Here is a 55,543-nt window from a genome sequence, read left to right as displayed (position 1 = left end):
CCTTGTGCCGAACCAGGACCTGGTTGCGGATCAACCAGGCGATGACGGCCCGGGTGATGTCGGGGTCCTCGGCCTCGTCGATGAGGACGTCCGGGGACAGGCGGTCGCGCTGGGTGGACGTCGGGCCGATGAACGTCAGGGCGATGAGGATGTGGCGCACGGCGGTCTGCTCGCGTTCCCCGAGGCGAGCCCAGAGGATCTCGCAGCCGTTCGCGAAAGCCGCTCGCATACCACCGGTTTCGCGGTAGGCGTCGAGGGTGAGGGTGCGCCCGTGTCGATGCTGCCACGTCTCGAACAGGATGTGGGAGAACATGGGCAGCCGCAGCGGACTGTGCGGATCGAAGAAGGCCATATCCGCCAGCAGCACCTCCAGGAGGCTGTCCTCGACCTTCAGTCCCGTGACGGCGGCGGGCCGGGTGATCGCCTCGCGCAGTTCGGCATCCGTCATCGGCTCCAACAGCATGGACGGCTTGCGCAGGGCGTCGGCGGTGACCGGATGCGTCCTGAGATCGGTGAGAAATCCACTGTCACAGACCAGGACGACGCTGGTGCGTGGTTCGGCGTCCGGGCGGGCCAGCTCCGCGAGTTCGGTCAGGAAGCGATCGGCGACCTCCGGCGCACATCGGGTGAACAGCCTGCGCGCCTTGTCCACCAGCAGGATTCGGGGCCCCGGTCCGGCCTCGGCGAGGGTCGCGCCCAGATCCGCGCCGGGGGTGACCAGCACCGGCACCCGTCCCCGCGGTTCGGCCCGCACGCCGGCGGCCAGGAGCGACGATTTCCCGACGCCGCGCCCGCCGAGCAGCACGACGATCGCGGGATCGGTTCCGGCTTCGGCCGCTTCGATCAGATCCCACAGGCGTTGCGTCGCCGCCGCGCGCCCGAAGAACAGGTCGGCATCCTCGGGGCGAAACGCCCCGATGCCGCGATACGGTGCGCGACCGCTGTCCACGGTCTCCTTGGCCGCCTTCGCCGCCTGCCAATCCGCCTGCCAGTGGCGCGGATCCAGCAGGGTCGGGTCGGCGGGCGGCGGCTGTCGCCTGGCCTCGCGGATCAAGACCTCCAGCACCGGGACGACGGCGTCGAAGGTGGCGGGGGTGCGATTGCCGCGCCGCCAGTCACTGATGCGCTGCGCGGTGATCGGGGTGCAGCCGGGACGCAGCCGGGTATTGGCGGTGCGGATCACCTGCTTCACCGGGGGTGCGCCCGCCGCCGCGAACAGCGCGGTCAGGCGGGCGGCGAAGACGGCGCGGCCGTCCGGCCCGCCGGTGTCGGAGGGATCGGTCGGCAGCGTGCCCGGCGCCCGCAATCGCGCCTACCGGCGCAATCCGGGACCCGCGACCGGCGCGGCCGCAGTGGACGGTGCGACCGGACTCGTCGGCGCGACCGTGGAATCGGCGAAAACCGTGGAACAGGACAACCGCATACCCTCCACCGATGTGTCGAGCGCGTGCAGTGACCGTTGGACCGAATCGACCGACTGCTGCGGCGGACTCGACCCGTCGACGGCCTGGGCGAGTTGCGTCAAAGCGTCGTGCAGCGCCGCTCCGGCAGCGGCGACGGCCGTGAAGGCCCGCCGGGGCAGCGGCTCGGTCATCGTACCCGCCGCGGTGTCCAGATTCGTGTCGACGAGCGCCGACAGGCGTGCCGCCTCCCGCACCCGCTGCTCGACTTCGCCCAGGTCACCGCGTTCGGAGGCCGGTCCGATGCCGTTCAATTGCGTCGACAGCGACCGGAAGGTGTCCTGCAGGCCGCCGATCACCCGGCCGCCGGAGGCGCAGTCGGCGGTATCCGGGTCGGCGGCGGGCTTTTCGGCCGCCGGACCCGAACAACCGGCCAGGGCGGCGACGGTCATCGCGCAACCAACGATGACCGTCGCCACCTGCCGTCCCGTGCTACGCGACATGGGACAACCCCGTCAGCACGGCATCCTGCACGGCGGGCAGGAATCCCAGATTCGCGGCCAGCGCCAGAGCAACGCCGAACCGCATGCCACGATGCCGATTCCACCAGCCCACCGGGCCCCGTCGCGGCCGGTGACAGCGCTCGCGGACCTCGGTCTCCGCCGCGTTCTGCTCGTAGTAGCCGTAAGCCACAGGGGCCGAACGCATATCGAGCAGACCGCCGAGCGGATCGACCACACCCGTGGAGCTGAATCGAGTCTCGATCATGGCGTACTCCTCACTGCGAGAGAGGGATTCAGGAGATGGCCGCGGTCCACGGCTGCATCAGGGCGTCGTGGACCTCCTGCGTGTAGCGGCCACGACCGACCAGGTCGCCCAGCACCGCCGCCGTCACGGCCTGACTGACCGCGGTCAGCGTGCCGATCGAACCCAGCGACTGCAGCAGCCCCGCCAATTCGCCGCCGGTCGACGGGGTCGCCGAGACCGCTTGCCCGGCAATCAATCCCGCCACTTGCACATTGCGGGATCGCCCGAATTCCTTGGCCGTTTCGCTCGCGATCCGCAGCGGCTGCGGATCCACCGCCGGCTGCCCGAAGCTGGACAACAGCCCGCCCAGCCCTTCCGCGCCGCCGGTGAACGCGCTCATGCTGTCCTGCATGCGCTTACCGGCCTCCGCGTTCATCCGCTCCCGCTCCTCGGCGGTCAACTGCGCGGCCCGCTCCACGATCCGCAGCACCGCCGCCCACTGCGGGCCGTAGAGGTACTCCAGGTGCAAGGCGGGGTCGATGGCGGTGAACGGGATGGTGGCGTCGTTGGTTTCGATGCTCATGGCGATCTCCTTCGAGTGATGGGATTCCATTGGGGGAGTGGAGCTGTCGAGATTCAGACTCCGACCGAAACCAGGCGTCGAGAGTCGCTGTCGCGCAGACCGTCCGCCGCGTTCGCACCCACCAGCGGGATGTCGGCGTGGGCGACCGGTGCGGCCGCCGGCTGGTTCGCCGGAGCCAGCAGTTGCATCAGCCCGGCGATGACCTGATCCAGGCTCGCCGTATCGGTAATGCCATCCAGGAACTGCGTCCCGGTCGCGGCCGCGCCACCACCGGTGGCACCCGGATCCATGACCCCGCGAATCGCGGAGATGAGGTACGACCGGAACCCCGGATCGAGCAGCAGTAGCAGCGGCACCAGCACCAACGCCGGAATGCCCAGCGCCGCTGCGATACCCAGTGCGGGGACGGCCAGCGCCGCGAGCAAGGCCAGGCCCGCACCTCCGGCGAGCGCTGCCGCGCCTCCGGCCGCGACCACGGCAAGGACCGGCAGCGCGAGCGCCAGGAACGCGCCGACGGGGATGCCGACCAGCAGCAGCGCGAGCAGAGCCACCGCTGCCAAGCCGGCCAGCGCCAGCGGAATGCCGATGCCCAGCAGCGGGATTCCGATCACGGCCGCGATGGCCGCGCCGATGGCCAGCACCGGAACCGCCACCGCGGCGGCAGCGAGCGCTGTCGCTCCCAGTGCGGCCAGCGCCAGCAGCGGAAGTGCGAGGGCGACCAGCCCGGCGAGTGCGAGCAGTGCCAGCGGAATGCCGATGGCCAGCACCGGGATTGCGATCGCGGCCGCGATCGCCGCGCCGATGGCGAGCACCGGAACCGCCACCACGACTGCGGCGAGGGCTGCGCCACCGAGTGCGGCCAAAGCCACGACCGGCAGTGCCACCGCCAACCCTGCCACTGCCGCCAGACCCAGCCCCGCCACTGCAGCCAGGGCCAGTGCCGCCAGCGGGGCCAGGATCAGTGCCGCCAGCGGGGCAAAGATCAGCGCCGCCGTCAGGGCCAGCACCACGCCCGCGGAGAAGTCGAGGATCGAGCTCGCCAGCCACGCCATGAGCACGAGACCCGTTGCGCCCGCCCACAATCCGCCGAACAGCACCGACGCGAACAGCGGCACCGCGAAGAGGCCGAAGGCGCTGACGCCCAGTGCCACGGCGGCCACGATCAGTCCGGCCAGCAGGAACGGCGACCAGAGGGCGGCTGCCGCCAGTGCCAGGATCGGCGAGAGCGCGGTGGACAGGATCGGGGCGAACGGGCCCACGATCAGGAACGGCAGGGTGAAGACCACGGCCAGTACCAGTGCCGCGACGCCGACCGGCAGCATGGCCACGGTCAGAGCCACCGTGACTGCCAAGGTCGCGATCACCCCGGCGATGCCCACCGCGGCCAGGCCGATGAGTCCGGCGACACCGACCACGCCGATCGCCGCCAGCGCCGCGATCGTCGCCGCGATCGCGATCGGAATCGCGACCAGGGCGAAGGGCGGGAACAGCAGCGAGGCGTAGACGAAGGTGCCGATGATCAGCAGGGCGATGAGCGCGGGCGCGATACCGCTCGCCACGGTCAGCACCCCGACCAGGCCCAGCAGCAGGCCGGACACGATCGCGGTGCCGCCGATCCCGCCGAGCACGATCAACAGCTGTGCGCCCAGCAGCAACGGCAACGCCAGCAGGGCGAGCGGCGGATTGATCAAGACCAGCGCGAACAGCGCCAGACTCAGCATCACGAAGCTGAGGACGTTCACGGCCAGACCACCGGCGATGATCGCGGCGACCACCGCCAGCGCGACGCCGATCGCACCGGCGGTCAACGCCACCACCGGCGCGAAGGTGAACACGAAATCGAGGGCTGCCAAACCCATCACGGCCGCGGACACGATGGCAGCGAAGGCGATCAGCGCAGGCAGCACGAACGGGATCGTGTACGGCATCAGGAACATCAGCAGCCCGCCGAGGATCACCGTGACCGACGCCCAGGTGACCGCGAGGCTCAGCAGCGCGGTCGTGGCGAAGCCCAGCAGCAGCCCGCCGACACCCACCGCCCCGAACAGGAACAGCAGCCCGAGCGCGGCCGGGAGCCCGACCAGTAGCGCCAGGAACACCGGGGCCAGGATCGGGCCGATGATCGGCAGCGCGAAAACCAGTGCGAACGTGGCGATCAGACCCAGGACCGTGGCCACCACCGGCGCGATGACGCCGCCCGCGATCAGGATCAGCCCGGCCGCCGCGCCGAGACCCCAGAGTGCCACCACCGCAGCCAGTTTCACCGCCATCGCCGCCAAAGCCAATGCCAGCAGCGCGATCACGGCCGTGGACCCGACCGCCGTCAGCGCGATCAGCCCGGTGAGGAACAGCGCACCGATAGCGATCGCCGAGGCCAGCCCCACCGCGCCGAAGATGAGCAGCGCCGCCACCCCGAGAATCGCGAAGATCGGCAGGAAGATCAGCCCGAACGGGGTGAACAGCGACGCCACCGACAGCACCGCCAACAGCGCGATCGCCGCCAGGAACGTGAGGCCGAGCGTGCCGAATACCGAGGCCGCCAAGCCGATCGACCCGAACACCAAGGTGCCGAGGGCGATCACCGAGAACGCGATCGGCGCGATGATCAGGCCCAGGAACGGCAACAACACCGTGGCCACCAGCCCGGCCGCCAGCGTCGCCGCGAGAATCGCGATCATCGCACCGCCGCCCACCGCCAGGAACGTCATCGCCAGCGCGATACCGCCCGCCACGACGACCGCGAACGCGGCCACGCCGAGCGTGAGGATCACCGGGGCCAGCACCTGGAAGGCGATGAACGCCACCGGAAGTGCCACCAGCAGCACCGGAATCGCGATGATGGCCAGCACCACGAGCACCGGAATCGCCAGTATCGCGAGGATGATGCCGCCGACCACCAGCGCGCCGATCACGAAGGGCGCGGCCACGATCGCCGCCAGCACCACGATCGCGCCTATGCCGATCGCGCCGATGGCCAGCGCACCGGCGAACAGCAGCGGCGCGATGGCGAACAGGCCCACGATGGGCAATGCCAGCAGCGGCAGCGCGGCATCACGTCGCACCCCGGTACCCATGAGCATGGACCGCAACTCGTGCAACAGCGGCTCGGCCGCCGCACCAGGATCCGCGATGAGCCCGAGCACCGGGGTCAGGAATCCCAGCAGTGGAGCGAGCCCACCCAGGGCGGGCGCGGCGAACCCGAGCACAGACGCACCCAACGCGTCCAGCCCGGCGGCCGGGTTCGCCACCAGATTCCGGACACTTTCCGCGAGCTGCTGCAGCGGATCCCCGCTGCCGACCGTCTGTCCCAGGATCGGATTCAGCAGTTCCCGCAGCCCCTGCGCCGGATCACCCGCCTCCTGCGGGAACCCGAACAGCGCGCGGCCGCGGTTGATCAGCTCCGCCACCGGGTCCTCGCCCAGGTCCTGGCGTCGCGATCCGGCGGCTTCCACGGTCTGTCTCACGAACGCCAGCAGATCCTCCACCGGCTGCCGCAACGGCCCGGACGGGAAGGCCTGATCGGCCCAGGAACCCAACTGCCCCAGATCGATTCGCGAGCCGACCACCTGCGCCGCCACCTCGGCCAGCTGCGCGACCGGCGATGACACGGGACCCAGCAGCCCGGCGGCCGGCGTCGGCCCGCTACCCGGGACCATCGTCTCCCCGGCCACCGGCCCACCGGAAGCCGGTGCGGCGCCGGGCGATTGCGCGGGCGGGGTGAACAGGTCCCGCAACTGGCTCAGTCCCGGCTGGGCGGGAGTTCCGGCGGGCGCGCCACCCAGCGCATTCACCGCCTGATCGATCACGTTCTGTGCGGCCGGTCCGAGATTCTGGCCCAGCGCACCGAGATCCGGCATCGGCAGGCCCAAGCCCCGAGCGGAAGCGCCCAGATCCTGCACCGCCGCACCGATATTCGGGCCGGCACCGGAGCTCAGGTCCTGCGCGGCGGCACCGAGGCCCGGGACCGCGTCACCGAGGTTCTGCAATCCGGCGCCGAGCTGCGGCGGCAGCGGCACCCCGAGCGGCGTGACCGGCTGCTGCGGGTCCCCGAGCGCGGACCGGGTACCGAGATCGATGGGCGGTAGCGGCAGCACCGGCCCCTGTGCCGCGGCCTGCCCTGTGCCCACCATGACGGTGGCCAGCGAGGCGAAGGCGGCCGCGGCGTACAGGCCGCGCCGGGAGCGCTTGCAATCCTTGGCTTGCCGGGCGGCGCGTTTGGTCGTCCGGGTTCGTACCAGCGTTGCGGACATGGAGGAACCTTTCGATCGACGGAAAGGGAATGCCTCGTGCTCAGATCGGGCCGCTTTCGCCCGACGCGCAATCGGCCTCCGAGACACCGCCCTCGGTCCCGAGGGTGGCGCCGATGCGGACGTGCTCGACGCCCCCGATATCCCGGCAGCGAATGAAGGCGTGCTGTCCGGCGCCCGTGCCGGGCGGGCAGGTGAGGGTGCTGCGATTCGGAACCGAGTTATCGGAGACGCACTCGGCGGGAGCCGGTTCGGCCGTGGCCCTGATGGTGACCGGCATTCCGAGTACCGAGCCGAGGAGGCATGCGCCCAAGGCCGCGAAAATCACGAGCTTGCCGATGAAATCCATGCGCTGATAGTCCGGATCGGAGAAATGCCCGGTCAAGGTGACCCAGGCGACAAAATGGCCGTTTTCCCAGCTCCGGTACCTGTTACACGTTGTCCGCTGCGGATTGTTTTTTCATGGCATTTACGGTGGGAGGGATTGACAATCGAGTGTCGGAGCTATTCGGGCAAATGACCAGCAATATCATGGACAACCATGAATCGCAGCAGCCGGAAAGTCGCCGGAGTGACCGGGAAACGCCGCATTCTCAACCCGATGTCCGTGGGCGCGATCATTGTCATCGTCGCCTTGATCGCGGTCCTCACCGCCAATTTCGTGCACAAGCACGACAAGCAGCAGCAGGCCGTCGCACCCGTCGCCCCGCCCGCGGTCTTCACCCCGGACGGCCGCCTGCGCTTCGGCACCGGCGCGACCGTCGTCACGGTCATCACCGACTTCCAGTGCCCGATCTGCCACCAGTTCGAAACGACCACCGGACCGACCCTCACCGAACTGGTGAACGCGGGCACGGTGACCGCCGACTACGACACGGTCGCGGTCCTCGACGGTCTGTCCAAGGACAACTACTCCACCCGCGCCGCCAATGCCGGCACCTGTGTCGCCGTCGCCGACAAGCAACTCTGGCTCGATTTCAGCAAACGGCTCTTCGAGAATCAGCCCGCCGAGAACGGTCCCGGCCTCACCGACGACAAGCTGATCCAGATCGCCGCCGACGCCGGGGTCACCGGTTCCGACCTCACCGACTGCATCCACTCCGGCCGGTACAACGGTTTCGTGGCCTCGCACAGCCGTATTGCCATCACCGCCGGTCTGACCCATGTGCCCGTGGTGAAGGTCGGCGACACCGTGCTGGAAAACCTCGGTCCCGACGGCTTACGCGCGGCTATCGCACGGGCGACCTCGGCCGGGCAGTAAAGCGCTGGCGGCGACCCGATACGCTGGTACCCGGTCGCAAGCAGTTTCGACTGCGTCGCCGATCCCTTGAATGAGGCACCGCCCTCGAATCAGCACAGACAAGGACTTCAGAGCGCTATGACTAGCCGCATCGAGCTCGCCCGCGAGGACCTGCGCGGACGTACTCCCACTGCTGCCGAACTGCGCGCGGCACTGCCGCGTGGAGGCGTCGACGTGGACTCGGTGCTGCATCATGTGCGTCCCGTCGTGGAGGCGATCCGCGATCGAGGCGTCGAGGCCGCGCAGGAATTCAGCCTGAAGTTCGACGGTGTCGCGCCCGCCTCGGTGCGCGTGCCCGCCGCCGAACTGGACAAGGCTCTCGCCGAGCTGGATCCGGCCGTGCGCACCGCCCTCGAGGTCGCCATCGAGCGCACCCGCAAGGTGCACAACGATCAGCGGCGCACCGACAAGACCACCCAGGTGGTGCCCGGCGGCACCGTCACCGAGCGGTGGATTCCGGTCGAGCGGGTCGGCCTGTACGTGCCGGGCGGCAATGCCGTCTACCCGTCCTCGGTGGTCATGAATGTGGTTCCGGCGCAGGCCGCGGGCGTGGACTCGCTCGTCGTCGCCTCGCCGCCGCAGGCCAACTTCGGCGGCCTGCCGCACCCGACCATCCTGGCCGCCGCCAAGCTGCTCGGCGTCGAGGAGGTGTGGGCGGTCGGCGGTGCGCAGGCCGTGGCGCTGCTGTCCTACGGCGGCACCGACACCGACGGCGCACAGCTGGAACCGGTCGACATGATCACCGGGCCGGGCAATATCTACGTGACCGCCGCCAAGCGGCTGTGCCGCGGCCTGGTCGGTATCGACGCCGAGGCCGGGCCCACCGAGATCGCGATCCTCGCCGACGCCACCGCCGATCCCGTGCACGTGGCCGCCGACCTGATCTCGCAGGCCGAGCACGATGTACTGGCCGCCAGCGTGCTGGTGACCGACAGCGTCGAGCTCGCCGACGCCGTGGATGCGGCGCTGACCAAGCAGATGGCCGTGGTCAAGCACCACGATCGCGTCGCGGAAGCCTTGTCGGGCAAGCAGTCCGGCACCGTGCTGGTCGACGACATCGCCCAGGGGCTGCGCGTGGTCAACGCCTACGCCGCCGAGCACCTCGAGATCCAGACCGCCGACGCGTCGGCCGTCGCGGCCCAGGTGCGTGCCGCCGGAGCGGTTTTCGTCGGCGCCTGGTCGCCGGTGTCGCTGGGCGACTACTGCGCGGGCTCCAATCACGTGCTGCCCACCGCCGGATGTGCCCGGCACTCTTCGGGTTTGAGCGTGCAGACCTTCCTGCGTGGCGTTCACGTCATCGAGTACTCGGAGGCGGCGTTGAAGGATGTCGCCGGGCACGTGGTCGCGCTGGCCAATGCCGAGGACCTGCCCGCACACGGTCAGGCCGTGCAGGTGCGATTCGGAGAGCTGGCGTGAGTGCTGTGACCGTTCCCGGATCCAATATTTCTCTCGATGATCTGCCGCTGCGGGACAACCTGCGTGGCAAGAGCCCTTACGGCGCACCGCAATTGACGGTGCCTGTACAGCTCAACACCAACGAGAACCCGCACCCGCCGAGCAAGGCGCTCGTGGACGATGTCGCCGAATCCGTGCGTGCGGCCGCGGCCGATCTGCACCGCTACCCGGATCGCGACGCCGTCGATCTGCGCACCGATCTCGCGGCCTACCTGACCCGCCAGACCGGTATCGCCGTGGATGTGGCGAATGTGTGGGCCGCCAACGGTTCCAACGAGATCCTGCAGCAGCTGCTGCAGGCCTTCGGCGGACCGGGCCGCAGCGCACTGGGTTTCGTGCCCTCCTACTCGATGCACCCGATCATCTCCGAGGGCATCGACACCGAGTGGATCGAAGCCAAGCGCAACGGCGACTTCTCCCTCGACATCGACTACGCGGTCATGTCGGTGGGCGACAAGCGGCCCGATGTGGTGTTCGTGACCAGCCCCAATAACCCGACCGGGCACAGCATTCCGATCGCGGACCTGGAGCGCATCCTCGAGGCCGCGCCCGGCATCGTGGTGGTGGACGAGGCGTACGCCGAATTCTCCTCCGCGCCTTCCGCGATCAGCCTGATCGACAAGTACCCGGCCAAGCTGGTGGTCAGCCGCACCATGTCCAAGGCGTTCGCCTTCGCGGGCGGGCGGCTCGGCTACCTGGTGGCCGCGCCCGCGGTCATCGACGCCATGCTGCTGGTGCGGCTGCCGTACCACCTGTCCGTGGTCACCCAGGCCGCCGCGCGGGCCGCCCTGCGGCACGCCGACGAAACCCTGGGCAGCGTCCACGAATTGGCGTCCCAGCGTGACCGCGTCATGGCGGCGCTGAACGAGATGGGCTACGACGTCATCCCGTCCGACGCGAACTTCGTGCTGTTCGGCCGCTTCGCCGACGCGCCCCGCGCCTGGCAGCACTACCTCGACGAGGGCGTGCTCATCCGCGATGTCGGCATCCCCGGCTACCTGCGCACCACCATCGGCCTGGCCGCCGAGAACGACGAATTCCTGCGCGTCAGCGCGAAACTGGCGTCCGAGGAGCTGATCGCCCGATGACCACCGACCGTATCGATTCCCGGCCCGCCGACAGGATCGCCCGCGTCGAGCGCACCACCCGTGAGTCCAGCATCGTGGTGGAGCTCAACCTCGACGGCTCCGGCAAGACCGACATCTCCACCGGCGTCCCGTTCTACGACCACATGCTGACCGCCTTCGGCCAGCACGGCAGCTTCGACCTGACGGTTCAGGCCAAGGGCGACATCGAGATCGAGGCCCACCACACCGTCGAGGACACGGCCATCGTCATCGGCCAGGCGCTCGGTCAGGCCCTGGGTGACAAGAAGGGCATCCGTCGTTTCGGCGACTGCTTCATCCCCATGGACGAGACCCTCGCGCACGCCGTCGTCGACGTGTCCGGGCGGCCGTACTGCGTGCACACCGGTGAGCCGGATCACATGCTGCACACCATCATTCCGAGCGTCGCGCCGACGGCGTCGTACTCGACGGTCATCAACCGGCACGTGTTCGAGTCGATCGCGCTCAACGCCCGCATCGCCCTGCACGTGCGCGTCCTCTACGGCCGCGACCAGCACCACATCACCGAGGCCGAATTCAAGGCTGTCGCACGGGCTTTGCGCGCCGCCGTCGAATACGACCCGCGCGTGTCCGGTGTTCCGTCGACGAAGGGCTCGCTGTGAGCAAGAAGATCGCCCTGCTCGACTACGGTTCCGGCAACCTGCACTCCGCGAGCCGCGCCCTGGCCCGCACGGGTGCCGAGATCACCATTACCGCCGACCCCGAAATCGCCTTGAACGCGGACGGTCTCGTGGTCCCGGGCGTCGGCGCGTACGCCGCCTGCATGGCGGGCCTGCTGGAGGTGCGCGGTGAGCGCATCATCGGCAAGCGGCTCGCCGGTGGCCGTCCCGTGCTCGGCATCTGCGTCGGCATGCAGATCCTCTTCGAACGCGGCGTCGAATTCGGTGTCGAAACCGACGGCTGCGCCGAATGGCCTGGCACCGTCGAACGCCTGGACGCCCCGATCCTGCCCCACATGGGCTGGAACACGGTGCAGGCCCCCGACGACACCGTCCTCTTCGCCGGCATGGACCCCGACACCCGCTTCTACTTCGTCCACTCCTACGCCGCTCAACACTGGGCATGGGATCCGGACGGCGGCTCCCACGTCGCCCCGGCCAAACTCACCTGGGCCGAACACGGCGTCCCGTTCCTGGCCGCCGTCGAGAACGGGCCGTTGAGCGCCACCCAGTTCCACCCGGAAAAGTCCGGCGACGCGGGAGCCCAACTGCTCCGCAACTGGATCGACTCGATCTGATCGACCCGCACGTGCGTTGAACACCGAAACCCCCGCTGATTGCGGGGGTTTCGGCATTAGATCACGGCAACAGGCCGAATCCCTTGTTCAGCGCCAGAATTCGGCTATCTGCGCGGCGCGGGCCTTGCCCTCCGCGTATCCGGCGCGCGCGGCGGGCGGACGGATCCCGGGATCCATCAATGTGCCGAACGAGTCGACGGTGGCGTCGTCGGGCATGATCGTTTCCACGGCGCTGCCACCCGCTCGCAGTTCCTCGACCTGCACGGCGAGCTGCATGCCCCATTCCTGCGGCGCACGGGTCCGGCCGCCGAGCGGCGAGAGGACCAGCACGCGCTCGTATCCGGCTGCCAGATCGGCGTTTTCGGCCGATCGCCGATAGCCTCCGTCGAGATAGCGGCTGTCGCCGATCTCGTAGGGGCCCATGCCGAAGCCGCTGGTGGTGCTGGCGGCGACGGCATCCACCAGTTCGACGCCGCTGTAGCGGTCGAAGACCACCGGCTCACCGGTGTAGGCGTCGATCACGGTCAGGTACACCAGCTGTTTCGGCCAGTCCGGGCTGGGCAGCCGGGTGGCGACCATGTCGTGCCACCGCTGCTGTGCGGAACCGTCCGAACCGGCATCCAGTTCGAGCGAGGCCGCACACAGTCTCCGGCGCAGATCGGCCGGATCCGAAGCGGCGGCGATGATCTCGCTCGTCGTCTGCATGTGGTTGGCGACCGAGCCACCCGGACCGCGACCACCGCCGGGCCCGCCCGGTCGCTGCGGCACCACGGCTGAGAGGACGTCGGCGTACAGCTGGGCCGGGTTCGTGGAGGTGATCTGGGCCGCGGCTGTCGCCCCGGCCGAGGTGCCGATGATCAGATCGGCGTTGGTCACATCGATCCCGCCCTCGAGGAGTCCGGCGACGGCGCCGAGCACCCAGGCATTGCCCGCCGAGCCGCCACCGCCGAGCACCAAAGCGCGCTCGCGCGGTTGATCGTGGTCGGCCGGTCGGTCGGCAGCGGACGGCAAGGTCACGGGCCGGGTGGAGTAAAGATTCTTGTTCATGGGAATCGCCCTTCGCGAATTGCGTTGGTGGCGCTCCCGATAGCGACTACCTCAGTCGCGCGATCGTGGACAGCGGGGGAGCGCCCACTACAGACATTGCGTTCATGGGTCTCACCTCCTACTGCTGGATCACGATCGCGTCGACCTTAGCACCCCCGCTCCGCGCCGCGCAGCTTTGTTTGTCAGGCCGCGGAGGATGTCGGCCGGGTGCCGACCGACCAGACCGGGCTGGAGGCGACGCTGGTGAACTGCCAGCCGTCGGCGGTGCGGACGGCGGTGAAGCGGTACACCTCGCCGAGAGTGAGACGCGGCCGGGCACCGAGAGTCGGGTCCTCGGCGTCGCCCCAGGCGAAAGTGACCAGCAGGTTGGCGCGGACTTCGGCGGTGTCACCGTCCACGTCGACCAGGATGCCGCTGATGACGTGCTGAACTCGCTTGTCGGGGGAGTGGTTTCGGCTGGCCTGGGCGACCATCGCGGTGCGGCCGACGGCGAGACCGCCGGGGGTCTGGGCGGTGGCGTCGGGGGTGTAGAGAGCGGCCAGTTCATCCCAGTCGCCTTCGTCCAGTGCCCGGCCGAGCCGGTTCACCAGCTCGGTGATCTCGAATTTGTCGGCCAGATCCTGGATTCGGCGGGTGGTGGTATCGATCGCGTTCATGGTTACAGTCTTTCGGCGAGATTGTTGGTGACTCCAACGTTGGTGAAACCAATGTAACCGATTGTGGGTGTCCCCAACAAGTCTTGCTAGATTTCTTTCCATGGACACCCCGCCCGAAGGGGCTTCCGGCCGATTGCGCGCCCTCCCCACCCGCCTCATCGGCCAGGTCGCCATCATCGCCAACCGCTGCACCGAAAAGGCGTTGGAGCCCACCGGTTCCCGCCGCTACCACTACGCGCTGCTGGCCACCCTCGACGAACAGGGCCCGCTCTCGCAGGCCGAGGCCGGCCGCCGCACCGGCATCGACCGCAGTGATGTCGTCGCCGCCGTCAACGACCTCGCCGACCGCGGCCTGCTGCACCGCACCCCCGACCCCGCCGACCGCCGCCGCAACACCCTCACCCTCACCCCCGCCGGTCGCGCCCACCTTGCCGACCTCGATGAACGCCTGGAAGCCGCCCAGCGCGACCTACTGCCCGGCTTCACCCCGGCCGAACGCGCGAACCTGGTCCTCACCCTGAATCGCGTCCTCGAATCCCATTCCCGCGACAGCTGATTCCCGCCTCAGCATTTCGTGGTCCCCGGCTCCACGGTCGCCCCGAGCACGCGCGGCGGCCGCCCGGATTCCACCACTTTCGCCCCGTCCCAACGGTATTGCACGCAGTAGAACGTCCCGTCCGCGCACGCGTCACAGCTGCCGGGAATCTTGAACCGCAACCCCACACTGTCATCGGTCGTATGCGCCGGATCCGGCGAGATAAAGCTGTTCCACGTAGGCTCCGCCGTCCCCACATACCCGCCCCGATGAAACAACAACACCTGCATCGGCGAACTCGCCGTCGCCCCTTCGATACTGATCAACGCCGCCGACAACCCCGAGCAAATCCCATTGACCGTCGGATTGGCCCCCACCGCGGGCAACGCCCACTTCCACGGCTTCCCCGGCACCACCTCCACCGGTGACAGGCTCGCAGCCGCGTTCCGGACCACCGCCGGATCCGGCTTGCACTCCTGCTCTCCACTCCCGGCAACAGTGCTCTGAACTGGAGACGACGTGGTTGCGGCGGCAGCCGTGGTCACCGCCGTGGCAACCGCCGACGGCGTGGGCCGCGCACCCGTCCCGGCATCGCTCCCACACCCCGCGAGTGCGAGAACAGCGATCGCCGACAGGACAATTCGCGCATTCCGCACCACAACGTCTCCTCCGCTCGGCATCGATTCGCACCAGCCTGGCATCCACCCCGCGAACATGTCCGGGGATTCGTCGAGGAAGACCGAACCGACCGTGCTTCCGTGATTGCCGTATTTGCCCAGGCCGACGGCGGGCCATCTGTCGGCAACCACTAAGCTGCTCCCGTGAGTCTTGTGCTGCTACCCGCCGTCGATGTCGCCAATGGTGAGGCCGTGCGCCTGGTTCAGGGGGAGGCGGGCAGCGAAACCGGTTACGGTTCGCCGCGTGACGCCGCCCTGGCCTGGCAGCATGCCGGGGCCGAGTGGGTCCATCTGGTGGATCTGGATGCCGCGTTCGGCAAGGGCTCGAATTACGAACTGCTGGCCGGGGTCATCGGGGAACTCGATGTGAAGGTCGAGCTGTCGGGCGGGATCCGGGACGACGCGTCGCTGAAGGCGGCGCTGGCCACCGGGTGCGCGCGGGTCAATATCGGCACCGCGGCCATCGAGAATCCGGAATGGTGTGCCCGCGCCATCGGCGAGTACGGCGACAAGATTGCCGTCGGCCTGGATGTGAAGCTCATCGACGGCGAGTGGCGGCTGCGCGGACGCGGCTGGGTCACCGACGGCGGCGACCTGTGGGAGGTGCTCGAGCGGCTCGAACGCGACGGGTGCTCGCGCTACGTGGTCACCGACGTGTCCAAGGACGGCACCCTGACCGGTCCGAACCTGGAACTGCTCTCGCAGGTCGCCAATGCCTGCGAGGCCCCGGTCATCGCCTCGGGCGGCATTTCCGTCCTCGACGACCTGCGTGCCATCTCGACCCTGGTCGAGGAGGGTGTGGAGGGCGCGATCATCGGCAAGGCGCTGTACGCGGGCCGGTTCACGCTGCCCGAAGCCCTGGCCGCGGTCCGCTGACCGTGCCCGAACTCGACGAGCTGCTCAGCATCGCAACGGCGGTGCTCGACTCCGCCGCACCGCGTTTCGTGGAAGGCATCGGGGCGCCGAGCGCGGTCGAGAAGGGGCGCAACGACTTCGCCACCGAACTCGACCTGGAACTCGAGCGGACGATTTCCCGGGAACTTGCGGCGCGCACCGGAATCCCGGTGCACGGCGAGGAATTCGGTGGCCCGCAACTGACCTCGGGCACCGCCTGGGTGCTCGACCCCATCGACGGCACCTTCAACTATTCGGCGGGCAGCCCCATGTGCGGCATGCTGCTGGCGCTGGTGCGCGACGGCGTCCCGGTCATCGGGCTGACCTGGCTGCCCATCCTCGGTCAGCGGTACGCCGCCATCCAGGGCGGGCCGCTGCTGCTGGACGGAAAGCCGTTGCCGCCCTTGGCGCCGGCCAAGCTCGCCACCGCCATGATCGGCTTCGGCAGCTTCAATCTCGATGGGGCGGGCCGGATTCCGGGCATCTTCCGATTCAACCTGCTGGGCGCGCTGTCGCGGCTGTCCGGCCGCCAGCGCATGTACGGGTCCACCGGCATCGACCTGGCCTACACCGCCTCGGGAATTCTGGGCGGCGCGGTCGTGTTCGGACATCACCCGTGGGACAACGCCGCCGGGGTGGCGATGGTCCGGGCCGCAGGCGGCGTCGTCACCGACCTGCTCGGCGCGGACTGGACCATCGAATCCGGTTCGGTGCTGGCCGCCGCGCCCGGCGTGCACGAAGAACTACTGGATCTGATCGCCGAGACGGCCGATCGAGTCCGAGGAGAGGCAGAGCAATGAGTTTGGCAGTGCGAGTGATCCCCTGCCTGGACGTCGACGCGGGCCGCGTGGTCAAGGGCGTCAACTTCGAAAACCTCCGGGATGCGGGCGATCCCGTCGAACTGGCGGCCACCTACGACGCGCAGGGCGCGGACGAGCTGACCTTCCTCGACGTCACCGCCTCCACCGGCGACCGCGGCACCATGATCGACGTGGTCACCCGCACCGCCGAACAGATCTTCATCCCGCTGACCGTCGGCGGCGGCGTACGCACCGTCGAGGACGTGGATCGGCTGCTGCGCGCGGGCGCGGACAAGGTGTCGGTGAACACCGCCGCCATCGCCCGGCCCGAGGTGCTGCGCGAAATGTCGGAGCGCTTCGGCTCGCAGTGCATCGTGCTGTCCGTCGACGCCCGCACCGTGCCGGCCGGTCAGGCCCCCACCCCGTCCGGCTGGGAGGTCACCACCCACGGCGGCAAGCGCGGCACCGGCATCGACGCGGTCGAATGGGCCGTGCGCGGAGCCGAATTGGGCGTCGGTGAGATCCTGCTCAACTCCATGGACGCCGACGGCACCAAGGCGGGCTTCGACCTCACCATGATCCGGGCCGTGCGCGCCGCGGTCTCGGTGCCGGTCATCGCCTCCGGCGGCGCGGGCAAGGTCGAGGACTTCGCGCCCGCCGTGCAGTCCGGTGCGGACGCGGTGCTGGCCGCCAGCGTCTTCCACTTCGGCGACCTCACCATCGGTCAGGTCAAGGACGCCATGCGCGCGGAAGGAATCACGGTCCGATGAGCTCGCTCGATCCGGCGATCGCCGTGCGTTTGAAGCGCAACTCCGACGGGCTCTTCGCCGCCGTCGCCCAGGAGAAGTCCACCGGTGCCGTGCTCATGATGGCGTGGATGGACGACGAAGCCCTGGCCCGCACCCTCGAAACCCGCAAGGGCACCTACTATTCGCGCTCCCGGCAGCAGTACTGGGTCAAGGGCGAGACCTCCGGCCACACCCAGTACGTGCACGAAGTACGCCTGGATTGCGACGGCGACACCGTGCTGCTCATCGTCGACCAGGAGGGCGCGGCCTGCCACACCGGCACCCACACCTGCTTCGACACCGATGTGCTGCTGGCGCAACAGGACTGACCGTCATTCCGGCGGGGCGCGGCCCCCGTCATTCCGGCGTGCTTGTGGCCGGAATCTAGCCGGTTTCCTGCGAATTCACGTCCAGATGCGAGATCGGCCGCCCCGAGCGGCCGAGCCCGCGGCCCATACCCTTGTCCAGCTGCGCCACCAGCGTCTCGCCCAGCGCGAGCAGCTGCTCGGTCTGTTCCTCGTCCAGCCCGTCGAACACCAACCCGCGCACGCACTCCAGATAGCCGGGCGTGGCCTCGGTGATCTTGCGGAATCCGGCATCGGTCAGCACCGCCTGCGCCCCGCGCCGTCCCGTGATGGTGACGCGTTCGGCCCAGCCGAGTCGTTCGAGTTTGGAGACGACGTGCGACAACCGTGATAGCGATGCGTTTGCCTTTTGCGCAAGCTCGCTCAGTTGCAACCGGTGGCCCGGTTCTTCGGAGAGCAGAGTCATCACGAAGTATTCGAAATGGGTAATCCCGGACTCGCGTTGCAGCTGAGTATCCAGGGCCGCGGGAAGTCTGGTGGTCAGCGCGACAAGGGTACGCCAAGCTCGCTGTTCCATGGGATTCAACCACTTGGTCACCGTGCGCGCCCTCTCGTAGCAGCCAAGTTTCCCGTTGTGCCGGCCGATGGGAGAGTCTGCGATACGGCATCGAACGAGTCACTCGCACGTCAAAGTTTGCCACGATTTCGCTCGTCAGTCACGGTGTTGCTGAATGACGTGACATCGATCACGCGTGTCGCGACGGTAAATCAGTTCGTGCCGACTTCTGGAGGATTAGCCGGAGTTTCCGGCGACACGCTCGGCTTTTCCGGTTGGTTGCGCTGACGCTCGGCACGATGGCGGCGGAATCGCCTGCGCATCAAGAGAAATGCCACCGCCAAGAACAACACGGCCGCCACGATCGCGCCCGCGAGTGCGGCGCCACGGAATCCGGGACCGTCGACATCGAGAATGCGCTGACCGGCGTGTGCGGCATTGGAATCGCCGAGGACGATGGTGAGCGTCATCAAATTCGGGATGGCCACGATGAGTGCGAGAACCGCTGCGGCACCGGCGATAAACCTACCGCCCCGTTTTCGCCAGCTGAGGCCCGCCGCCAACAACAGAAAAAGTGGCACAGCCGTACATACCGCGCCCATTATCAGGCCGTACCAGATCCCTTTTGCGAAACTCGAACCGACCATTTCCGCGAGGCGCTGCGCCCACCATCGTGGAATGAACGCCGCCAGGATCAAGTACGCGAGCCACAACACCACCGCGGCGATGACACCCGCAATGATGCGATTGCGCCACGTGACGAAGGTTGAACGCTTGCCCTCCGACTGTTCGGTGCTCGGCGTAGTCATGCGCCCAGCGTATGTCCGATTCGCTGGCGCGCGAAGGATCGACGCTCCGGCGGCTCAGCCGCCGGAGTGCGGAAACTGTTCAGGCCCGCGAGCGCAGGAACTGCAAGGCTTCGTCCGCATGCACGTTCGCGCGCAGCTCACTCGAGATGACCTTGGCGATGGTCCGATCGGGGTCGATCACGAAGGTCGTCCGCTTCACCGGAACCAGCGCCCCCAGCAGTCCCCGCTTTACCCCGAACTCGGCCGCCACCTTCGCGCCCGGATCCGACAGCACCGGATACCCCAGCCCCTGCTTCTCCGCGAACCCCGACTGCACATCCACCGAATCCGCGCTGATTCCCACGCAACTGGCCCCCGCGGCCTTGAATTCGGTTGTCAGATCCCGGAAGTGACAGGCCTCCGCCGTGCACACCGGCGTGTTCGCCGCCGGATAGAAGAACAACACCACCGGCCCGTCGGCCAGCAACGACTCGAGCGACCGCAAGGTCCCCGACTGATCCGGAAGCTCGAAATTAGGAGCGAGCTGACCTGCCTTCATACCCCGTACAGTACCCCAATTTCCATCGTGCACAACCTATCTGGCCGCTGGTTGTGGACCTGTTTTGCTTGGGGGTCCGGGGGTGAAACCCCCGGAGCCCCAACCACCCCCGACACGGGGTGTCGGTTATCGGTGTTACACGCCGATGAGGGCGGCGACCTCAGGGTTCTTGATGTCCATGACATCGAGGATGCCGTGGGCGCGCAGGAACGGCTTCAGTTCCCTGATGCGGTCGGTGTGCTCGGCGTACTCGTCCGGGAAGCTCCGCGGGTCGAGGGCTTCCAGGGCCTTCACATACGTGACGAACGAGGCGATGGCGGAGTACTTTCCGCCCGGATTCATATTCATCATCCGCGGCGGCTGGCCGGGGTGGATACCCGGGGCGATCTGCGGAGCTGCGTGCCGTGGACCCTCCGGTGCTACCGGTTGCGAGGGGTACATCTGTGTTGAACTCCTCTCGAAAATGGGGATACCGCGTGCGACCTCTCCATCTTGCTGCCGGAGCAGTGACGATCTCCTCAGCATGGAGACCGGCGCGAGTGTAGTGATGACCGCTTCAGGTATTCGCCGCAGGTGCCGCCTCGGCTGGGCCGGGGAGCGCGATTTCTGAACCGATCCCCGGGCCTGGAATGATGGGTGAATGCACGGCTCGCATGGTTTGCCTCTGAACGCGGCTACCGACTCGACCACTTCCCGGGAGCAGTTCCGGGCGCTCGCGGCCGATCACCGGGTGGTCCCGGTGGTCCGAAAGGTGTTGGCGGACTCCGAGACTCCACTCTCGGCCTACCGCAAACTGGCCGCCGACCGGCCCGGCACCTTCCTGCTGGAATCGGCGGAGAACGGCCGCTCCTGGTCGCGATGGTCGTTCATCGGCGCGGGCAGCCCGAGTGCCCTGACCGTGGTCGACGGCCAGGCCGCCTGGCTGGGCCAGACCCCGGCCGACGCGCCGGTGGGCGGCGATCCGCTCATCGCGCTGCGCGAGTCGCTCGAAGTGCTGCGCACCGAAAGCCTGCCCGGTCTGCCGCCTTTGACCGGCGGTCTGGTCGGCTACCTCGGCTACGACACGGTCCGTCGCCTCGAACGCCTGCCCGTCCTGGCCACCGACGACCTGCAGGTCCCGGAGATGGTCCTGATGCTGGCCACCGACCTGGCCGCCTTCGACCACCACGAGGGCGCGATCACCCTGATCGCCAACGCCGTCAACTGGAACGGCACCGACGAGCGCGTCGACGAGGCCTACGACGACGCGGTCGCCCGCCTGGACCGCATGACCGACGCGCTGGCCGCCCCCGCCGACTCCACCGTCTCGGTCTTCGATCGCCCCGAACCGAACTACCGCCGCCAGCGCACCTCCGACGAATTCGGTGCGGGCGTGCGCCGATTGGTCAAGGAGATCGAGGCGGGCGAGGCGTTCCAGGTGGTGCTCTCGCAGCGTTTCGAGATGGAGTACAACGGGACTCCGCTGGACCTCTACCGCATGCTGCGCGCCTCCAACCCGAGCCCGTACATGTACCTCATGCACATTCCGGACGGTTCCGGCGGCACCGCGTTCTCCATCGTCGGTTCCAGCCCGGAATCGCTGGTGACGGTGAAGGACGGCGTGGCCACCACGCACCCGATCGCGGGCACCCGCTGGCGCGGGGTCACCGAGGAGGACGATCTCCTGCTCGAGAAGGGCCTGCTGGCTGACGAGAAGGAGAACGCCGAGCACCTCATGCTCGTCGATCTGGGCCGCAACGATCTGGGCCGCGTCTGCGAACCCGGCACGGTGAAGGTCACCGAGTACCGCCACGTCGAGCGGTATTCGCATGTCATGCACCTGGTTTCGACGGTGTCGGGTCGTCTCAAGCCCGGCAAGGTCGCCCTCGACGCGGTGCAGGCGTGCTTCCCGGCCGGAACGCTGTCGGGCGCCCCGAAGGTCCGCGCCATGGAGTTGATCGAGGAACTCGAGCCCACCCGACGCGGCGTCTACGCCGGTGTCGTCGGCTACCTCGACTTCGCCGGTGACGCCGACACCGCCATCGCCATCCGCACCGCCCTGGTCAAGGACGGCACCGCCTACGTCCAGGCCGGGGCCGGCATCGTCGCCGACTCCGACCCGGACTACGAGGACGTCGAATCCCGCAACAAGGCCATGGCCGTCCTCAAGGCCATCGCCGCCGCGGAAACCGTGCGCGCCTACCGCCCGACCGGCCAACCCGAATGAGTGCTCCGCAACCCGGCGCGAATTCGGCGGACAGAGAGTTACCGACCGCGGAGGCGGCGGCGAAAACCGCTGCGGCCGAAGCGGACTCGGCAGCCGAGGCGAGTACGACCGAGCCCGGCGGGGGCGACACCGCCGCCGGGAGCACGGCCGAGCGTGCGATAGCGGCCGACCTGGCCGAGGCCGAGGCGGCCACTCCCGCCGCCGGAGCGGACGCACCCAAGCGGTCCAGGCCGCTGGCCGCGGTGGTGCTGCTCGCGGTGGCGGCCGCCCTGCTGTGGGCGTCCTCGCGGATGAACTGGGCCCGCATCGAGATCACCAGCGACTACGGCCTGCCCCGCACCAAGGACCTGAACGGCGGCGTCTGGTTCGGTGCCTTGACCCCGCTGGCCCTGGTCTTCCTGGCCACCATCGCGGCCGTGTTCGCGACCCACGGTTGGTGGCGGCGCGCGGTCGGCGTGGTGGTCGCGGTCGTGGCCGCGATGTCGGCGGTGCCCGCGTACGCCCTGCTCATGCACCAGGGCACGGCCGGGCGGGCGGAGCGGCTGGCCGAACTGCACGGCGGCGACCATGCGGGCGCGGTGACGACCTCGGCGCTCCCCGCCGTGGTGTCGCTGGCCGGTGCGGTGGTCGCGTTCGTCGCCGGGCTGCTGCTGGTGCGGCAGTCGTCCGAGGCGAAACGGATGTCCGGCAAGTACGACAATCCGGCGAATCGCAAGCTGTCGGCGGCCGAGCAGGTTGCCGCACATCACGCCCGCGTGCGGGACCCGGGATCCGGGTCACCCGATGCCTCTACCGGGCAGTTGTCGGGCCGCGTGCTGTGGGACGCGCTCGACGAAGGCGTCGATCCGACCGACGACGAAACCAATCACCCTGCCCCGCACGATGATCCGAATGACAGCGGATCGCGAGACCAACGCCACTGAGCTGGGTGGGGGAGCGGCAGTGAAGCCGACTCCTGCCCCGCCGTCAAGCACGGGAACATAGCCATTTACTCTTTATCAGCATCGGTGAGACAGCGCCTGGGGGGATTCTCAGGCAGCAAGTCCGTCTCCCCAGAAAGGATTCGAGCCAGATGACGGTACTCGACTCGATTCTCGACGGGGTCCGCGCGGATGTGGCCGCTCGCGAAGCCGTTCTGGATTTCCAGGCAGTGAAGGCCGCCGCCGCGAAGGCCAAGTCTCCGCGTGACGCCAAGGCAGCCCTGCACGCGGACGGCATCGGCGTGATCGCCGAGGTGAAGCGGTCCAGCCCCTCCAAGGGCGCGATCGCGGACATCCCGAACCCCGCCGACCTGGCCCGGGCCTACGAGGACGGTGGCGCGCGCATCATCAGCGTGCTGACCGAGGAGCGCCGTTTCGGCGGTTCGCTCGCGGATCTCGACGCTGTCCGCCAGGCCGTGGACATCCCGATCCTGCGCAAGGACTTCATCGTCGGCCCATATCAGATTCACGAGGCCCGCGCCCACGGCGCGGACGTGATCCTGCTGATCGTGGCCGCCCTCGAACAGGACGTGCTGGCCTCGCTGCTCGACCGCACCGAATCGCTCGGCATGACCGCACTGGTCGAGGTGCACACCGAGGAGGAAGCCGACCGGGCCCTGCAGGCCGGCGCCAGCGTGATCGGCGTCAACGCCCGCAACCTCAAGACCCTCGAGGTGGACCGGGATGTGTTCGCGCGCATCGCCCCCGGCCTGCCCAGCGAGATCATCCGGGTCGCCGAATCCGGAATCCGCGGCACCGCAGACCTTTTGGCCTACGCCGGTGCGGGCGCGGACGCCGTGCTCGTCGGTGAGGGCCTGGTGACCAGCGGTGACCCGCGGGCCGCCGTGGCCGAGCTGGTGACCGCCGGAACCCATCCTTCCTGCCCGAAACCGGTTCGCCGGGGACGGTGAAAGAGCCGATGACACAGACTGAGAAGGCTCCCGGCCTGCCGCAGGCGAGCGCCGGCGTCACCACCAAGAGCCACGAGCCCGACCTGGGCGGCCACTTCGGCGTCTACGGCGGCCGCCACGTGCCCGAGGCGTTGATGGCCGTGATCGAAGAGGTCACCGCCGAATACGACAAGTGCCGGGTGGACCCGAACTTCCTCGACGAGCTCGACCGGTTGCAGCGCGACTACACCGGCCGGCCCTCGCCGGTGTTCGAGTGCAAGAACCTGGCTCAGCACGCCGGTGGCGCGCGCATCTTCCTGAAGCGGGAAGACCTGAACCACACCGGTTCTCACAAAATCAACAATGTGCTCGGCCAGGTGTTGCTGGCCAAGCGGATGAACAAGACCCGCGTCATCGCCGAGACCGGCGCGGGCCAGCACGGCGTCGCCACCGCCACCGCGTGCGCGCTGCTGGGCATCGAATGCGTCATCTACATGGGCGCGGTCGACACCGTGCGCCAGCAGTTGAACGTGGCCCGCATGCGCCTGCTCGGAGCCGAAGTCATCAGTGTGACAACGGGTTCGCAGACGCTCAAGGACGCCATCAACGAGGCGCTGCGCGACTGGGTCACCAACGCCGATCGCACCTACTACTGCTTCGGCACCGCCGCGGGCCCGCACCCGTTCCCGCTCATGGTGCGCGACTTCCAGCGCATCATCGGCCTGGAGGCGCGTCAGCAGATCCAGACCCACACCGGGCAGCTGCCGGACGCGGTAACCGCCTGTGTCGGTGGCGGTTCCAACGCCATCGGCATCTTCCACGCCTTCATCGACGATCCGGGCGTGCGCCTGATCGGCTACGAGGCCGCGGGCGACGGTGTCGAAACCGGCCGTCACGCTGCCACTTTCACCGGTGGCACCCCGGGCGCGTTCCAGGGCGCCTACTCGTACCTGTTGCAGGACGAGGACGGGCAGACCATCGAATCGCATTCCATCTCAGCGGGTCTGGACTACCCGGGCGTCGGCCCGGAGCACGCCTACCTCAAGGACACCGGGCGGGCGCAGTACTACCCGATCACCGATACCGAGGCGATGGACGCGCTGCTGCTGCTCAGCCGCAGCGAGGGCATCATCCCGGCCGTCGAATCCGCGCACGCGGTCGCGGGCGCGCTGAAGCTCGGTCAGGAACTCGGCCCGGGCAAGATCATCGTGGTGAACCTGTCCGGTCGCGGCGACAAGGACATGGATACGGCCGCCCAATGGTTCGGGCTGTTCGACAAGCCCGAGGGGGAAGCCCAGTGAGCCAGCAGTCCCGTCTCGCCAACACCTTCGCGGCCTGCCGTGAGGAGAACCGCGCGGCCCTGATCGGCTACCTGCCCGCCGGCTATCCGGATGTGCAGGGCTCCATCGACGTCTGCCGCGCCATGGTCGAATCCGGTTGCGACATCATCGAAGTCGGCGTCGCCTACTCCGATCCGGTGATGGACGGACCCACCATCCAGCGTGCCGCCGAACAGGCGCTCGCGGGCGGTGTCCGGGTGCGCGACGTGTTCAAGGTTGTGGAGGCCATCTCCCAGGCCGGCGGCAAGGCCGTGGTCATGACCTACTGGAACCCGGTGCTGCAGTACGGCGTCGACACCTTCTCCCGCGATCTGGCGGCGGCGGGTGGCCTCGGCCTGATCACGCCCAACCTGATCCCGGAGGAGGCCGACGACTGGTTCGTGGCGTCCTCCACCCACAACCTGGACCGCATCTTCCTGGTCGCGCCGTCTTCCACCGAGGAGCGACTGGTCAAGACCCTGGAAGCCTCACGTGGCTTCGTGTACGCGGCCTCGACCATGGGCGTCACCGGCGCCCGTGACGCGGTCTCGGATATGGCCCCGGCATTGTGCGCCCGCGTGCGCGCGCACTCCGATATCCCGATCGGTGTCGGCCTCGGTGTGCGCAATGGCGCGCAGGCGGCCGAAATCGCCTCCTACGCCGACGGTGTCATTGTCGGATCGGCGCTGGTATCGGCTGCCGCCGAAGGTTTGGGCGCGGTGCGGAAGCTGACCGAGGAATTGGCGCAGGGCGTGCGTTCGGCCTCGGTTTCTCAGTAATACGCAGCTCTTCGGGAAGGCGCGTACCGAATTCGGTACGCGCCTTTCCTTTTGTTCGAAACACAGTTTCCGAATTCTCTCGATGGTGTCGTATATCTGTTGTGTTACGGGGCCCTGACCGGTCGTCGGCCCGCTCGCGCAGATCGAGCACCTCACCCTGGGTCGGCGCGCCGCTGCCCATTTCGGCTACGGTGGTGACTCGTGACCTTACGAGCCCTTGCCGAGAGCACCGGCGCTGATGTCCTGGCGTACATTCCGAGCCCGCCGCGCGGGGTATGGGACATCGGGCCGTTCCCGCTGCGGGCCTATGCCATCTGCATCATCCTCGGCATCGTCGCGGCCATCTGGCTGGGGGAGAAGCGCTGGATCGCCCGCGGCGGACAGTCCGGGCAGGTGCTCGATGTCGCCATGTTCGCGGTCCCATTCGGTCTGATCGGCGGACGGCTCTACCACGTGGCCACCGACTGGCAGAAGTACTTCGGTGCCAACGGCCACCCGATGAACGCCTTCAAGATCTGGGAAGGCGGCCTCGGCATCTGGGGTGCGGTGCTGCTCGGCGGCATCGGCGCCTGGATCGGCTGCCGGGTGTACCGGATTCCGCTGCCCGCCTTCGGCGATGCCATCGCGCCCGGCATTCTGCTGGCGCAGGCCATCGGCCGGTTGGGCAACTACTTCAACCAGGAGCTCTACGGCCGCAAGACCGATATGCCGTGGGGTCTCGAGATCTACCAGCGCTTCGACCACAACGGCGGCCTGGACATGATGAACGGAACCGCCGCGGGCGCGCCGCTGTTCGTCGTACAGCCGACCTTCCTCTACGAGTTGATCTGGAACCTGCTCGGCGTCGGCGTCCTGCTCTACCTGGACCGTAAGTTCCGCATCGGCCATGGCCGGCTGTTCGCGCTCTACGTCGCGGTCTACTGCTTCGGCCGGTTCTTCGTCGAACTGCTGCGCGACGACGAGGCCACCCACATCCTGGGCCTGCGCGTCAACACCTTCACCTCGGCGATCGTATTCGTCTGCGCCGTGGCCTATTTCCTGTTCGCGACCAAGGGGCGGGAGACGCCCGAGCAGCTGCGTCCCGGGATCGAGCGGCCGTGGCCGTGGCAGTTCGCCGCGCTGCGGGCGTTCGGTGCCGCGGCGGTCGTGGCCGAAACCGCTACGGAATCGGACGATTCCGACGTATCGGAGAAGTCTGAGTCGACCGAACCGGAAAAGGCCGAGGCCGAGGCCGAATCCGCTACCCCCGGCAACGAATCCGAGACCGACCGCGATAACTCTTCCGAATCCGGTGATTCCGATCCGGAGGCCGAGGAGTCCGTCGACCAGGCGAAAACCGTCGAGTCCGGCAAGAATGGCTCCTGATATCCGCGAATCAGGAGGACGCGAGTGACCGACCCTTTCAACCAACAGCCGCCGCAGGACGGGCCGCAGTACGGTGCGCCCGGCACCGGGCCGCAGTACGGGCAGCAGCCCTACGGCCAGCAGCCGTACCCGGGCCAGCAGCCGTACGGCCAGCCTGCCCAGCCTTACGGTCAGCCCGCGCAGCCCTACGGCCAGCCGCCCGCGCCCTACGGGACCCCCGGTCCCGCGGGCCCGTACGGCGGTGACCCGGAGGCCCCGTACGGCCGTGATCCGTTCGGAGTTCCGTTGTCGGACAAGAGCAAGCTGACGGCGGGCTTGCTGTCGCTGTTCCTCGGTCACTTCGGCATCGGCCGGTTCTACCTGGGCTACACCACCATCGGCGTACTGCAGTTGGTCACCTGCGGTGGCTGCGGTGTGTGGGCCTTGATCGACGGCATCATGATCCTGACCGGCAAGGTCCCCGATCTGCAGGGGCGCCCGCTGCGCGATTAGCGCGACACTTCGCCTGCGAGCGGCCGTCACTCGACCGAGTGGCGGCCGCTCGGCCATATCATCAGGACCGGATTCGGTTCAAGGTTTTCGCGCAGTGTGATGGTTGCCGTGCCACCCAGTCGGTTCGCGGCGTACCCTTTGTCGGTTATTTGTCGCGTGTTCATTCACGCCCGAGGAGAGGTCCCCACTCGTGCGCCGTAAGCTCGCCGCCCTCATGCTCGCCGTAGTCGCCGCGGCCGGGCTGGTCGCCTGCAGCTCCAGCAAGGACGACGCCAACGTGTTGAAGGTCGGCACCGAGGGCACCTACTCTCCCTTCAGCTACCAGGACAACGGCAGCCTCACCGGGTACGACGTCGACGTGATCAAGGCCGTCGGCGACAAGATCGGCAAGAAGGTGGAGTTCACCCAGGCCCCCTGGGACTCGCTGTTCGCCGCCCTGGAATCCAAGCGCGTGGACCTCATCGCCAACCAGGTCACCGTGAACGACGCACGGCAGCAGAAGTATTCGCTCTCGCAGCCCTACACCGTGTCCGAGGGCGTCATCGTCACCAAGACCGGCAACGACGGCATCCACACCCTCGCCGACCTCAACGGCATGACCTGCGCCCAGTCCGAGACCAGCAACTGGGCCCAGGTCGCCAAGACCGCCGGTTGCAAGGTCGAGGCCATCCCCGGCTTCGTGGAGGCCACCCAGCTGCTCAAGACCGGTCGCGCCGACGCCACCGTCAACGACACCCTCGCGGTGAACGCTTACACCAAGGCGCAGGGCACCGGCACCATCCAGATCGTCGGCAAGACCGGTGAGACCTCCAAGCAGGCGTTCGCCGCCCGCAAGGACTCCCAGGCGCTGACCGACCAGATCAACAAGGCCATCGACGAACTGCGCGCCGACGGCACCCTGGCCAAGATCTCGGACAAGTACTTCGGCACCGACGTCAGCAAGTAAGCGGCACAGGGCGATTCGACCATGGACGACGCCACCTGGGCACTGATCGAGCACAACCTGTGGCCCATGCTGAAGGCCACGGTCACCTCGACGCTGCCGCTGACCGCCCTCAGTTTCGTCATCGGGCTGGCGATCGCGCTGTTCGTGGCGCTGGCCCGAATGTCGAACAACTGGGCGCTGTCGGCCCTCGCGCGGTTCTACATCTCGCTCATTCGCGGCACGCCGTTGCTGGTGCAGCTGTTCATCATCTTCTACGGCCTGCCCAACCTGAATATCGTGATCGACCCGTTCCCGGCGGCCGTGATCGCCTTCAGCCTCAACGTGGGCGGGTACGCGGCCGAGATCATCCGGGCCTCGATCCTCTCGGTCGCGGCCGGGCAGTGGGAGGCGTCGTACGCGGTCGGCATGAACTACGCGCAGGCGCTGCGATTGGTCATCCTGCCGCAGGGTGCGCGCATCGCGGTGCCGCCGTTGTCCAACACGCTCATCTCGTTGGTGAAGGACACCTCGCTCGCCTCGACCATTCTTGTGACGGAGTTGCTGCGCACCGCGCAATCGGCCGCCGCACCCACCTTCGACTTCTTCGCGCTGTATGGCGTGGCGGCACTTTACTACTGGGTAATATGCCTGATCCTGGGCTTCGGCCAAACTCGCTTGGAGACCGTACTGGCCAGGCATGTCGCGCGTTGACCAGGCATTAGCTGAACGGCTGCTTACGAGAACCGTATATGTGTGTGCCGGGCTCGGCATGAGGGTTGTCACAGGTCTAGGGTTTAAGTCGTGATGCGACGAACGAAGATTGTGTGCACCCTCGGACCTGCTGTGTCATCCGAGGACCGGATTCGTGAGCTCGTCGAAAGTGGCATGGATGTTGCTCGCCTGAACTTCAGCCACGGCGAGCATTCGGACCATGCCGAAAACTATAAAAAGGTGCGCGCCGCCAGCGATGCCGCTGGCCGCGCCGTCGGTATCCTCGCCGACCTGCAGGGCCCGAAGATCCGCCTGGGGCGGTTCGAGGGTGACGGCAAGACCGTCTGGAACACCGGTGAGGAAGTCCGAATCACCGTCGACGACATTGTGGGAACTCACGACCGGGTTTCGACCACCTACAAACACCTCGCCAAGGACGCCAAGCCCGGCGACCGGCTGCTCGTGGACGACGGCAAGGTCGGGCTGACCGTGCTGCGCGTCGAAGACAACGACGTCATCTGCCGAGTCACCGAGGGCGGGCCCGTCTCCAACAACAAGGGCGTCTCGCTGCCCGGCATGGACGTCTCCGTGCCGGCCCTGTCCGAAAAGGACATCGACGACCTGGAATTCGCCCTCGCCCTGGGCGTGGACTTCATCGCGCTGTCCTTCGTGCGCTCGCCCTCCGATGTGGAGCTGGTGCACGACATCATGGATCGCGTGGGCCGCCGGGTGCCGGTCATCGGCAAGCTCGAAAAGCCCGAAGCCATCGACAATCTCGAAGCCATCGTGCTGGCCTTCGACGCCGTCATGGTCGCCCGTGGCGACCTCGGCGTGGAGCTGCCGCTCGAGCAGGTGCCGCTGGTGCAGAAGCGCGCCGTGCAGATGGCCCGCGAGAACGCCAAGCCGGTCATCGTGGCCACCCAGATGCTGGAATCCATGATCACCAACTCGCGCCCGACCCGCGCCGAGGCCTCGGATGTGGCCAACGCGGTGCTCGACGGTGCGGACGCGGTCATGCTCTCGGGCGAGACCTCGGTCGGCGACTACCCGATCGAGGCCGTGCGCACCATGGCCCGCATCGTGCACGCCGTGGAATCCGAGTCCTCCACTCGTGTTCCGCCGCTGACCCACGTGCCGCGGACCAAGCGCGGTGTCATCTCCTACGCCGCCCGCGACATCGGCGAGCGGCTCAATGCCAAAGCGCTGGTTGCCTTCACGCAGTCCGGTGACACGGTGCGCCGCCTGGCTCGCCTGCACACCCCGCTGCCGCTGCTGGCCTTCACGCCGCAGGCGTCGATTCGCAGCCAGCTCGCCTTGACGTGGGGCGTGGAAACGTTCATCGTTCCTCCGGTGGGCACGACCGACGAGATGATCCACCAGGTGGATAACGCGTTGCTCTCGATCGGGCGATACAAGAAGGGTGACCTGGTGGTCATCGTGGCCGGTTCGCCCCCGGGTACTGTCGGGTCCACCAACCTGATCCACGTGCATCGCATCGGCGAGGAGGACCACTAGTTTGAGTGCGTCGCTGGACGAGACGTCTACGGACGTCGTCGCGGACCCCGAGGGGACCGATCGAGCCGAGGACCTGCGGGAGCTGTTGCGCCTGCTGGACCTCGAGGAGAACGGACCCGACATCTTCATCGGTCAACATCCGGAGAAGGTATGGAGCCGCACGTTCGGCGGCCAGCTGGTGGCCCAGGCGATCATCGCCGCGGGCCGCACGGTGGGCCCGGAGCGTCCGATCCACGCGATCAACGCGCACTTCGTGCGCGGCGGAGATCCCAAGGCGCCGATCGAATATCACGTCGATCGGCACCGGGACGGACGCTCCATCGCCAACCGCACGGTGACGGCGTACCAGGACGGACAGGAACTGTTCGTCATGCTCGCCGCCTTCCAGGACTGGGGCAAGGGGCTCGAGCACGGCGCGCCCCTGCCCGACGTCCCCGGCCCGGAAGACCTTCCCCGCGTGGAAGAGTCCTTCGTGGGCATGGAGGACAAGCTCCAGATGTTCATCAACGCACCGCATCCCATCGAGATGCGGTACACGAACGACCCGGCCTGGATCCTCAAGGGCAAGGGTGAGAGCCTCGACTACAACCGGGTCTGGATGCGCACCGACGGCGCGCTACCCGAGGATCCGCTGATTCACGTTGCGGCGCTGGCGTATTCGTCCGACACCACGGTGCTGGACTCGATCGTCACCACGCACGGCCTGTCCTGGGGCTGGGACCGCATCATCGCGGCCACCGTGAACCACTCCATCTGGTTCCACCGCCCGTTCCGCTTCGACGACTGGGCGCTCTACGCGACCGAGTCGCCGGTGGCGGCGGGTTCCCGCGGCCTGGCCCGCGGCCACTTCTACTCCCGCACCGGCGAGTTGCTCGCGACCACGGTGCAGGAGGGCGTGATTCGCCACTTCCCGGCGCGCCGCTGACTTTCGACGCTTATCGGGCCGTACCCCATTGGGGTACGGCCCGATTCGCGTTTCGGGCCCTAGATCAGCTCGCGGTTTTCTTCCAGGTCGAAGTTTTCCCGCTGGAGCGCATGCACGATGTAAGGGACCGGTTCGGTGGCGGACAGCTCCAGGACCAAGCGCTGCTCGAGCTTGGCGATGCCCGCCTTGGTTAGTTGACGGGCCTCGCCCACCAGGCTCAGCGCGATCTCGTAGGTGCGGCGCTCGCCCGGTTCGGCGTCGGGATGATCCAGCCGCCACTGGGTTTCGAGCACGGTGTGGGTGGGTTCGTCGCACTCCACCGGGAGGGTGAAGCGCCACGCGAAGATATCTCGATCGGCGACGTATTCATCGACCACGCGGCACACGGTCTCGGTGACGCGGTTCAAGGTCTGAGCTGTCACGTAAACATGGAGCGAAACATCCGAAATTCGCTTCGGCATGTCCTTGGTCCTGTTCTTGTGTCGAACCACCGGCAGTGGCGTTCGGCGGAACTGGTAAATGTTCCGCGCGCAGTGTAATCCCTTACCGGACCAACCTCGCAGCAAGGTGTATTGACACGCGGGGATTCGGACCGCCGGGGGACCGCCGGGATCGCCTGCTATCCGGCCGATTCCGCCGCGCGCCGGGGCAGCTGACCGGCCTGCCGTGGGTAATCGCCGGGCTGCCGGCGTGAGTGATCGGCTGCCGGCTGCCGCGAGTATTCGGTTGCCTGCCGCGAAGATTCGACCGGATTGGGGCGTTCGGCGCGTCTGCCGGATTCGCCCCGTCCGCCGTCTATCACCAGCAGCCCCGGTTGCCCGTCACCGCCGCCACGCGGGTGTGCGGCCGCCTGCTGATGCGCGTGCAGCGCGAGCAGCAGCGGCACCAGCGCCTCGGCGATGCGGTCGCCGACATCGCAATACTGTTGCGGCGACAGCCCGACCGGGTCCGAGATGTTCTCCCGGCCGACATAGGCGAGATCGTCGCGCGCGGCATGCAATCCGACCACGCTGCGCGCGCCGCTGACCTTCGCGATGCGGTACGCCTCGAGCAGGGTGAAGGTGCGCGGTAGCGCCTCGGGCACGAGATCGCGCACCTGGTCGCGGATCTTGTCGGTCATGGCGAGCACCATGTCGGCGCGGTGCACCATCTCCGCCTTCAGGCGGCGGGCCTTGAAGTTGTCGGCGCTCCCGCCGAGTCCGACAATCGTCTGTGCGGCAAGGGGTTCCACCGGGAATCCGACCAGTGCGCGCACGCCGGCACTCTCAGCGGATAGCTCCTGTAGTCCGTGTTCAGCGGCCACCGCCAGGGTGAGGCGTTCGGCAATGACGGATCGGCAAACATTTCCGCTGCACACGAACAGCACATGCATGCCGATAACCTATGCCGGGCGTTGTCGATTCGAAACACTTTCGTGACCGGATCACATGTTTCATCCGCGATGTTCATCGCGCGGCTGAATGTCGCTCACCTGCTGTTGGTTCCCGTTCACCGGAATGTCGGATCGGTGCCGGGTCAATGCCCCTGGCAAGTGAGCATGCCCGGCCGTCTGCGGTAAATCAATAGCCGAGCGGGTATTCGTGTCGTCGGTGCTATAAAGCGCGGATTCCGTTATGACAGGTGCGATTTCGGGGACTCCCCGGCTGTTTTCAGTACCCTTTCCCGCGGACTCGGCGCCGGTGCCGCGCACCCGTCCCCGCGTGGAGAACAACCGCCCCCGAGCTGGGACGGTGTGCGCGAACCGGGCCAGCCCGGTGGGCGCGGCCATATCGTCGTAAACGGAATCGATTCCGCCCCTTGCGAAATAGGCTTCGTGCCAGAATCCGGTCCCGCCGGAATCCTTCAGGAACTCGGTCCACCACACCCGATGCGGCTCCGACCGGGTCCACCGCTCCAGGCTCTCCAAATCCCGCCAATACTGCCGCGCACCCCAATGCGGCGGCCACAACGACCAGACCACATCCTCGTGCGACAAAAGCCCGTCGGGCCGATCCCGATGCGACCGGTACAACTTCGGACCGACCCCGAGCAGCCGCAGAATTCCCCTCGGACTGCGCACTCGCATCCCGAGCAGAATCACGACCAGATCCGGATATTCCGTCAGGTCCGCAGTAACTCTCTGCACCCGCATCCGCATGACCTCCGCACGTCGAACCGCCCTGTGCAGACCTACGTCCGACCCCCGCGTCCGGTTCGAAGCCCGCTCACGGCCCCTGCCCGAAGTGTAGGCCCGTTTCGGACGCCCGTCCGGCTTCGTCCTCGGGGGCCTAGGTGCTCAAGCGCAGCACCGCCGAGCTCCCCTGCACGGCAACCACCTTGATGGTCAGCCCATTGAGAAACATGGTCCCGCCGGAAGGTGCCGTACTCGAAGCCGGAAATCCGAACACCGAAGCCGCCGCCGTCACCGCCATGCTCGAGATCTGCTGAATCTGCACCTTCCCCCCGATCAATGGCATCCCCGGCACCGGAATCGTGGTCGGCCCATCCACCTGAACCTCGCAGTTGCCGTTGGCGCAGGCACCAAGGTTGCTCCCATCCGCCGCAGTCGGCAGCCCCGACTTGGCCTTCGGTGCAGTGGCCGCCGCCGTCGTGGTCCCCGGAACCGTCATCGTCGTCTGTCCTTGTGTCGTCGCCACCGGTGCCGCCGTCCCACTCGTCTGCGATCCGCACCCCCCACAAGCCGCCACGATCACCACCCCGCCCGCTACGACTTTCACCAACGGGGTCATCGTGATTCGCATGCGGCCTCCACGGTGCTGTTCGGAACTACGGCACCCGATGATGCGCGACGTGACCGGCCGCCGCAGCGGAATGTGAAACTTCGATAGTCCAAATACCGCCGAGGCGGGTGACACCCGCGTGACCCAAATCGATCATCTGAAGTGAATATGTTTCATATACTGCCGCGATGAAACGAATCATTCTGGTGGGTGCGGCCGCCTGTGCACTGTTCGGCATCAACGCCGGAACGGCTGCGGCACAAGGCATCCCGCTGACGGCATCCGACGTGGACACCCCGTCCTCGGGATCCGCGGAGAGCTTGGGGAACGCCCTGGGCGTAGGAACGGTCTACGGCGCAGGCGCAGGCGCCCTACTCGGCAGCGCAGCCGCCGGCCTCGGAGCCCAATTCGCCGGCGGTTACCTCAACGGCGTCCTCAGCACCCTCTCCGCCCACTAGACATCGGCACCACATCTCCACATCGTGTCCGTCCGATCCACGCATCCCTTTCCTGGAGTCGGTTCCCGAACCTGGTCAGAGGGGACGGCTCATGTACGACACGCACTCATTCGCTCGGTGGACAGCCGAATTCGAGGCCAAGGCTCGCGCGCGGTGTCGGACCGGAGACCCCGACTGGTCGCTCGGCTCGACCCTGCCGCCCGAGCTGGTCCGCAGCATCCAGCGTTTCCAGGTCGGCGAGTCCGGCGACGGCGCGAACCTGATCGCCAAGGCCGATGCCTCCGGCGACCCGGTTTACGCCGCCGCGGTGCGGCTGTTCGTCGCCGAGGAACAGAACCACGCCCGGCTGCTGCGTCACCTCCTGAATGCCGCAGGCCACGAAACGATTTCCCGCCATTGGACCGACGTGATCTTCGTCCGTCTGCGCCGCGCCCTCGGTCTCCGCCTGGAACTGATGGTCCTCTCGATCGCCGAGGTCATCGCCGTCCCGTATTACCGTGCGCTCCGCGACGGCGCCTCGGACCCATTGACCACCCGCACCGCCGCCCTCATCGTCACCGACGAGCAGCGCCATATCCCGTTCCACACCCAACGCCTGCGCCTCGCCTTCGCCGCAACCCCCACCGCCGTGCGCCCCCTCATCCGAGCCGTCTGGTGGCTGCTCCTGTTCGGTGCCCTCCTGGTGGTCCTCACCGACCACGCCCCCGCCCTGCGCCGATTGGGCGTCACCCGAACGCAATTCGCCCGCACCGCGATCGCGCTGTTCGCACCCGTCTGCGCCACGGCTCTCCCGCGTTCGAGGGGCCGATTTCATCCGGCCCCGGATCACGAAAAGAACTGTGTCACAAGGTGAACGCGCTGCTAGGCTCGCGAGGTGCCGGGCGGGGGATTCATCGCGTCAGCGACCTGGCCGCGCTGTCAACATGATTCGCCGTAGATCGGCGAGAAACTGAGGGGGGGAACGACAATGTCGACTGCTGTCGAGGCGCCGGTGTGGCCGCAATACGGTCGTGCGGTGCACGTCGGAACGAGCGCCAACGGCAAGGTGTCGGTGTACTTCGATCCGCATTTGGGTCTGCCCGGTTTGCAGAACGCGCGCGATCTCATCACCGACGCGGATCGCGTGGTCGCGGCCAATGACCGCATCTTCGGCACCGCGAGCGGCGCGGTGAACGTGATCGTGTTCGCCCTCGGCGGCCGAACCGACGGCACCGGCGGCGCGGACCACATGGCCTGCGATTTCGTCAACGGCGGATCCATCGAAGTCTGCGCAGCCTTCGGCGCACCGGCCCGGGTATCGGCCCTCTTCGAGGCGGAACTCAGCGAATGCTCGATGGGCGGCCAGCTGTGTGAGGTCAGCACCGGCGAGGCGCTCTCCCGCTGGTGCGCCGCCGTAGTCAGCGACAACGCGCTCGCCGACTTCGCATCCGCCCCCACCTGGCAGGCCGCCGGCGCCCCCGACTTCGTCAACATCACCGACCCCACCGACCGCAACCCGATCAGCACCGGCTGCGGCATGGCCTTCCTCTCCTGGCTCCTGAGCCAGGGCCACACCCTGCACGAGGCCGCCCGGGCCATGGTGTCCCTAGGCGCATCCGGCACCCTGGCCCAGCTCTACGCCGAACTCACCGGCGATTCACCCACCAACGCCTGGGCCAACTTCTCCACCGCGGTCCACGCCTTGCCGGCAAAGATCACCACAGACGACCCGTTCGCCGCGCTCCCACTGCCCGCCCAACGCGCCCTCCACAACCCAGGCACCACAGAACCCCTCCTCCCCGCGCCCCCCTCCCTCGAAGACCCATCCTGCTCGATCCGCTCCCACCGCCTACTCACCGACGACCTCGACTATCCCGACGAACTGGCATTGCACCTCTGACCCTCCAACCCCGATAGGGCCGAGATGCTCAGCGCCCGAACCGATCCGCTTCGCTGTCGTGATATTCCAGGAAGATCAGACGGGCCTGGCGTCCCGGCCAACTCTCATCGGGGGTACCCACAAAGATCATCGGTGTGATCGAGTACTGCCCTTGCAGTGCGGCGTCCAGATCGCCGACGATCTCCTCGATATCCTCCTCAACCCGGACGGTACGACCTCTGACGGCGAAGTTCACCTTCACTTCATCGTGATCGGCAACGTCTACGGAAATCGCCCGGACGTCCGGAGACACCCAGCCCAGCGTCGCCTGAATCGACGCCAAGACAACGATGTTCTCGCGATCAACTCGATGCATTACGGACCCCAGTTCGGCTGAAGCGGTACAACGCTCACGCTGCTTGTCTCGTGCTCCACGATCTCAGGGATACGACCGCGTCGGGTAATGAGATCAAATACCGAAGTCGCCCAAACGGATTCAGGTCAATACGGCATCGGCGCCAGTCGGCGACTCGATCCCGGACCGTCTGGACGCTGTCGCGGAGCGCGCGGGAGGCGCGGTGCGGCCTACCACCTGCCCGACGAGTAGAGGGCCGCCCCGGTGATCTCCGGGACGGCCCTCCAGCTTGGTGCCGAGTGCGGGACTTGAACCCACACGCCCTTTCGGACAACGGTTTTGAGATTGCCAGCAGACTGCTGACAACAGACCTTGACGACGTCAAATATGTCCTGGTTCGTGCTCGCGTTCAGGACCTCAAGAAGAACGGGCAAGTCGTCGGCGAACAGTACGGTGGGTACGCGACAAAAACCTTCGACCTAGGGAAGTGAACCAGCTGTGACCGCGGTGGTGCCACGGCACGCAATCGACGCCACGACATTCGAAGGCCGCGCCGACGAATACCGGGGATACCTCGGCGACCACATTCCCCGGCTCCCGGAACGCCCCGACAACCTGTTTTTCGTCGAGACCCTTGCACGGGCGCTCCTCGGTGTCCTGCTCATCGACGACCCGACCGCCGACTCGACCGCAACCCTCGAGGCCGCACAGCTCGACGAGCAGGCCGCGACCGGGTTGTTCCGGGTAGCCGATGGGTTTGTCACAGGCGAGCGCGACGCGGTAGACCTGCCGTTTGGCGGCGAAACCTACGGGGTACCGACGGGCCCCAATCAAGCCGCAGACACCGGGCGCTGGCTAACCGCCTTCTGGTGGGCGACGATCGCCCGCGACACCGAAGCCGGTGACCTACTCGCCCGGTATCCAGTTGAACGCCTACGAGATACGGGAGACGGCGGAGTCGCCGACGAGTTCCAGTACGAATGGGTCGATCTCCTCCAAACGGCCTGGAGCGACGATCCGGGTAGCCTCGTCGACCGCGCGAACAGCCTCGACACCACCAGCAAGATCGGCGCCCAGGCGGTCATCGACCATCTGATCAAGCCGACGATCGACGTCTTCTCCGCCATGGCCGCCGGCCACGAGAAAGCCTTTGCCAGAGAGCTGACAAAGGCCCTCAAACGGCATCGGAAGTACTTCGACACAGCGAAGCGCCATCGTGGTCCCGACGGATTCGTCTCGGTCCCGCTGCTCGCCCTCACCTGCTGGGCCTATGACCGCGGAATGCGCATCGACGTCGTATCCGAATACATCCCACAGCGATTCATCGATCGTCCGGACTGGATGTTCACGCTGGGATGAACAGCCGGTCGTCACTCGATTGAGCCCCAACGCGCCCAGCGTGGTGGCACCCGGCCACTTGACCCCCAGATTCGCACGCAGGTCGTTTGCGCACGTCACACACGACGAGCGTGCTGGCCGAGTTCCCCTGTGATCAGGTGTTGTTCGCCGCAGGGAATGCCGTGTGGCCACCACGATCTTGGCTGAATTCTGATCCGGACCTGAGCGGACTCTGATCGCGGACCTGATCGGATCCGTCCTCCGATCAGAATCGGGTCAGAGCTCAGATTCAAGGGCCGCGGAGTTTCAGCGTCCCGAGTGTTCCAGTCCTATCAGTGTGCTCAGCCAGGTACTGCGCTATGCCATCAAAGCCAAGAGGCCGTCGACAAATCCGGCTGAAGAAATTGATCTCCCCGAGATGACCGCGGCGGAGCGGCGGTACCTGACGCACCTCGCGGTGATGAGGCTGGCAATGGCGGCCGGCCGATTCCGCCTGCTCGTGTTCGCACTGGCCTACATCGGGATCCGCTTCGGCGAGGCGATCGCACTGCGGACCTGGACGGTCGACCCCGACGCGCACGGTGCCGATCCCCGCCACCCTGGCGAAGGAGCTCCAGCTATTGCTCGAGGATCGCAACGCCGATGCCTTGGTCTTCCCCAGTCATAAGGCCGGATTTCTCAAGTCCACCGAGTTCCGCTGGGTTTTCGACCAGGCAGCGAAGGGGGCCGATCTGAATAGTGTTGTACCGCACGGTCTTCGGCATACCACTGCCTCGTTGGCCATCAGTGCCGGGGCGAATATCGAAGTCGTGCAGCGGATGCTGGGGCACAAGACGGCCATGCTCACCCTGGATCTGTACGGGTACTTGTTCCCGGACGATCTGGATGTCGTGGCCGAGGCAATGGAAGCTGGCGCCCAGGCTGCTGCGTACGGCATGAGTAAAGGGCCGCCCCGGTGTTCTCCGGGGCGGCCCTCTGTCTTGGTGCCGAGTGTGGGACTTGAACCCACACGTCCTTTCGGACAACGGTTTTTGAGACCGTCGCGTCTGCCACTTCCGCCAACTCGGCGCACCGACGGGAAATGATAGCGGGTGGGTGGGGGATACAACTAATCGAGGGGGTCCGGGGGATGACACGGTTGTGATACTGGTCGGTTTGCGCTGGGTACGTGGGTTGTAAGAGCGGGTCGACGGTACTCTTTGGGGTACTCGGGTGCGTGCCGGTCCTGTGAGGGTGGCGCAAGACGAGGTGGCATCGGGTAATCGGTATTCGGAAGCGACAGGGGTTCATCTATGGGAACGACAGCAGGGGGCGGTTCGAAGAAGGATGCCGCGGCGTCCGCCCCCAAGCGGGTGGTGGTTGCCGAGGACGAGGCGCTCATCCGGATGGACCTGGTGGAGATGCTCTCGGAAGAGGGCTATCACGTGGTGGGTGAGGCGGGCGACGGCCAGCAGGCTGTCGATCTCGCCGAGGAGATGCGGCCGGATCTGGTGATCATGGACGTGAAGATGCCGCGCCGGGACGGCATCGACGCGGCGGCCGAGATCGCGTCGAAACGCCTTGCGCCGGTGGTCATCCTGACCGCCTTCAGCCAGCGCGATCTGGTGGAGCGGGCCCGCGACGCGGGGGCGATGGCCTATCTGGTGAAGCCGTTCACGAAATCGGATCTGGTGCCGGCCATCGAATTGGCCGCATCGCGATTCCATGAGATCGCGGCGCTCGAGAGCGAGGTCGCGAATCTGACCGACCGCCTCGAGACCCGCAAGCTGGTGGAGCGCGCCAAGGGTGTGCTCATGCAGACGCAGGGTCTATCGGAGCCGCAGGCGTTCAAGTGGATTCAGCGCACGGCCATGGACCGTCGCACCACCATGAAGGCGGTCGCGGAAGTGGTGCTGGAGAATCTCGCGCCGAAGTAGCCGGATTTGCTCGGTCATAGCCCTGTTGTTGCCGGAAATCAACTGTAAAAATTTACAGTGAGGTAACAACAGGGCCTTTTCGTTTGTTGCGATGTCACATGGATGATTCGAATGTGATGCGGACCTAACGTGGCAAGGCTATGTTCTGGTTCGGGCCGATCGATGGGGCGGCCCTCTCCGGTTACCCCCGGGGAGCACAGAACATGAGGTGAATCGTGCTTGGTTCAATGGCGCGCACGTCTTCGCTGCGGCACAGTCGCACGGCGCGAGCGGTAGTCATCGGCGCGGCGGCGGTCCTGGCGCTGACGTCGGCGGGTTGTAGTAGCAAATCCACGGACAACTCCGGTGGTGGTGGCGCCGCGGCGCTGACCATCCAGCCGGTGGTGCAGGTCGACGGTCAGGGCAAGGAAGTTCCGGTCAAGGACGCGACCGCGGCCGCGGATCCCGCGGGCGACGGTAAGGGCAAGTGCGCGCCGACCACCATCGGTATGGCGGGCCCGCTGACCGGCGACAACGCCAACCTCGGCCTCAATATCGTGCGCGGTGTGCAGCTGGCGCTGGATCAGCACAACAAGGCCAACCCGGGCTGCCAGGTGACGGTCAAGCAGTTCGACACCGAGGGCGACCCGCAGAAGGCCACCCAGGTCATCCCGACCGTGGTCAGCGACCCGTCGATCGTGGCGCTGATCGGCCCCACCTTCTCCGGTGAGACCAAGGCGACCGGCCAGATCCTCAGCGACGCCAACCTGCTGTCGCTGACCCCGTCGGCCACCAATGTCACCCTGACCACCAACGGCTGGAAGAACTTCTTCCGCGGCCTCGGTAATGACGGTGTGCAGGGTCCGGCCGTCGCCGGATACCTCAAGGGCACCGGCAAGTTCAAGAAGATCTGCGTCATCGCCGACGACTCCGATTACGGCACCGGCCTGGCCAAGACCGTGACCGAGGGCCTCGGTTCGATCGCCGACTCGAGCTGCGCGGCCAACGTGAAGGCCAAGGACAAGGACTTCTCCGCGACCGTCTCCAAGATGGCGTCGGCCAAGCCGGACGGCATCTTCTACGCCGGCTACTACGCCGAGGCGTCCCCGCTGGTCAGCCAGCTACGCAGCGGCGGCGTGACCGCGACCTTCATCTCCGACGACGGCACCAAGGACGTCGAGTTCGTCAAGCAGGCGGGTAGCGCTTCCAAGGACGCGCTGCTGTCGTGCCCCTGTGGTCCGGCCTCCGACAAGTTCGCGACCGCGTATAAGGCGCTGAGCGGTTTCGACCCGGGCACCTATTCCACCGAGGGATACGACCTCACCACCATCGTGCTCAAGGGCATCGAGGCAGGTAAGACCTCCCGCCCCGATCTGGTCGACTTCGTGCGTAACTACGACGGCCAGGGTCTGGCTCGCGAGTACAAGTGGGGTTCCACCGGTGAGTTGGCGAACGCTCTGATCTGGATGTACCAGGTCAAGTAGCGCTCAGGAGTTGTTCGGAACAGCGTGTGCCGAATTAGGTTTCGGCACACGCTGTTTTCCTCCCTCGGCGAAAGTTACGAATGTCTGCACCCGCTCTGGCCGATGTGACGCTGCTGGCGAGCAGTTCCATCGAATTCAATGTCTCCGGTGTCGTCGATCAGTTCTGGCGGCTCACCGTGGAAGGTTTGACCTACGGTTCGATCTACGCATTGGTCGCGGTCGGATACACCCTTGTCTACGGTGTTCTTCGACTGATCAATTTCGCCCATTCGGAAGTTTTCATGCTGGGCATGTTCGGCCAGCTGGTCGGCTTGATGGTCTTCGGATTCGCGGCCAGCGGTGACGTGTATTCCCAAGGCGCGGCGCTGACCATCGTCTATCTGGTGGCGGCCATGATCTTCGGCATGGTGGTCTCCGGTGTCGCGGCCGTCGCCCTGGAACGGGTGGCGTATCGCCCACTGCGCAAACGCGGCGCGAAGCCGCTCATCTTCCTGATCACCGCCATCGGAATGTCGTTCGTGCTGCAGGAATTCGTGCACTACCTGCTGCCGAAGCTGACCGGCAACAAGCTCGGCGGCCTCAACGCACAGCAGCCGATCACCCTGGTGCGGCCGTCGGAGCAATTCCAGCTCTTCGACGCCCCGGTCACCAATATCGCGCTGGTGATCATCGGCGCGGCGATCGTGCTGGCGCTGGTCACCGAATTGCTCATCAACAAGACGAAGTTCGGCCGCAGCATTCGCGCGGTCGCGCAGGACCCGGATACCGCGACGCTGATGGGTGTCTCGCGGGAACGCGTCATCATGCTGACCTTCCTCATCGGTGGCGTGCTCGCCGGTGCGGCCGCATTGCTGTACACGCTGAAGATCCCCAACGGCATCATCTACAACGGCGGATTCATCCTGGGCATCAAGGCTTTCAGTGCCGCCGTGCTGGGTGGTATCGGCAATCTGCGCGGCGCGCTGCTGGGCGGTCTGCTGCTCGGCCTGGCCGAGGACTACGGGCAGATCCTGTTCGGCACCCAGTGGCGTGACGTGGTCGCGTTCGTGGTGCTGGTCGGTGTGCTGATGATCCGCCCGACCGGCATTCTGGGCGAGAGCCTGGGGAGGGCCCGCGCATGACTCAGGCGAAAACTGCTCCCGCACCGCAGAATTCACCCGCCGGACGCGGTGTCGGCGATGCCATCCGCAACTGGTGGGGTGGACTGTCGCGCCCGGCCCAATGGGCCGTCGGCATCCCGATCATCCTGGTGATCGCCATCATTCCGCTGTACCCACCGCCACTGCTGGACACCCCCGGCACCAGTTTCGGTGGGGTGATGGCCCAGTTCGCGATGTACGCGCTCATCGCCATCGGCCTGAATGTCGTTGTGGGACAGGCAGGTCTGCTCGATCTCGGGTATGTCGGCTTCTATGCCGTCGGTGCGTACACGGTCGGTCTGCTCACCAGTCCGAACAGCCCGTGGAATCAAACCGCCGGTGGCTGGCTCAGTCCCAAATGGGCGTGGCTGCTCTGTGTGCCGATCGCGATCCTGGCGACCGCGATCTCCGGGCTCATCCTGGGCACGCCGACCCTGCGCCTGCGCGGCGACTACCTGGCCATCGTGACGCTGGGTTTCGGTGAGATCGTGCGCCTGCTGGCCGACAACCTGCCCGACATCACCAACGGCAGCCTCGGCCTCTCCCGCATCCAGTACCCCAAGCTCGGCGAGTCCGACAGCCACCCGGGAGGTTATTTCTCCTCGGGCAATCTCGGGGACAAGCACAGCTGGAATCCCTTGGACCACGCCAACTCCGGCACCTGGTGGTTCTGGCTCGGCATGGCGCTGGTCGTGCTCGTGCTGATCTTCGTCGGCAATCTGGAGCGCAGCCGTGTGGGCCGCGCCTGGGTCGCGATCCGTGAGGACGAGGACGCCGCCGAGATCATGGGCGTGCCGACCTTCAAGTTCAAGCTGTGGGCGTTCACCATCGGTGCGGCCATCGGCGGCCTGTCCGGCGCGCTGTACGCGGGCCAGGTGCAGTTCATCAACCCGCAGGGCTTCAACGTCATCAACTCGATGCTGTTCCTGTGCGCGGTGGTGCTGGGCGGTCAGGGCAACAAGCTCGGCGTGATCGTGGGCGCGTTCCTGATCGTGTACCTGCCCAACCGATTCATGTCGGTGAACGTGGGCGGGCAGTCCCTCGGCGACTACAAGTATCTGTTCTTCGGTCTGACCCTGGTGGTGTTGATGATCTTCCGGCCGCAAGGTCTGTTCCCGGCCCGGCAGAAACTGCTCGCCTACGGGCGGCAGGTGTATCGGGCGGTGCGACGGCCGGTGGCCGCGCCGGCGACGGGAGCGGGACAGTGACGGGGCCGGGGCCCGGCGGCGGGCTGTTCGACAACGAGGACATCGCGGCCGGATATCAGCAGCCCGAGGCCGAGCACAGCGCGGGCGTCTTCGACGTGACCCAGGTGCTGCCGGTCTTCCAGGACCCGGACGCGGTCGCGGAAGTCGTTGCGCCGCACCGGGAGATCGAGGTCCCGGTGGGTGCGCCGCTGTTGCGCACCGACGGGCTGACGGTGAAGTTCGGCGGTCTGACCGCGCTGGACAATGTCAGTTTCGAGATCCGCCGCGGCGAGATCCTGGGGCTGATCGGACCCAACGGTGCGGGCAAGACCACCTGCTTCAACGCCATCTCCGGCGTGTACCGGCCGTCGGGTGGCACGGTCTTCTTCGACGGCAAGCCGCTGACCAAGACCAAACGCAACCAGATCACCCGATTGGGTATCGCGCGGACCTTCCAGAACATCCGGCTCTTCTCGGAGATGACGGCCCTCGAGAATGTGGTCGTGGGCGCGGACGCCCGCCACAAGACATCGGTACCCGGCGCGGTCTTCCGCACGTCCCGGCATCGTAGCGAGGAACACGAATCGCTCGAAAGGGCTATGGCCCTGCTGGAATTCGTCGGTATCGCCCCGCACGCGGTGGAGAAGGCGCGCAATCTCTCCTACGGCGATCAGCGCCGTCTGGAGATCGCCCGCGCGCTGGCGACCGAACCGAAACTGCTGTGCCTGGACGAACCGGCCGCCGGCTTCAACCCGTCCGAGAAGTCCGCGCTCATGGATCTGATCCGCAAGATCCGCGACGACGGCTACACGGTGCTGCTCATCGAGCACGATATGCGCCTGGTCATGGGCGTGACCGACCGTATCGTGGTGTTGGAGTTCGGCCGCAAGATCGCCGACGGGCTACCCGAGCAGATCCGCCAGGATCCCGCGGTGATCAACGCGTACCTGGGTGTGCCGGACGAGGCCGAGGCCGCCGAAACCCCGGACGCGCAACCGGTTCCGGATCTCGCCAAGCCGATGCCCGGCTCCGAGGCCCCCGCCGCCGCGACCGGTGAACCGTTGCTGACCGTCGAGGACATGGTCGTCAACTACGGCAGAATCCAAGCCCTGCACGGCATCTCACTCAATGTCGGTCAGGGTGAGCTGGTCACCCTGCTGGGCGCGAACGGTGCGGGCAAGACCACCACCATGCGTGCCCTGTCCGGCCTGCTGCCGCTGACTCGCGGCCGAATCATGTTCCAGGGCCGCGACATCACCAAGATGAAGGCCCACGAACGTGTCGTGGAGGGGCTCATCCAGGCCCCCGAGGGTCGCGGTGTCTTCCCGGGCATGACGGTGCAGGAAAACCTCGATATGGGTTGCCATGCACGCCCGTTCAAGGTCAAGGCCGAGTACAACCAGACCCTCGACTGGGTCTACGAGTTGTTCCCGCGCCTGCTGGAGCGTCGCAAGCAGGTCGGCGGCACCCTCTCCGGCGGCGAGCAGCAGATGCTCGCCATCGGCCGCGCCCTGATGGCCCGCCCCCAGCTGCTGCTGCTGGACGAGCCGTCGATGGGCTTGGCCCCCATGGTGATTCAGCAGATCTTCCGGATCATCGCCGACATCAACGCCCAGGGCACCACGGTCCTGCTGGTCGAGCAGAACGCCCAGCAGGCCCTGACCCGCAGCGACCGCGCCTACATCCTGGAAACCGGCGAGGTCACCAAGACCGGCGGCGGTCGCGCCCTGCTCAGCGACCCGGCCGTCAAGTCCGCCTACCTCGGCGTCGGCTGACCCCGCAGCTGCGAAAAGACTTCGGGCCGGTCACCATTGGTGACCGGCCCGAAGCCTTTCAAGCAGGGGCGACAGGAATCGAACCTGCAACCTGCCGCTTTGGAGACGGCTGCTCTGCCAATTGAGCTACACCCCTTTGACGGAAGATCACGCTACCAGCTACCCCGCCCGGGATGAAATCGATTCTCGTGACCTGCGGCGACGGGCCGGTTGTGCCCGCTGCGCACGGATGTCGGTGGGGATACCTAGACTCTGTCGGGTGACCCCTGCCTCTACTGATCAGCGTCCTGTCGTGTCCGCGTCCGCCACCGGGGAGCAGCAGCCGACGCTGCTGTTGCTGGATGGGCATTCGCTGGCCTATCGCGCGTTCTACGCGTTGCGGGACGCGAACATCAGGACGGTGACGGGGCAGCACACCGGCGCGGTGTACGGCTTCACCTCCATGCTGATCAATCTGCTGCGCGACGAGAAGCCGACGCATGTGGCGGCGGCCTTCGATGTGAGCCGCAAGACGTTCCGCACCGAGGCGTTCCCGGAATACAAGGCGAATCGGTCGGCGACGCCGGACGAGTTCAAGGGGCAGGTGGAGACCACCCAGGAAGTGCTGGGGGCCTTGGGGATTCCCGTCATGGCCATCGAGGGGTACGAGGCGGACGACCTCATCGCCACCATGACCACGCAGGCGGTGTCGGAGGGCTTCAAGGTTCTCATCGTGACCGGTGACCGGGACTCGTTGCAGCTGGTCAACGACGACGTCACCGTGCTCTACCCGAAGAAGGGCGTCTCGGACATGGTCCGGTTCACCCCGGCCGCGGTGGAGGAGAAGTACGGGCTCACCCCGGCGCAGTACCCGGACTTCGCGGCGCTGCGCGGCGACCCGAGCGACAATCTGCCGGGCATTCCGGGCGTGGGGGAGAAGACCGCCACCAAGTGGATCACCGAGTACGGGGATCTGGCCACCCTGGTCGATCAGGTGGACAAGGTGAAGGGCAAGGTCGGAGACGCGTTGCGCGCCAACCTGTCCAGCGTGGTGCTCAACCGGCAGCTCACCGAGATGGTCAAGACCGTCCCGCTGCCGTACACGCCCGACCAGCTGGCCATGCAGCCGTGGGATCGCGACCGCATCCACCAGCTCTTCGACGAGCTGGAGTTCCGCGTACTGCGCGACCGGCTGTTCGACACCCTCGGCTCGGTCGAGCCCGAGGCCGAGTCCGGGTTCGAGATCAGCGGCAGTGCGCTGGCCGCCGGCACCGTCGCCGACTGGCTCGCCGAGCATGCGAAACTCGGTCTGCGGCACGGTGTTTCCGTGGTCGGCAATGGCGCGCCGATCCACGGCGACACCCAGGCCATCGCCCTGGCCGCCGCCGACGGCGAGGGCGCCTACATCGACGTGCACACCATGACCCCCGAGGACGAGAAGGCGCTGGGCGCCTGGCTGGCCGATCCGGAGATCCCGAAGGCGTTGCACGAGGCCAAGACCGCCATGCACGCGCTGCGCGGGCGCGGCTGGCAGCTGGGCGGGCTCACCAGTGACACCGCCCTGGCCGCCTACCTGATCCTGCCGGGCCAGCGCACCTTCAACCTGGAAGACCTGTCGCTGCGCTACCTGAACCGTGAGCTGCGGGTCGACAACGGCGGCGAGGCCCAGCTGTCGCTGCTCGACGACGAGGAGCAGGTCGACGCCGAGGTCGCCAATGCCCAGATGCTGCGCGCCCGTGCGGTTTCCGACCTGGCCGAGGCCTTCGACGCCGAACTCGAGCGCATCGAGTCCACGGCCCTGCTCGGCGATATGGAACTGCCGCTGCTGAGCGTGCTGGCCGATCTGGAGGCCGCGGGCATCGCCGTGGATTCCGCGCAGCTCGAGGAATTGCAGCGCGAGTTCGCCGACCGGGTCAGCGAAGCGGCCGAGAACGCGTACGGCGTGATCGGCAAGCAGATCAACCTCGGCTCGCCCAAGCAGCTGCAGGTCGTGTTGTTCGACGAGCTCGACATGCCGAAGACCAAGCGCACCAAGACCGGCTACACCACCGACGCCGACGCGCTCGAGAGTCTGTACGAGAAGACCCAGCATCCGTTCCTGCAGCACCTGCTCGAGCATCGCGACGCGACCCGGTTGAAGGTGACCGTCGACGGCCTGCTCAAGTCGGTCGCCGACGACGGCCGCATCCACACCACCTTCAATCAGACGGTGGCGGCCACCGGTCGCCTGTCCTCGACCGAGCCGAACCTGCAGAACATTCCGATCCGCACCGATATGGGCCGCCGCATCCGCGACACCTTCGTCGTCGGTCCCGGGAACGGCACGGTGGCCTTCGAGTCGCTGATGACCGCCGACTACAGCCAGATCGAAATGCGCATCATGGCCCACCTGTCCAAGGACGCGGGCCTGATCGAGGCCTTCAACTCGGGCGAGGACCTGCACAACTTCGTCGCCTCCAAGGCCTTCGACATCCCGATCACCGAGGTGGATCCGGAACTGCGTCGCCGCATCAAGGCCATGTCCTACGGTCTGGCCTACGGCCTGTCGGCTTACGGTCTGTCGCAGCAGTTGAAGATCAGCGCCGACGAGGCGAAGGTCCAGATGGACATCTACTTCAACCGTTTCGGCGCCATCCGCGACTATCTTCGCGACGCCGTCGAACAGGCCCGCAAGGTCGGCTACACCGAAACCCTCTTCGGCCGCCGCCGCTACCTGCCCGACCTCGACTCCAGCAACCGTCAGCGTCGCGAGGCCGCCGAGCGCATGGCCCTCAACGCCCCCATCCAGGGCACCGCCGCCGACATCATCAAGGTCGCCATGATCGACACCCAGCAGGCCATCCGCGCCGCCGGCCTGAAGTCCCGCATGCTGCTGCAGATCCACGACGAACTCGTCTTCGAGGTGGCCCCCGGCGAACGCGAGCAACTGGAATCCCTTGCCCGCGAACACATGTCCAACGCCATCGACCTCTCGGTCCCGCTGGAGGTTTCGGTCGGCGTCGGTCGCTCGTGGGACTCGGCCGCACACTGACCCCCCGATGACCGTGTCGGAGGGCGATCAGGCGGACACCACTCCCGGGCCGGAGTGGTGCCTGATCGCCACCATGCGGGAGTACCCCTACGGGCCCAATGGCTCGCATGCGGCGTTCCGCAGTCACGGGCGCTTCCCTGCCGGTGCGAAGCTCTACGTCGTCGGCGGTTTCGCGGGCATGGGCTATGAGACGGTGACGGTGGTGGGCTACGGCCATCACCGCCGTGCCCCGATCACGGTCCACCTCCCCGCGAGATTCCTGTGCGACTGGCGAGTGGCACTCGTCTACCGCCCGGCGATCCTGCGGGCTCTGCGCGCCGCCGTGGACCGCGAGGCGTCCGCGGATCGCTGGAACTGGGATGGCCTCGCCTTCGACTCCGACGCTTATCGCGATCGCTTGACCGCGACGGCGACCGGATTCGAGAGCTGGTTGGGTGAGTCTGCGGAATCAGCGCCCGCTCCGGTGACATCCGAAAGTGCTGCGGTGGCATCCGAAAGTGCTACGGCCCAGTCCAACTCGCGTGGGTCCGCGGAGATTTCGGCGGGTTTCGTGCGTCGCTGGCTGCGGCGCTTGCGCGGTCGCTAGCGAAGCTTCCGACCCCGGAGACGCGCCCGGCGAATAATGGGCGCGGAAATTAGCCACGGGTGATCTGCGTCAAAAACCGGCTGGTCTCGATGTCTTGTGAGGCCACGCGCCAACCCAATTCGCACCCCTGCCGGAATTGCGTTGAGCTGGGTGTTTGTCGGGTAGTCGCGCAGCGGTCCATCAGTGTTTGCCAGGGTGCGGTCCGCTGTTGCTGTGCTGCCCATCGCATATGGGGTGACCTGCGGCGAAGTTACTCGTGGGTCGATTGCGAATATGGTTGCCATTAGGTGGGTCTGCCCTTATGCTCGACCCCGTGCCGAACCCCGCCAACAGCCGCAGTGCAGCGCTTGATGTCGCAGACCGCGACCGCGCCGCGCTCATCTCGCTCACCGCGAGTGCTGCTGGCGTGCACGTACTCGTAGTTCGCCGCTAGCGGGGTCTGATTCGGACCGGCCCCTCGCTGCGGCCGAATGAACTTCTCTTTTTGCTGGTCCCCTCTGTCACTTTCTTCGGAAGAAGTCGGGAAGACCTAGTTCAATGACCATCACTCTTGACACCACCCTGTTCATCGCCGCTGCCCCCGCGACCCTGCGGGCCGAATGCACCGGCCTGACCCCCGCCGAGTTCTACGACCGGTACTGCGAGCCCACGGGCCCGGTCAAGCTCAGCGACTGGACCCCGATCGGCGACCGTGCCGGTACGGCCACCCTCGAAATCGCCGATCAACTGCGCACCGTCGTGGCGACGGGCAGCCCGGTGGCGGCGCTGACCTCGGCCCTCTACGACGAGGGCTATCCGGTCGAGATCCTGCAGTTCCACCAGCGGCAGACCGCCGACGGCATGGCGACCTTCATTCAGTGCGAGTTCAACGGACGTCGCGGCTGGGGTGCGGCGCTGGCCGACGACACCGCCGAGTCGACCATTCGCGCCATGATCGCGGGCATCAACCACCTCGGTTCGCACTTCTGAAACGCGAAGCGCCGCATCTCCTTTCGGGGATGCGGCGCTTTCGTGTGCGGTGGGCCCGCGGCTACTCGGCGTTCTGCTCGGCGAGCTGCTTGCGGACGTCCTCCATGTCGAGGGCCTTCACCTGGGTGACCAGATCCTCGAGCGCGGCCGGGGGCAGGGCGCCGGGCTGCGCGAAGACGAGGATGCCGTCGCGGAACGCCATCAGGGTCGGGATCGAGCGGATGTTCGCGGCGGCGGCCAAACCCTGCTGATCCTCGGTGTCGACCTTGCCGTACACGACATCGGTGTGCTTGTCGGACGAGGCCTCGAAGGTGGGCGCGAAGCTGCGGCACGGACCGCACCACGACGCCCAGAAGTCGACGAGAACAATGCCGTTCCCGGTGACAACCTCGTCGAAGTTCTGCTCGGTCAGGGTCTGGGTGGCCATGACTTCCTCTCGTGTCGATTTCCCGGTCCAACACCGGGCCCTACCCATATCTTCCCCGGGTGACGGGCCGCACGGGCGCGGAGGTCTCGGAAACACGCGACCGGGTCTCGAAACCTGCTCGGAGGTCTCGAAACATGTGCGGGGCGTGTGCCGAATCGTCGCTGCCGCGGCGGTTGCGCAAGGATATCTGCCATGAGCGACACCGACACTCGTGTACGTCTGGGCCTGATGGAGGGCGACGGCATCGGTCCGGAGATCGTGCGCGCCACCCGCGCGGTGGTCGACGACGCCTTCGAGACCACCGGCCTGTCGCCGGTGGAATGGGTGCCGCTGCCCCTGGGTCACGAGGCGATCGAGCAGTTCGGCACGCCGGTGCCCGAGCAGACCCTCGAAGGGCTCGCCGAACTCGATGCCTGGATCATGGGTCCGCACGACAGCGCCTCCTACGCACCCGAACATCGCACCGGCCTGCCGCCGGCGGGCGCGGTCCGCAAACGCTTCGGCCTGTACGCGAATATCCGTCCGGCCCGCACCCTCGAGGGGGTGCGCTCGGTCGCCCCGGCCATGGATCTGCTGATCCTGCGCGAGAACACCGAAGGTCTCTACGCCGACCGCAATATGGCGGCCGGGTCCGGTGAGTTCCAGCCGTCACGCGACGTGGCGTTGTCGGTCGGCGTGTTCACCCGCGCCGCCATCGCGCGCGTCGCGCATCTGGCGTTCGAGGTCGCCGGTGAGCGCGGCAAGAAGGTCACCATCGTGCACAAGGCCAACGTGCTGCCGATGACCATGGGGATGTTCCGGGACGTCTGCTACGAGGTGGCTGCGGAGTATCCGGATGTCGAGGTGAACGACGAGCACGTGGACGCGGCGGCCGCGCATCTGGTGCGAGCGCCCGGCGATTACGACGTGATCGTCACCGAAAACCTGTTCGGTGACATCCTTTCCGATCTGGCGGGGGAGCTGAGCGGTTCGCTCGGCATGGCGGCGTCGGTGAACTGCTCCGATACCCAGATCATGGCCCAGGCCGTGCACGGTGCGGCACCCACGTTGGCGGGGCGCAATCGCGCGAATCCGGTGGCGCTGTTCAATTCCGCGGCGGGCATGCTGCGCTGGATGGGCCGCACGCAGCGCTATAGCGCGCTGCGCCGGGTCGGCGAGCGCATCGAACATTCGGTTGCCGATACGTTGCGGGCCGGTGTCGCCACGTCCGATTTGGGTGGGCTAGCATCTACCTCCGAATTCACCGAGCAGGTGCGCGCCCGGCTGCACCGCTGGTGAGCGCGCACTTCCGGGACCGGGCGTGTTCGGCCACGCTACGGCGTGTCGCCGATTAATGTTCGGTTACCGACCGACGTGGATGGTGTCACTCGCCTACATTTCAAACGGCGGGCGAAGCCCGGACGTCGCGCACCCGAACTGTGGAGGACTGCTGTGTCTGTTCGTAACTCTCTCCGTGGGCGTGCCCTGCGCGCTGCCGTCGTGGTGGCCGCCGGTGCCCTCGCATTGACCGCGTGTAGCAACAACTCCGAGTCGAGCGGCTCCGATGTCGCCAAGGTCGACGTGGCCAAGGTCGACACCATCGCCGCCAAGCTGCCCGCCGATGTGAAGTCCGCCGGCAAGCTGGTCGTCGGCGTGAACGTGCCGTATCAGCCCAACGAGTACAAGGATCCGAAGTCCGGCAAGATCGTCGGCTTCGACGTCGACCTGATGGATGCCGTCGGCAAGGTGCTGGGCCTGAACACCGATTACCGGGAAGCGGAGTTCGCCACCATCATTCCGTCCATCGAGGCCGGCACCTTCAACCTCGGCATGTCCTCGTTCACCGACGACAAGGAACGCGAGAAGACCGCCGACTTCGTCACCTACTTCTCCGCGGGCAGCGAGTGGGCCCAGCTGAAGGGCAAGACGGTCGACCCGAACAATGCCTGTGGCAAGCGGGTCTCGGTGCAGCGCAACACCGTTCAGGACAATGACGAGATCCCGGCCAAGTCCAAGGCGTGCACGGATGCCGGTAAGGCCGCGATCGACAAGGTCGCCTACGACGAGCAGTCCGCCGCGGTGAACGCGCTCGTGCAGGGTCAGGTCGACGCCATGTCCGCCGACTCGCCGGTGACCGCCTACGCCATCAAGCAGGCCAGCGACAAGATCGAGAAGTCCGGTGAGATCTTCGATTCCGCGCCGTACGGCTGGCCGGTGAAGAAGGGCTCGGCGATCGGGCCGGTGCTGCAGGAGGCCGTCCAGTACCTGATGGACAACGGCCAGTACAAGAAGATCGCCGAGAACTGGGGCGTCCAGGAAGGCGTGATCACCAAGTCGCTCATCAACGGCGCGCAGAGCTAATTCGTATGTCGCAGGACGATATCGAGTCCGCCGCATCGGTGGCGGTCGCGAAAACCACCGAGCCCGAACCGATCAAGGCGATTCCGCTGCGTCGGCCGGGCCGGATGGTCGCGGCCGCCCTGATCGTGCTGGCGCTGGGCCTGTTCCTCTACGGGGCGGCCACCAATGACGCCTACCACTGGGACACCTATTTCAAATACCTCGGCGACGTGCGGTTCGCCGAGGGCGCGCTGATCACCCTCGAATTGACCGTGCTGTCCATGCTGATCGGCGTGGTGCTCGGCGTGGTCGTCGCCGTCATGCGCCTGTCGCCGAATCCGGTGCTGCGCTCGGTGGCGTGGGGGTACCTGTGGATCTTCCGCGGCACCCCCGTCTATGTGCAGTTGGTGTTCTGGGGCTTGTTCCCGGCGCTGTACAAGACCATCACCGTGGGTGTGCCGTTCGGACCGTCGCTGGCGCATTTCGATGTGCAGCACTGGTCCGCGCCGTTCTTCTTCGCGGTCATCGGCCTGGGTCTCAACGAGGCCGCCTACATGGCCGAGATCGTGCGTGCCGGAATCAATTCCGTCGGCGAGGGGCAGCGGGAGGCGTCGGTGGCGCTGGGCATGTCGTGGTCGCAGACCATGCTGCGCACGGTGCTGCCGCAGGCCATGCGGGTGATCATCCCGCCGACCGGCAACGAGCTGATCTCGATGCTCAAGACCACCTCGCTGGTGTCGGCGATTCCGCTCACGACCGATCTGTACGGTCGGGCGCGCGACATCTCCGGCATCCTGTTCCAGCCGATTCCCTTGCTGCTGGTGGCGGCCACCTGGTACCTGGTCATCACGAGCGTGCTCATGGTCGGGCAGTTCTACCTGGAGCGGTACTACTCGCGCGGCTCGACGCGGCAGTTGACCGCCAAGCAGTTGCGCGCGCTGGCCGACGCCCAAATCGCCGGGGGTACCGGATAGATGAGTATCGAGATGTCGAAAGACGCGGTGCCGCCGCAGGATACGAAGTCCGCGGAGCCGATGGTGCGGGCCGAGCAGGTGTGCAAGAACTTCGGCGCCCTGCAGGTGCTCAAGGGGATTTCGCTGGAGGTGAAACGCGGTGAGGTGCTCTGCCTGATCGGCCCGTCCGGCTCCGGCAAGTCCACCTTCCTGCGCTGCATCAACCACCTCGAGCAGGTCAATGCCGGGCGGCTCTACGTGGACGGCGACCTGGTCGGCTACCGCGAGAAGAACGGCAAACTCTACGAGCTGCACCCGCGCGAGGCCGCCAAGCAGCGTCGCGATATCGGCATGGTGTTCCAGCACTTCAACCTGTTCCCGCACCGCACGGCGCTGGAGAACATCATCGAAGCGCCGACCCAGGTCAAGAAGATCCGCCGCGCCGACGCCGCGGCCCGCGCCCGCGAGCTGCTCACCCGAGTCGGCATGGCGGACAAGGCCGATGCCTACCCCGCCCAGCTCTCGGGCGGCCAGCAACAACGCGTCGCCATCGCCCGCGCCCTCGCCATGGATCCCAAGCTGATGCTCTTCGACGAGCCCACCTCGGCCTTGGACCCGGAGTTGGTCGGCGAAGTCCTCGGCGTCATGCGCGAACTGGCGGCTTCCGGCATGACCATGGTGGTGGTGACCCACGAAATGGGCTTCGCCCGTGAGGTTGCCGACCAGCTGGTCTTCATGGACGGCGGAGTAGTGGTCGAAGCGGGCAACCCCCGCGAGGTCCTCGCCAACCCCCAGCACGACCGCACCAAAGCGTTCCTCTCCCGCATCCTCTGAGACGGATACGGCGACAACGCATTCCGCCCCGCCCCGGTGTCCCGGGTGCGGGGCGGAGTCGTCGGTACCGGGTCAGCAGCCCTCGGCCTGCCAGTTCTGGTCGACGTAGTTCGACAGCAGAGCGACGGTTTCCCCGGGCTCGATCCATTTGCACGCGGTGTACTGATCCACGGTGTACATGTGCACCTTGACATCGACCGGCGCCGAGCAATCGTTCCGCACGAAGTACGCGAATCCTGTTCCGGTGCTGGACGGTCCTTCGACGGAGACCCCGCACCGTCCCGGATCCGCCAGTGCCGCAGCGGATGCCACCGGACAGGCGAGCGGTTCCCAGTCGGAGTCGCCCACCGGGTCCCAGAAGGTGGCGGTGTCGTGGGCATTGACCCACTGACAGCTGCCGCCGCCGATCGAAGCGACCGCATCACGCC

General features: G+C 67.1%; 58 protein-coding genes, 2 tRNA genes and 2 pseudogenes (2 of these 62 cut by a window edge). 40 read left to right on the top strand and 22 right to left on the bottom strand.

Features of this window, described 5'->3' with window-relative positions:
- The 6 genes in view from ACFXHA_RS40435 to ACFXHA_RS40410 are tightly spaced (at most 53 nt apart) and all read right to left on the bottom strand, a layout consistent with a single transcriptional unit that may run on beyond the window.
- Window positions 1–1,306, bottom strand: the beginning of a protein-coding gene (locus tag ACFXHA_RS40435) for a hypothetical protein (protein ID WP_379365847.1). Its footprint begins 2,783 nt before the window's first position; only the first 1,306 of its 4,089 coding nucleotides appear in the window; the start codon lies at window positions 1,304–1,306; its stop codon lies beyond the left edge, outside the window.
- A gap of 6 nt (window positions 1,307–1,312) precedes the next feature.
- Window positions 1,313–1,903, bottom strand: coding sequence for a hypothetical protein (locus tag ACFXHA_RS40430; protein WP_379365845.1), 591 nt, complete (start codon window positions 1,901–1,903; stop codon window positions 1,313–1,315).
- Complete coding sequence (locus tag ACFXHA_RS40425) at window positions 1,893–2,168, bottom strand: hypothetical protein (protein ID WP_379365843.1); 276 nt, start codon at window positions 2,166–2,168, stop codon at window positions 1,893–1,895. The genes ACFXHA_RS40430 and ACFXHA_RS40425 overlap by 11 nt, the downstream gene beginning before the upstream one ends.
- A 28-nt stretch (window positions 2,169–2,196) precedes the next feature.
- A complete protein-coding gene (locus ACFXHA_RS40420; protein WP_379365841.1) occupies window positions 2,197–2,730 on the bottom strand; it encodes a hypothetical protein in 534 nt (177 codons plus the stop codon).
- A gap of 53 nt (window positions 2,731–2,783) precedes the next feature.
- The gene (locus ACFXHA_RS40415) at window positions 2,784–6,980 is read right to left on the bottom strand and encodes a hypothetical protein (RefSeq protein WP_379365840.1); all 4,197 of its coding nucleotides are present in this window, start codon (window positions 6,978–6,980) and stop codon (window positions 2,784–2,786) included.
- Between the two features lie 40 nt (window positions 6,981–7,020).
- Window positions 7,021–7,362, bottom strand: coding sequence for a hypothetical protein (locus tag ACFXHA_RS40410; protein WP_379365838.1), 342 nt, complete (start codon window positions 7,360–7,362; stop codon window positions 7,021–7,023).
- 156 nt (window positions 7,363–7,518) lie between these two features.
- Between ACFXHA_RS40410 and ACFXHA_RS40405 the strand changes: the two genes are divergently transcribed.
- The 5 genes from ACFXHA_RS40405 (at window position 7,519) to hisH (ending at window position 12,096) form a co-directional block, all read left to right on the top strand.
- The gene (locus tag ACFXHA_RS40405) at window positions 7,519–8,238 is read left to right on the top strand and encodes a DsbA family protein (protein WP_379365836.1); all 720 of its coding nucleotides are present in this window, start codon (window positions 7,519–7,521) and stop codon (window positions 8,236–8,238) included.
- Window positions 8,239–8,355: 117 nt separating this feature from the next.
- The gene (gene hisD / locus ACFXHA_RS40400) at window positions 8,356–9,693 is read left to right on the top strand and encodes a histidinol dehydrogenase (RefSeq protein WP_379365834.1); all 1,338 of its coding nucleotides are present in this window, start codon (window positions 8,356–8,358) and stop codon (window positions 9,691–9,693) included.
- Window positions 9,690–10,820, top strand: coding sequence for a histidinol-phosphate transaminase (locus ACFXHA_RS40395; RefSeq protein ID WP_379365832.1), 1,131 nt, complete (start codon window positions 9,690–9,692; stop codon window positions 10,818–10,820). Before hisD ends, ACFXHA_RS40395 begins: the two co-directional genes overlap by 4 nt.
- Entirely contained in the window at window positions 10,817–11,461 is a 645-nt protein-coding gene (gene hisB / locus ACFXHA_RS40390; RefSeq protein WP_379365830.1) for an imidazoleglycerol-phosphate dehydratase HisB, read from the top strand. Before ACFXHA_RS40395 ends, hisB begins: the two co-directional genes overlap by 4 nt.
- Window positions 11,458–12,096, top strand: coding sequence for an imidazole glycerol phosphate synthase subunit HisH (gene hisH / locus ACFXHA_RS40385; protein ID WP_379365828.1), 639 nt, complete (start codon window positions 11,458–11,460; stop codon window positions 12,094–12,096). The genes hisB and hisH overlap by 4 nt, the downstream gene beginning before the upstream one ends.
- Before the next feature lie 87 nt (window positions 12,097–12,183).
- On the opposite strand, the gene ACFXHA_RS40380 is transcribed toward hisH, so the two are convergent.
- Together ACFXHA_RS40380 and ACFXHA_RS40375 are read right to left on the bottom strand one after the other, a co-directional pair.
- Entirely contained in the window at window positions 12,184–13,143 is a 960-nt protein-coding gene (locus ACFXHA_RS40380) for a patatin-like phospholipase family protein (protein ID WP_379365827.1), read from the bottom strand.
- 182 nt (window positions 13,144–13,325) lie between these two features.
- Window positions 13,326–13,799: a nuclear transport factor 2 family protein gene (locus ACFXHA_RS40375; protein ID WP_379365825.1), complete on the bottom strand. Its 474-nt coding sequence runs from the start codon at window positions 13,797–13,799 to the stop codon at window positions 13,326–13,328.
- A gap of 100 nt (window positions 13,800–13,899) precedes the next feature.
- Between ACFXHA_RS40375 and ACFXHA_RS40370 the strand changes: the two genes are divergently transcribed.
- The gene (locus ACFXHA_RS40370; protein ID WP_379365823.1) at window positions 13,900–14,355 is read left to right on the top strand and encodes a MarR family winged helix-turn-helix transcriptional regulator; all 456 of its coding nucleotides are present in this window, start codon (window positions 13,900–13,902) and stop codon (window positions 14,353–14,355) included.
- An 8-nt stretch (window positions 14,356–14,363) separates the two neighbouring features.
- Here ACFXHA_RS40370 and ACFXHA_RS40365 read toward each other — a convergent pair whose 3' ends face one another.
- Entirely contained in the window at window positions 14,364–15,143 is a 780-nt protein-coding gene (locus tag ACFXHA_RS40365; protein ID WP_379365821.1) for an LppP/LprE family lipoprotein, read from the bottom strand.
- 12 nt (window positions 15,144–15,155) lie between these two features.
- Between ACFXHA_RS40365 and priA the strand changes: the two genes are divergently transcribed.
- The 4 genes from priA to hisI are packed head-to-tail and all read left to right on the top strand — an operon-like array spanning window position 15,156 to window position 17,822.
- A complete protein-coding gene (gene priA, locus ACFXHA_RS40360; protein ID WP_379365820.1) occupies window positions 15,156–15,887 on the top strand; it encodes a bifunctional 1-(5-phosphoribosyl)-5-((5-phosphoribosylamino)methylideneamino)imidazole-4-carboxamide isomerase/phosphoribosylanthranilate isomerase PriA in 732 nt (243 codons plus the stop codon).
- Window positions 15,884–16,705 (top strand): inositol monophosphatase family protein, encoded by an 822-nt coding sequence (locus ACFXHA_RS40355; RefSeq protein WP_379366009.1) that lies wholly within the window; start codon window positions 15,884–15,886, stop codon window positions 16,703–16,705. Before priA ends, ACFXHA_RS40355 begins: the two co-directional genes overlap by 4 nt.
- The gene (hisF, locus tag ACFXHA_RS40350; RefSeq protein ID WP_379365819.1) at window positions 16,702–17,475 is read left to right on the top strand and encodes an imidazole glycerol phosphate synthase subunit HisF; all 774 of its coding nucleotides are present in this window, start codon (window positions 16,702–16,704) and stop codon (window positions 17,473–17,475) included. Before ACFXHA_RS40355 ends, hisF begins: the two co-directional genes overlap by 4 nt.
- Complete coding sequence (gene hisI / locus ACFXHA_RS40345) at window positions 17,472–17,822, top strand: phosphoribosyl-AMP cyclohydrolase (RefSeq protein WP_379365817.1); 351 nt, start codon at window positions 17,472–17,474, stop codon at window positions 17,820–17,822. Before hisF ends, hisI begins: the two co-directional genes overlap by 4 nt.
- 55 nt (window positions 17,823–17,877) lie before the next feature.
- On the opposite strand, the gene ACFXHA_RS40340 is transcribed toward hisI, so the two are convergent.
- From ACFXHA_RS40340 to ACFXHA_RS40325, 4 genes are all read right to left on the bottom strand, one after another.
- Window positions 17,878–18,375 (bottom strand): MarR family winged helix-turn-helix transcriptional regulator, encoded by a 498-nt coding sequence (locus ACFXHA_RS40340; protein ID WP_379366008.1) that lies wholly within the window; start codon window positions 18,373–18,375, stop codon window positions 17,878–17,880.
- A 191-nt stretch (window positions 18,376–18,566) separates the two neighbouring features.
- Window positions 18,567–19,163 (bottom strand): permease, encoded by a 597-nt coding sequence (locus tag ACFXHA_RS40335; protein ID WP_379365815.1) that lies wholly within the window; start codon window positions 19,161–19,163, stop codon window positions 18,567–18,569.
- A 79-nt stretch (window positions 19,164–19,242) separates the two neighbouring features.
- On the bottom strand, window positions 19,243–19,701 hold the full coding sequence (locus ACFXHA_RS40330) for a peroxiredoxin (protein ID WP_379365813.1): 459 nt from the start codon (window positions 19,699–19,701) through the stop codon (window positions 19,243–19,245).
- Window positions 19,702–19,836: 135 nt separating this feature from the next.
- Complete coding sequence (locus ACFXHA_RS40325; protein WP_379365812.1) at window positions 19,837–20,043, bottom strand: hypothetical protein; 207 nt, start codon at window positions 20,041–20,043, stop codon at window positions 19,837–19,839.
- A gap of 298 nt (window positions 20,044–20,341) precedes the next feature.
- Between ACFXHA_RS40325 and ACFXHA_RS40320 the strand changes: the two genes are divergently transcribed.
- The 11 genes from ACFXHA_RS40320 (at window position 20,342) to ACFXHA_RS40270 (ending at window position 31,808) form a co-directional block, all read left to right on the top strand.
- On the top strand, window positions 20,342–21,907 hold the full coding sequence (locus tag ACFXHA_RS40320; RefSeq protein WP_379365810.1) for an anthranilate synthase component I: 1,566 nt from the start codon (window positions 20,342–20,344) through the stop codon (window positions 21,905–21,907).
- Window positions 21,904–22,830, top strand: coding sequence for a TIGR02234 family membrane protein (locus tag ACFXHA_RS40315; RefSeq protein WP_379365809.1), 927 nt, complete (start codon window positions 21,904–21,906; stop codon window positions 22,828–22,830). Before ACFXHA_RS40320 ends, ACFXHA_RS40315 begins: the two co-directional genes overlap by 4 nt.
- A gap of 149 nt (window positions 22,831–22,979) precedes the next feature.
- On the top strand, window positions 22,980–23,798 hold the full coding sequence (gene trpC / locus ACFXHA_RS40310; RefSeq protein ID WP_379365807.1) for an indole-3-glycerol phosphate synthase TrpC: 819 nt from the start codon (window positions 22,980–22,982) through the stop codon (window positions 23,796–23,798).
- Between the two features lie 8 nt (window positions 23,799–23,806).
- Window positions 23,807–25,078: a tryptophan synthase subunit beta gene (trpB, locus tag ACFXHA_RS40305; protein ID WP_379365805.1), complete on the top strand. Its 1,272-nt coding sequence runs from the start codon at window positions 23,807–23,809 to the stop codon at window positions 25,076–25,078.
- A complete protein-coding gene (trpA, locus tag ACFXHA_RS40300) occupies window positions 25,075–25,875 on the top strand; it encodes a tryptophan synthase subunit alpha (protein WP_379365804.1) in 801 nt (266 codons plus the stop codon). The genes trpB and trpA overlap by 4 nt, the downstream gene beginning before the upstream one ends.
- A gap of 201 nt (window positions 25,876–26,076) precedes the next feature.
- Window positions 26,077–27,240 carry a prolipoprotein diacylglyceryl transferase gene (lgt, locus tag ACFXHA_RS40295; RefSeq protein ID WP_379365802.1) on the top strand — a complete coding sequence of 388 codons (1,164 nt, stop codon included), beginning with the start codon at window positions 26,077–26,079 and terminating at the stop codon, window positions 27,238–27,240.
- Between the two features lie 24 nt (window positions 27,241–27,264).
- Window positions 27,265–27,732, top strand: a complete 468-nt coding sequence (locus ACFXHA_RS40290) for a TM2 domain-containing protein (protein ID WP_379365800.1) — start codon at window positions 27,265–27,267, stop codon at window positions 27,730–27,732.
- Between the two features lie 190 nt (window positions 27,733–27,922).
- A complete protein-coding gene (locus ACFXHA_RS40285) occupies window positions 27,923–28,678 on the top strand; it encodes a transporter substrate-binding domain-containing protein (protein WP_379365798.1) in 756 nt (251 codons plus the stop codon).
- A 21-nt stretch (window positions 28,679–28,699) separates the two neighbouring features.
- Entirely contained in the window at window positions 28,700–29,368 is a 669-nt protein-coding gene (locus tag ACFXHA_RS40280; protein WP_379365796.1) for an amino acid ABC transporter permease, read from the top strand.
- A gap of 90 nt (window positions 29,369–29,458) precedes the next feature.
- Complete coding sequence (gene pyk / locus ACFXHA_RS40275; protein WP_379365794.1) at window positions 29,459–30,883, top strand: pyruvate kinase; 1,425 nt, start codon at window positions 29,459–29,461, stop codon at window positions 30,881–30,883.
- 13 nt (window positions 30,884–30,896) lie between these two features.
- Window positions 30,897–31,808 (top strand): acyl-CoA thioesterase, encoded by a 912-nt coding sequence (locus tag ACFXHA_RS40270; protein ID WP_379366007.1) that lies wholly within the window; start codon window positions 30,897–30,899, stop codon window positions 31,806–31,808.
- A 59-nt stretch (window positions 31,809–31,867) separates the two neighbouring features.
- Here ACFXHA_RS40270 and ACFXHA_RS40265 read toward each other — a convergent pair whose 3' ends face one another.
- From ACFXHA_RS40265 to ACFXHA_RS40250, 4 genes are all read right to left on the bottom strand, one after another.
- Window positions 31,868–32,230 carry a hypothetical protein gene (locus ACFXHA_RS40265; protein WP_379365792.1) on the bottom strand — a complete coding sequence of 121 codons (363 nt, stop codon included), beginning with the start codon at window positions 32,228–32,230 and terminating at the stop codon, window positions 31,868–31,870.
- Between the two features lie 197 nt (window positions 32,231–32,427).
- The gene (locus tag ACFXHA_RS40260) at window positions 32,428–33,180 is read right to left on the bottom strand and encodes a low molecular weight phosphatase family protein (RefSeq protein WP_379365790.1); all 753 of its coding nucleotides are present in this window, start codon (window positions 33,178–33,180) and stop codon (window positions 32,428–32,430) included.
- A gap of 60 nt (window positions 33,181–33,240) precedes the next feature.
- Complete coding sequence (locus tag ACFXHA_RS40255; protein ID WP_379365788.1) at window positions 33,241–33,945, bottom strand: monooxygenase family protein; 705 nt, start codon at window positions 33,943–33,945, stop codon at window positions 33,241–33,243.
- Window positions 33,946–34,075: 130 nt separating this feature from the next.
- Complete coding sequence (locus tag ACFXHA_RS40250) at window positions 34,076–34,417, bottom strand: hypothetical protein (RefSeq protein WP_379365786.1); 342 nt, start codon at window positions 34,415–34,417, stop codon at window positions 34,076–34,078.
- 299 nt (window positions 34,418–34,716) lie between these two features.
- On the opposite strand from ACFXHA_RS40250, the gene ACFXHA_RS40245 reads away from it, so the two are divergent.
- The 3 genes from ACFXHA_RS40245 (at window position 34,717) to ACFXHA_RS40235 (ending at window position 36,865) form a co-directional block, all read left to right on the top strand.
- Entirely contained in the window at window positions 34,717–34,986 is a 270-nt protein-coding gene (locus ACFXHA_RS40245; protein ID WP_379365784.1) for a hypothetical protein, read from the top strand.
- Between the two features lie 91 nt (window positions 34,987–35,077).
- Window positions 35,078–35,839, top strand: coding sequence for a ferritin-like domain-containing protein (locus ACFXHA_RS40240; RefSeq protein ID WP_379365782.1), 762 nt, complete (start codon window positions 35,078–35,080; stop codon window positions 35,837–35,839).
- A 114-nt stretch (window positions 35,840–35,953) separates the two neighbouring features.
- Window positions 35,954–36,865 (top strand): hypothetical protein, encoded by a 912-nt coding sequence (locus ACFXHA_RS40235; protein WP_379365780.1) that lies wholly within the window; start codon window positions 35,954–35,956, stop codon window positions 36,863–36,865.
- Window positions 36,866–36,893: 28 nt separating this feature from the next.
- Here the strand turns inward: ACFXHA_RS40235 and ACFXHA_RS40230 are convergent, their stop codons facing one another.
- On the bottom strand, window positions 36,894–37,187 hold the full coding sequence (locus tag ACFXHA_RS40230) for a hypothetical protein (protein WP_379365778.1): 294 nt from the start codon (window positions 37,185–37,187) through the stop codon (window positions 36,894–36,896).
- 510 nt (window positions 37,188–37,697) lie between these two features.
- On the opposite strand from ACFXHA_RS40230, the gene ACFXHA_RS40225 reads away from it, so the two are divergent.
- The 3 genes and pseudogenes from ACFXHA_RS40225 to ACFXHA_RS40215 all read left to right on the top strand — a co-directional run.
- Window positions 37,698–38,558 (top strand): immunity 49 family protein, encoded by an 861-nt coding sequence (locus ACFXHA_RS40225; RefSeq protein ID WP_379365776.1) that lies wholly within the window; start codon window positions 37,698–37,700, stop codon window positions 38,556–38,558.
- A 316-nt stretch (window positions 38,559–38,874) separates the two neighbouring features.
- Window positions 38,875–39,204 carry a hypothetical protein gene (locus tag ACFXHA_RS40220; protein ID WP_379365774.1) on the top strand — a complete coding sequence of 110 codons (330 nt, stop codon included), beginning with the start codon at window positions 38,875–38,877 and terminating at the stop codon, window positions 39,202–39,204.
- Window positions 39,119–39,325, top strand: a pseudogene (locus ACFXHA_RS40215) (site-specific integrase); the annotation flags it as partial. The gene ACFXHA_RS40220 and the pseudogene ACFXHA_RS40215, both read left to right, overlap by 86 nt.
- A 193-nt stretch (window positions 39,326–39,518) precedes the next feature.
- Here the strand turns inward: ACFXHA_RS40215 and ACFXHA_RS40210 are convergent.
- Window positions 39,519–39,605: transfer RNA gene (locus ACFXHA_RS40210), tRNA-Leu, on the bottom strand.
- 224 nt (window positions 39,606–39,829) lie between these two features.
- Here ACFXHA_RS40210 and ACFXHA_RS40205 point away from each other — a divergent pair.
- From ACFXHA_RS40205 to ACFXHA_RS40180, 6 genes and pseudogenes are all read left to right on the top strand, one after another.
- Complete coding sequence (locus ACFXHA_RS40205) at window positions 39,830–40,453, top strand: ANTAR domain-containing response regulator (protein WP_330181858.1); 624 nt, start codon at window positions 39,830–39,832, stop codon at window positions 40,451–40,453.
- Between the two features lie 227 nt (window positions 40,454–40,680).
- Complete coding sequence (locus tag ACFXHA_RS40200) at window positions 40,681–41,916, top strand: branched-chain amino acid ABC transporter substrate-binding protein (protein WP_379365772.1); 1,236 nt, start codon at window positions 40,681–40,683, stop codon at window positions 41,914–41,916.
- A gap of 80 nt (window positions 41,917–41,996) precedes the next feature.
- Window positions 41,997–43,037 carry a branched-chain amino acid ABC transporter permease gene (locus ACFXHA_RS40195; RefSeq protein ID WP_379365771.1) on the top strand — a complete coding sequence of 347 codons (1,041 nt, stop codon included), beginning with the start codon at window positions 41,997–41,999 and terminating at the stop codon, window positions 43,035–43,037.
- Window positions 43,034–44,263 carry a branched-chain amino acid ABC transporter permease gene (locus tag ACFXHA_RS40190; protein ID WP_379365769.1) on the top strand — a complete coding sequence of 410 codons (1,230 nt, stop codon included), beginning with the start codon at window positions 43,034–43,036 and terminating at the stop codon, window positions 44,261–44,263. The genes ACFXHA_RS40195 and ACFXHA_RS40190 overlap by 4 nt, the downstream gene beginning before the upstream one ends.
- Window positions 44,260–45,207 (top strand): annotated as a pseudogene (locus tag ACFXHA_RS40185) (ABC transporter ATP-binding protein); the annotation flags it as partial. The gene ACFXHA_RS40190 and the pseudogene ACFXHA_RS40185, both read left to right, overlap by 4 nt.
- A 54-nt stretch (window positions 45,208–45,261) precedes the next feature.
- Entirely contained in the window at window positions 45,262–46,017 is a 756-nt protein-coding gene (locus ACFXHA_RS40180; RefSeq protein ID WP_379366006.1) for an ABC transporter ATP-binding protein, read from the top strand.
- 63 nt (window positions 46,018–46,080) lie between these two features.
- On the opposite strand, the gene ACFXHA_RS40175 is transcribed toward ACFXHA_RS40180, so the two are convergent.
- Window positions 46,081–46,153: transfer RNA gene (locus ACFXHA_RS40175), tRNA-Trp, on the bottom strand.
- 156 nt (window positions 46,154–46,309) lie between these two features.
- On the opposite strand from ACFXHA_RS40175, the gene polA reads away from it, so the two are divergent.
- The 3 genes from polA to ACFXHA_RS40160 all read left to right on the top strand — a co-directional run bounded on the left by polA (window position 46,310) and on the right by ACFXHA_RS40160 (window position 50,582).
- A complete protein-coding gene (polA, locus tag ACFXHA_RS40170) occupies window positions 46,310–49,027 on the top strand; it encodes a DNA polymerase I (RefSeq protein ID WP_379365767.1) in 2,718 nt (905 codons plus the stop codon).
- Window positions 49,028–49,034: 7 nt separating this feature from the next.
- Entirely contained in the window at window positions 49,035–49,613 is a 579-nt protein-coding gene (locus tag ACFXHA_RS40165) for a hypothetical protein (RefSeq protein WP_379365765.1), read from the top strand.
- Window positions 49,614–50,150: 537 nt separating this feature from the next.
- Complete coding sequence (locus ACFXHA_RS40160; protein ID WP_379365763.1) at window positions 50,151–50,582, top strand: 2-keto-3-deoxygluconate kinase; 432 nt, start codon at window positions 50,151–50,153, stop codon at window positions 50,580–50,582.
- A gap of 61 nt (window positions 50,583–50,643) precedes the next feature.
- Here ACFXHA_RS40160 and trxA read toward each other — a convergent pair whose 3' ends face one another.
- Window positions 50,644–51,009 (bottom strand): thioredoxin, encoded by a 366-nt coding sequence (trxA, locus tag ACFXHA_RS40155; RefSeq protein WP_379365761.1) that lies wholly within the window; start codon window positions 51,007–51,009, stop codon window positions 50,644–50,646.
- A gap of 192 nt (window positions 51,010–51,201) precedes the next feature.
- Between trxA and ACFXHA_RS40150 the strand changes: the two genes are divergently transcribed.
- The 4 genes from ACFXHA_RS40150 to ACFXHA_RS40135 all read left to right on the top strand — a co-directional run bounded on the left by ACFXHA_RS40150 (window position 51,202) and on the right by ACFXHA_RS40135 (window position 55,115).
- Complete coding sequence (locus tag ACFXHA_RS40150; RefSeq protein WP_379365759.1) at window positions 51,202–52,287, top strand: isocitrate/isopropylmalate dehydrogenase family protein; 1,086 nt, start codon at window positions 51,202–51,204, stop codon at window positions 52,285–52,287.
- Between the two features lie 153 nt (window positions 52,288–52,440).
- Window positions 52,441–53,349 (top strand): ABC transporter substrate-binding protein, encoded by a 909-nt coding sequence (locus tag ACFXHA_RS40145; RefSeq protein WP_379365757.1) that lies wholly within the window; start codon window positions 52,441–52,443, stop codon window positions 53,347–53,349.
- 5 nt (window positions 53,350–53,354) lie between these two features.
- On the top strand, window positions 53,355–54,302 hold the full coding sequence (locus tag ACFXHA_RS40140) for an amino acid ABC transporter permease (protein WP_379365755.1): 948 nt from the start codon (window positions 53,355–53,357) through the stop codon (window positions 54,300–54,302).
- Window positions 54,303–54,362: 60 nt separating this feature from the next.
- Window positions 54,363–55,115 (top strand): amino acid ABC transporter ATP-binding protein, encoded by a 753-nt coding sequence (locus ACFXHA_RS40135; RefSeq protein ID WP_379366005.1) that lies wholly within the window; start codon window positions 54,363–54,365, stop codon window positions 55,113–55,115.
- Window positions 55,116–55,187: 72 nt separating this feature from the next.
- Here the strand turns inward: ACFXHA_RS40135 and ACFXHA_RS40130 are convergent, their stop codons facing one another.
- Window positions 55,188–55,543 carry the 3' portion of a hypothetical protein gene (locus ACFXHA_RS40130; protein ID WP_379365753.1) on the bottom strand. It continues 112 nt past the right edge of the window, so 356 of the gene's 468 nt are visible here — the last part of the coding sequence; its start codon lies off the right edge, out of view; it ends in the stop codon at window positions 55,188–55,190.

Source organism: Nocardia sp. NPDC059240, from assembly GCF_042753865.1.
In the GTDB taxonomy this organism is placed as follows: domain Bacteria; phylum Actinomycetota; class Actinomycetes; order Mycobacteriales; family Mycobacteriaceae; genus Nocardia.
This window is presented reverse-complemented; position numbering and strand designations above follow the sequence as displayed.

Coding starts and splice junctions, on each gene's coding strand:
- ACFXHA_RS40430 (WP_379365845.1), bottom strand. CDS start 1,903: ATGTCGCGTAGCACGGGACGGCAGGTGGCGACGGTCATCGTTGGTTGC.
- ACFXHA_RS40425 (WP_379365843.1), bottom strand. CDS start 2,168: ATGATCGAGACTCGATTCAGCTCCACGGGTGTGGTCGATCCGCTCGGC.
- ACFXHA_RS40420 (WP_379365841.1), bottom strand. CDS start 2,730: ATGAGCATCGAAACCAACGACGCCACCATCCCGTTCACCGCCATCGAC.
- ACFXHA_RS40415 (WP_379365840.1), bottom strand. CDS start 6,980: ATGTCCGCAACGCTGGTACGAACCCGGACGACCAAACGCGCCGCCCGG.
- ACFXHA_RS40405 (WP_379365836.1), top strand. CDS start 7,519: ATGAATCGCAGCAGCCGGAAAGTCGCCGGAGTGACCGGGAAACGCCGC.
- hisD (WP_379365834.1), top strand. CDS start 8,356: ATGACTAGCCGCATCGAGCTCGCCCGCGAGGACCTGCGCGGACGTACT.
- hisB (WP_379365830.1), top strand. CDS start 10,817: ATGACCACCGACCGTATCGATTCCCGGCCCGCCGACAGGATCGCCCGC.
- ACFXHA_RS40380 (WP_379365827.1), bottom strand. CDS start 13,143: ATGAACAAGAATCTTTACTCCACCCGGCCCGTGACCTTGCCGTCCGCT.
- ACFXHA_RS40375 (WP_379365825.1), bottom strand. CDS start 13,799: ATGAACGCGATCGATACCACCACCCGCCGAATCCAGGATCTGGCCGAC.
- ACFXHA_RS40370 (WP_379365823.1), top strand. CDS start 13,900: ATGGACACCCCGCCCGAAGGGGCTTCCGGCCGATTGCGCGCCCTCCCC.
- hisF (WP_379365819.1), top strand. CDS start 16,702: ATGAGTTTGGCAGTGCGAGTGATCCCCTGCCTGGACGTCGACGCGGGC.
- hisI (WP_379365817.1), top strand. CDS start 17,472: ATGAGCTCGCTCGATCCGGCGATCGCCGTGCGTTTGAAGCGCAACTCC.
- ACFXHA_RS40340 (WP_379366008.1), bottom strand. CDS start 18,375: ATGGAACAGCGAGCTTGGCGTACCCTTGTCGCGCTGACCACCAGACTT.
- ACFXHA_RS40335 (WP_379365815.1), bottom strand. CDS start 19,163: ATGACTACGCCGAGCACCGAACAGTCGGAGGGCAAGCGTTCAACCTTC.
- ACFXHA_RS40330 (WP_379365813.1), bottom strand. CDS start 19,701: ATGAAGGCAGGTCAGCTCGCTCCTAATTTCGAGCTTCCGGATCAGTCG.
- ACFXHA_RS40325 (WP_379365812.1), bottom strand. CDS start 20,043: ATGAATCCGGGCGGAAAGTACTCCGCCATCGCCTCGTTCGTCACGTAT.
- ACFXHA_RS40320 (WP_379365810.1), top strand. CDS start 20,342: ATGCACGGCTCGCATGGTTTGCCTCTGAACGCGGCTACCGACTCGACC.
- ACFXHA_RS40315 (WP_379365809.1), top strand. CDS start 21,904: ATGAGTGCTCCGCAACCCGGCGCGAATTCGGCGGACAGAGAGTTACCG.
- trpC (WP_379365807.1), top strand. CDS start 22,980: ATGACGGTACTCGACTCGATTCTCGACGGGGTCCGCGCGGATGTGGCC.
- trpB (WP_379365805.1), top strand. CDS start 23,807: ATGACACAGACTGAGAAGGCTCCCGGCCTGCCGCAGGCGAGCGCCGGC.
- ACFXHA_RS40280 (WP_379365796.1), top strand. CDS start 28,700: ATGGACGACGCCACCTGGGCACTGATCGAGCACAACCTGTGGCCCATG.
- ACFXHA_RS40260 (WP_379365790.1), bottom strand. CDS start 33,180: ATGCATGTGCTGTTCGTGTGCAGCGGAAATGTTTGCCGATCCGTCATT.
- ACFXHA_RS40255 (WP_379365788.1), bottom strand. CDS start 33,945: ATGCGGATGCGGGTGCAGAGAGTTACTGCGGACCTGACGGAATATCCG.
- ACFXHA_RS40250 (WP_379365786.1), bottom strand. CDS start 34,417: ATGACGGTTCCGGGGACCACGACGGCGGCGGCCACTGCACCGAAGGCC.
- ACFXHA_RS40245 (WP_379365784.1), top strand. CDS start 34,717: ATGAAACGAATCATTCTGGTGGGTGCGGCCGCCTGTGCACTGTTCGGC.
- ACFXHA_RS40240 (WP_379365782.1), top strand. CDS start 35,078: ATGTACGACACGCACTCATTCGCTCGGTGGACAGCCGAATTCGAGGCC.
- ACFXHA_RS40235 (WP_379365780.1), top strand. CDS start 35,954: ATGTCGACTGCTGTCGAGGCGCCGGTGTGGCCGCAATACGGTCGTGCG.
- ACFXHA_RS40205 (WP_330181858.1), top strand. CDS start 39,830: ATGGGAACGACAGCAGGGGGCGGTTCGAAGAAGGATGCCGCGGCGTCC.
- ACFXHA_RS40200 (WP_379365772.1), top strand. CDS start 40,681: ATGGCGCGCACGTCTTCGCTGCGGCACAGTCGCACGGCGCGAGCGGTA.
- ACFXHA_RS40195 (WP_379365771.1), top strand. CDS start 41,997: ATGTCTGCACCCGCTCTGGCCGATGTGACGCTGCTGGCGAGCAGTTCC.
- ACFXHA_RS40190 (WP_379365769.1), top strand. CDS start 43,034: ATGACTCAGGCGAAAACTGCTCCCGCACCGCAGAATTCACCCGCCGGA.
- ACFXHA_RS40180 (WP_379366006.1), top strand. CDS start 45,262: ATGCCCGGCTCCGAGGCCCCCGCCGCCGCGACCGGTGAACCGTTGCTG.
- ACFXHA_RS40165 (WP_379365765.1), top strand. CDS start 49,035: ATGACCGTGTCGGAGGGCGATCAGGCGGACACCACTCCCGGGCCGGAG.
- ACFXHA_RS40160 (WP_379365763.1), top strand. CDS start 50,151: ATGACCATCACTCTTGACACCACCCTGTTCATCGCCGCTGCCCCCGCG.
- trxA (WP_379365761.1), bottom strand. CDS start 51,009: ATGGCCACCCAGACCCTGACCGAGCAGAACTTCGACGAGGTTGTCACC.
- ACFXHA_RS40150 (WP_379365759.1), top strand. CDS start 51,202: ATGAGCGACACCGACACTCGTGTACGTCTGGGCCTGATGGAGGGCGAC.
- ACFXHA_RS40140 (WP_379365755.1), top strand. CDS start 53,355: ATGTCGCAGGACGATATCGAGTCCGCCGCATCGGTGGCGGTCGCGAAA.
- ACFXHA_RS40135 (WP_379366005.1), top strand. CDS start 54,363: ATGGTGCGGGCCGAGCAGGTGTGCAAGAACTTCGGCGCCCTGCAGGTG.